The sequence below is a fragment of the Streptomyces lomondensis genome, assembly GCF_014651035.1.
GTDB lineage: Bacteria > Actinomycetota > Actinomycetes > Streptomycetales > Streptomycetaceae > Streptomyces > Streptomyces lomondensis.
In genome coordinates, this window is record NZ_BMWC01000003.1 from 517,294 (window position 1) to 573,440 (window position 56,147).

Annotated in this window: 46 protein-coding genes, 1 tRNA gene and 6 pseudogenes (1 of these 53 running past the window's edge); 28 read left to right on the top strand and 25 right to left on the bottom strand. The window is 72.2% G+C overall.

Annotation, left to right across the window (positions count from 1 at the left end; translation table 11 throughout):
* From IE255_RS13805 to IE255_RS13820, 4 genes are all read right to left on the bottom strand, one after another.
* Positions 1–751, bottom strand: the 5' portion of a protein-coding gene (locus IE255_RS13805; RefSeq protein WP_190050520.1) for a Gfo/Idh/MocA family protein. 266 nt of this gene lie to the left of the window's left edge; 751 of the gene's 1,017 nt are visible here — the first part of the coding sequence; it begins with the start codon at positions 749–751; its stop codon lies beyond the left edge, outside the window.
* Entirely contained in the window at positions 748–1,752 is a 1,005-nt protein-coding gene (locus tag IE255_RS13810; protein ID WP_190050521.1) for a Gfo/Idh/MocA family protein, read from the bottom strand. The genes IE255_RS13805 and IE255_RS13810 overlap by 4 nt, the downstream gene beginning before the upstream one ends.
* 119 nt (positions 1,753–1,871) lie before the next feature.
* Entirely contained in the window at positions 1,872–2,648 is a 777-nt protein-coding gene (locus tag IE255_RS13815) for an SDR family oxidoreductase (protein WP_190050522.1), read from the bottom strand.
* An 8-nt stretch (positions 2,649–2,656) separates the two neighbouring features.
* On the bottom strand, positions 2,657–3,814 hold the full coding sequence (locus IE255_RS13820; RefSeq protein ID WP_190050523.1) for a phytanoyl-CoA dioxygenase family protein: 1,158 nt from the start codon (positions 3,812–3,814) through the stop codon (positions 2,657–2,659).
* A 108-nt stretch (positions 3,815–3,922) separates the two neighbouring features.
* On the opposite strand from IE255_RS13820, the gene IE255_RS13825 reads away from it, so the two are divergent.
* Positions 3,923–4,957 (top strand): LacI family DNA-binding transcriptional regulator, encoded by a 1,035-nt coding sequence (locus IE255_RS13825; protein WP_190050524.1) that lies wholly within the window; start codon positions 3,923–3,925, stop codon positions 4,955–4,957.
* A 23-nt stretch (positions 4,958–4,980) separates the two neighbouring features.
* Here the strand turns inward: IE255_RS13825 and IE255_RS13830 are convergent, their stop codons facing one another.
* Positions 4,981–5,628 carry a hypothetical protein gene (locus tag IE255_RS13830; protein WP_190050525.1) on the bottom strand — a complete coding sequence of 216 codons (648 nt, stop codon included), beginning with the start codon at positions 5,626–5,628 and terminating at the stop codon, positions 4,981–4,983.
* 137 nt (positions 5,629–5,765) lie between these two features.
* The gene (locus IE255_RS13835; RefSeq protein ID WP_190050526.1) at positions 5,766–6,917 is read right to left on the bottom strand and encodes a Gfo/Idh/MocA family protein; all 1,152 of its coding nucleotides are present in this window, start codon (positions 6,915–6,917) and stop codon (positions 5,766–5,768) included.
* A 111-nt stretch (positions 6,918–7,028) separates the two neighbouring features.
* On the opposite strand from IE255_RS13835, the gene IE255_RS13840 reads away from it, so the two are divergent.
* The 3 genes from IE255_RS13840 (at position 7,029) to IE255_RS13850 (ending at position 8,606) form a co-directional block, all read left to right on the top strand.
* On the top strand, positions 7,029–8,042 hold the full coding sequence (locus tag IE255_RS13840) for a LacI family DNA-binding transcriptional regulator (RefSeq protein ID WP_190050527.1): 1,014 nt from the start codon (positions 7,029–7,031) through the stop codon (positions 8,040–8,042).
* Between the two features lie 146 nt (positions 8,043–8,188).
* Positions 8,189–8,488: a hypothetical protein gene (locus IE255_RS13845; RefSeq protein ID WP_190050528.1), complete on the top strand. Its 300-nt coding sequence runs from the start codon at positions 8,189–8,191 to the stop codon at positions 8,486–8,488.
* Positions 8,489–8,532: 44 nt separating this feature from the next.
* Positions 8,533–8,606: transfer RNA gene (locus tag IE255_RS13850), tRNA-Pro, on the top strand.
* 318 nt (positions 8,607–8,924) lie between these two features.
* Here IE255_RS13850 and IE255_RS13855 read toward each other — a convergent pair.
* Both IE255_RS13855 and IE255_RS13860 read right to left on the bottom strand, forming a co-directional pair.
* On the bottom strand, positions 8,925–10,295 hold the full coding sequence (locus IE255_RS13855) for an HEXXH motif domain-containing protein (protein ID WP_190050529.1): 1,371 nt from the start codon (positions 10,293–10,295) through the stop codon (positions 8,925–8,927).
* Positions 10,292–11,524 carry an FxsB family cyclophane-forming radical SAM/SPASM peptide maturase gene (locus IE255_RS13860; RefSeq protein ID WP_190050530.1) on the bottom strand — a complete coding sequence of 411 codons (1,233 nt, stop codon included), beginning with the start codon at positions 11,522–11,524 and terminating at the stop codon, positions 10,292–10,294. The genes IE255_RS13855 and IE255_RS13860 overlap by 4 nt, the downstream gene beginning before the upstream one ends.
* A gap of 226 nt (positions 11,525–11,750) precedes the next feature.
* Between IE255_RS13860 and fxsA the strand changes: the two genes are divergently transcribed.
* The 3 genes from fxsA (at position 11,751) to IE255_RS13875 (ending at position 17,111) form a co-directional block, all read left to right on the top strand.
* The gene (gene fxsA / locus IE255_RS13865; protein WP_031112905.1) at positions 11,751–11,945 is read left to right on the top strand and encodes an FxSxx-COOH cyclophane-containing RiPP peptide; all 195 of its coding nucleotides are present in this window, start codon (positions 11,751–11,753) and stop codon (positions 11,943–11,945) included.
* Positions 11,946–12,072: 127 nt separating this feature from the next.
* Positions 12,073–16,029: an FxSxx-COOH system tetratricopeptide repeat protein gene (gene fxsT, locus IE255_RS13870; protein WP_229906387.1), complete on the top strand. Its 3,957-nt coding sequence runs from the start codon at positions 12,073–12,075 to the stop codon at positions 16,027–16,029.
* Positions 16,030–16,115: 86 nt separating this feature from the next.
* Positions 16,116–17,111, top strand: a complete 996-nt coding sequence (locus IE255_RS13875; protein ID WP_190050531.1) for a hypothetical protein — start codon at positions 16,116–16,118, stop codon at positions 17,109–17,111.
* Here the strand turns inward: IE255_RS13875 and IE255_RS13880 are convergent.
* The 5 genes and pseudogenes from IE255_RS13880 to IE255_RS13900 form a co-directional block, all read right to left on the bottom strand.
* Entirely contained in the window at positions 17,089–19,362 is a 2,274-nt protein-coding gene (locus tag IE255_RS13880) for a hypothetical protein (RefSeq protein WP_190050532.1), read from the bottom strand. The two genes, IE255_RS13875 and IE255_RS13880, sit on opposite strands and share 23 nt — an antisense overlap.
* A 54-nt stretch (positions 19,363–19,416) precedes the next feature.
* Entirely contained in the window at positions 19,417–20,499 is a 1,083-nt protein-coding gene (locus IE255_RS13885) for an ATP-binding protein (RefSeq protein WP_190050533.1), read from the bottom strand.
* Positions 20,496–21,293 (bottom strand): hypothetical protein, encoded by a 798-nt coding sequence (locus IE255_RS13890; RefSeq protein WP_190050534.1) that lies wholly within the window; start codon positions 21,291–21,293, stop codon positions 20,496–20,498. The genes IE255_RS13885 and IE255_RS13890 overlap by 4 nt, the downstream gene beginning before the upstream one ends.
* 136 nt (positions 21,294–21,429) lie before the next feature.
* Positions 21,430–22,716: a cation:proton antiporter gene (locus tag IE255_RS13895; RefSeq protein WP_190050535.1), complete on the bottom strand. Its 1,287-nt coding sequence runs from the start codon at positions 22,714–22,716 to the stop codon at positions 21,430–21,432.
* Positions 22,717–23,279: 563 nt separating this feature from the next.
* Positions 23,280–23,747: pseudogene (locus IE255_RS13900) on the bottom strand (hypothetical protein); the annotation flags it as partial.
* Between IE255_RS13900 and IE255_RS13905 the strand changes: the two are divergent.
* The 3 genes and pseudogenes from IE255_RS13905 to IE255_RS13915 form a co-directional block, all read left to right on the top strand.
* Positions 23,742–24,294: pseudogene (locus IE255_RS13905) on the top strand (S8/S53 family peptidase); the annotation flags it as partial. The pseudogenes IE255_RS13900 and IE255_RS13905 sit on opposite strands and share 6 nt — an antisense overlap.
* A 62-nt stretch (positions 24,295–24,356) precedes the next feature.
* Positions 24,357–24,929, top strand: a complete 573-nt coding sequence (locus tag IE255_RS13910; protein WP_190050536.1) for an RNA polymerase sigma factor — start codon at positions 24,357–24,359, stop codon at positions 24,927–24,929.
* Positions 24,926–25,435: a hypothetical protein gene (locus IE255_RS13915; RefSeq protein ID WP_190050537.1), complete on the top strand. Its 510-nt coding sequence runs from the start codon at positions 24,926–24,928 to the stop codon at positions 25,433–25,435. Before IE255_RS13910 ends, IE255_RS13915 begins: the two co-directional genes overlap by 4 nt.
* Positions 25,436–25,447: 12 nt before the next feature.
* Here the strand turns inward: IE255_RS13915 and IE255_RS13920 are convergent.
* The 5 genes and pseudogenes from IE255_RS13920 to IE255_RS13940 all read right to left on the bottom strand — a co-directional run bounded on the left by IE255_RS13920 (position 25,448) and on the right by IE255_RS13940 (position 32,324).
* Positions 25,448–26,671: pseudogene (locus IE255_RS13920) on the bottom strand (cytochrome P450).
* Between the two features lie 61 nt (positions 26,672–26,732).
* Positions 26,733–27,521 (bottom strand): N-formylglutamate amidohydrolase, encoded by a 789-nt coding sequence (locus IE255_RS13925; protein ID WP_190050538.1) that lies wholly within the window; start codon positions 27,519–27,521, stop codon positions 26,733–26,735.
* Between the two features lie 148 nt (positions 27,522–27,669).
* Complete coding sequence (locus IE255_RS13930) at positions 27,670–29,889, bottom strand: NADP-dependent isocitrate dehydrogenase (RefSeq protein WP_190050539.1); 2,220 nt, start codon at positions 29,887–29,889, stop codon at positions 27,670–27,672.
* Positions 29,890–30,086: 197 nt separating this feature from the next.
* Complete coding sequence (locus IE255_RS13935; RefSeq protein ID WP_190050540.1) at positions 30,087–31,184, bottom strand: mechanosensitive ion channel family protein; 1,098 nt, start codon at positions 31,182–31,184, stop codon at positions 30,087–30,089.
* Between the two features lie 240 nt (positions 31,185–31,424).
* On the bottom strand, positions 31,425–32,324 hold the full coding sequence (locus IE255_RS13940; RefSeq protein WP_190050762.1) for a lysylphosphatidylglycerol synthase transmembrane domain-containing protein: 900 nt from the start codon (positions 32,322–32,324) through the stop codon (positions 31,425–31,427).
* Positions 32,325–32,648: 324 nt separating this feature from the next.
* Between IE255_RS13940 and IE255_RS13945 the strand changes: the two genes are divergently transcribed.
* Both IE255_RS13945 and IE255_RS13950 read left to right on the top strand, forming a co-directional pair.
* Positions 32,649–34,532 (top strand): ABC transporter ATP-binding protein, encoded by a 1,884-nt coding sequence (locus IE255_RS13945; protein WP_190050763.1) that lies wholly within the window; start codon positions 32,649–32,651, stop codon positions 34,530–34,532.
* A gap of 79 nt (positions 34,533–34,611) precedes the next feature.
* Positions 34,612–35,124 carry a hypothetical protein gene (locus IE255_RS13950; protein WP_190050541.1) on the top strand — a complete coding sequence of 171 codons (513 nt, stop codon included), beginning with the start codon at positions 34,612–34,614 and terminating at the stop codon, positions 35,122–35,124.
* A 2-nt stretch (positions 35,125–35,126) separates the two neighbouring features.
* On the opposite strand, the gene IE255_RS13955 is transcribed toward IE255_RS13950, so the two are convergent.
* Positions 35,127–36,158, bottom strand: coding sequence for a Bug family tripartite tricarboxylate transporter substrate binding protein (locus IE255_RS13955; RefSeq protein ID WP_190050542.1), 1,032 nt, complete (start codon positions 36,156–36,158; stop codon positions 35,127–35,129).
* A 97-nt stretch (positions 36,159–36,255) separates the two neighbouring features.
* On the opposite strand from IE255_RS13955, the gene IE255_RS13960 reads away from it, so the two are divergent.
* The 6 genes from IE255_RS13960 to IE255_RS13985 all read left to right on the top strand — a co-directional run bounded on the left by IE255_RS13960 (position 36,256) and on the right by IE255_RS13985 (position 43,361).
* Positions 36,256–37,881, top strand: a complete 1,626-nt coding sequence (locus IE255_RS13960; protein ID WP_190050543.1) for a sensor histidine kinase — start codon at positions 36,256–36,258, stop codon at positions 37,879–37,881.
* Complete coding sequence (locus IE255_RS13965) at positions 37,878–38,579, top strand: response regulator (RefSeq protein WP_190050544.1); 702 nt, start codon at positions 37,878–37,880, stop codon at positions 38,577–38,579. Before IE255_RS13960 ends, IE255_RS13965 begins: the two co-directional genes overlap by 4 nt.
* A 249-nt stretch (positions 38,580–38,828) precedes the next feature.
* A complete protein-coding gene (kdpF, locus tag IE255_RS13970; protein ID WP_009326374.1) occupies positions 38,829–38,918 on the top strand; it encodes a K(+)-transporting ATPase subunit F in 90 nt (29 codons plus the stop codon).
* An 8-nt stretch (positions 38,919–38,926) separates the two neighbouring features.
* Positions 38,927–40,591 carry a potassium-transporting ATPase subunit KdpA gene (gene kdpA, locus IE255_RS13975; RefSeq protein ID WP_190050545.1) on the top strand — a complete coding sequence of 555 codons (1,665 nt, stop codon included), beginning with the start codon at positions 38,927–38,929 and terminating at the stop codon, positions 40,589–40,591.
* Positions 40,588–42,723, top strand: a complete 2,136-nt coding sequence (gene kdpB, locus IE255_RS13980) for a potassium-transporting ATPase subunit KdpB (protein ID WP_190050546.1) — start codon at positions 40,588–40,590, stop codon at positions 42,721–42,723. The genes kdpA and kdpB overlap by 4 nt, the downstream gene beginning before the upstream one ends.
* Positions 42,724–42,728: 5 nt before the next feature.
* On the top strand, positions 42,729–43,361 hold the full coding sequence (locus tag IE255_RS13985; protein ID WP_190050547.1) for a potassium-transporting ATPase subunit C: 633 nt from the start codon (positions 42,729–42,731) through the stop codon (positions 43,359–43,361).
* Positions 43,362–43,406: 45 nt separating this feature from the next.
* Here IE255_RS13985 and IE255_RS13990 read toward each other — a convergent pair whose 3' ends face one another.
* The 3 genes from IE255_RS13990 to IE255_RS14000 all read right to left on the bottom strand — a co-directional run bounded on the left by IE255_RS13990 (position 43,407) and on the right by IE255_RS14000 (position 45,591).
* Positions 43,407–44,561, bottom strand: coding sequence for an RNA polymerase sigma factor (locus IE255_RS13990; RefSeq protein ID WP_190050764.1), 1,155 nt, complete (start codon positions 44,559–44,561; stop codon positions 43,407–43,409).
* An 8-nt stretch (positions 44,562–44,569) separates the two neighbouring features.
* Entirely contained in the window at positions 44,570–44,977 is a 408-nt protein-coding gene (locus IE255_RS13995; protein WP_190050548.1) for a YciI family protein, read from the bottom strand.
* Between the two features lie 212 nt (positions 44,978–45,189).
* Positions 45,190–45,591, bottom strand: a complete 402-nt coding sequence (locus IE255_RS14000; RefSeq protein ID WP_190050549.1) for a nuclear transport factor 2 family protein — start codon at positions 45,589–45,591, stop codon at positions 45,190–45,192.
* A 97-nt stretch (positions 45,592–45,688) separates the two neighbouring features.
* Here IE255_RS14000 and IE255_RS14005 point away from each other — a divergent pair, with 97 nt between their 5' ends.
* Positions 45,689–46,057 carry a winged helix-turn-helix transcriptional regulator gene (locus IE255_RS14005; RefSeq protein ID WP_190050550.1) on the top strand — a complete coding sequence of 123 codons (369 nt, stop codon included), beginning with the start codon at positions 45,689–45,691 and terminating at the stop codon, positions 46,055–46,057.
* On the opposite strand, the gene IE255_RS14010 is transcribed toward IE255_RS14005, so the two are convergent.
* Positions 46,039–46,284 (bottom strand): Rossmann-fold NAD(P)-binding domain-containing protein, encoded by a 246-nt coding sequence (locus IE255_RS14010; RefSeq protein WP_229906388.1) that lies wholly within the window; start codon positions 46,282–46,284, stop codon positions 46,039–46,041. The genes IE255_RS14005 and IE255_RS14010 overlap by 19 nt on opposite strands.
* 315 nt (positions 46,285–46,599) lie before the next feature.
* Here IE255_RS14010 and IE255_RS14015 point away from each other — a divergent pair, with 315 nt between their 5' ends.
* Positions 46,600–47,337, top strand: a complete 738-nt coding sequence (locus tag IE255_RS14015) for a dienelactone hydrolase family protein (protein WP_190050551.1) — start codon at positions 46,600–46,602, stop codon at positions 47,335–47,337.
* A 781-nt stretch (positions 47,338–48,118) separates the two neighbouring features.
* On the opposite strand, the gene IE255_RS14020 is transcribed toward IE255_RS14015, so the two are convergent.
* A complete protein-coding gene (locus IE255_RS14020; protein WP_190050552.1) occupies positions 48,119–48,745 on the bottom strand; it encodes a site-specific integrase in 627 nt (208 codons plus the stop codon).
* A 110-nt stretch (positions 48,746–48,855) separates the two neighbouring features.
* Here IE255_RS14020 and IE255_RS39150 point away from each other — a divergent pair.
* The 4 genes and pseudogenes from IE255_RS39150 to IE255_RS14035 form a co-directional block, all read left to right on the top strand.
* Positions 48,856–48,996 (top strand): annotated as a pseudogene (locus IE255_RS39150) (ATP-binding protein); the annotation flags it as partial.
* A gap of 97 nt (positions 48,997–49,093) precedes the next feature.
* A complete protein-coding gene (locus IE255_RS14025) occupies positions 49,094–50,035 on the top strand; it encodes an intradiol ring-cleavage dioxygenase (RefSeq protein WP_229906389.1) in 942 nt (313 codons plus the stop codon).
* A gap of 3 nt (positions 50,036–50,038) precedes the next feature.
* A complete protein-coding gene (locus IE255_RS14030) occupies positions 50,039–50,875 on the top strand; it encodes a triphosphoribosyl-dephospho-CoA synthase (protein ID WP_190050554.1) in 837 nt (278 codons plus the stop codon).
* Between the two features lie 16 nt (positions 50,876–50,891).
* Entirely contained in the window at positions 50,892–51,254 is a 363-nt protein-coding gene (locus IE255_RS14035; protein WP_229906390.1) for a recombinase family protein, read from the top strand.
* Between the two features lie 289 nt (positions 51,255–51,543).
* On the opposite strand, the pseudogene IE255_RS14040 reads toward IE255_RS14035, so the two are convergent.
* Positions 51,544–52,725 (bottom strand): annotated as a pseudogene (locus tag IE255_RS14040) (IS110 family RNA-guided transposase).
* Here IE255_RS14040 and IE255_RS40355 point away from each other — a divergent pair.
* The 4 genes and pseudogenes from IE255_RS40355 to IE255_RS14055 form a co-directional block, all read left to right on the top strand.
* A pseudogene (locus IE255_RS40355) lies at positions 52,724–53,236 on the top strand (AMP-binding protein); the annotation flags it as partial. The pseudogenes IE255_RS14040 and IE255_RS40355 sit on opposite strands and share 2 nt — an antisense overlap.
* 22 nt (positions 53,237–53,258) lie before the next feature.
* Positions 53,259–53,870: an AMP-binding protein gene (locus IE255_RS39155; protein WP_229906391.1), complete on the top strand. Its 612-nt coding sequence runs from the start codon at positions 53,259–53,261 to the stop codon at positions 53,868–53,870.
* Complete coding sequence (locus tag IE255_RS14050) at positions 53,770–54,273, top strand: class I adenylate-forming enzyme family protein (protein ID WP_229906417.1); 504 nt, start codon at positions 53,770–53,772, stop codon at positions 54,271–54,273. The genes IE255_RS39155 and IE255_RS14050 overlap by 101 nt, the downstream gene beginning before the upstream one ends.
* A 476-nt stretch (positions 54,274–54,749) precedes the next feature.
* The gene (locus tag IE255_RS14055) at positions 54,750–56,102 is read left to right on the top strand and encodes a glycoside hydrolase family 43 protein (RefSeq protein WP_190050557.1); all 1,353 of its coding nucleotides are present in this window, start codon (positions 54,750–54,752) and stop codon (positions 56,100–56,102) included.
* The last annotated feature ends 45 nt before the right edge of the window (positions 56,103–56,147 follow it).

A 56,147-nucleotide genomic window follows, 5' to 3' on the forward strand; every position in this document is an offset into this window, starting at 1 on the left:
CGATCCGGATGCTCATGTCCAGCCCGTCGTACGCCATGTGGCAGCGGGCCGAGCCCGTCGCGCCGCCGGGGAACTCCAGGGCGGCGTCCAGCCACTCGTCGACCCCGGGCGCGCCCGCGCGCTCCCCGCCCCGGGCTCCGGCCAGGCGTGGCGCCCCGCCCGCCCAGGGGGCGAGCACGCGCAGCGCGTGCAGGCTGTAGCAGCCCAGGTCCATCAGGGCGCCGCCGGCCAACGGCAGCGACCAGCGCGGGTCGGTGTCCGGCGGCGCGGCGATGGCGACCATCGCCTCGGCGTGCCGCAGTTCGCCCAGCTCTCCCGAGGCCAGCAGCTCGTGCAGGCGGCGGGTGACCGGGTGGAAAAGGTAGTGGAAGGCCTCCATGAAGACCGTCCCCGCCTTCTCGGCGGCCTGCCGTACCTCCGCCGCCTCCTGGGCGTTGCTCGCGGACGGCTTCTCCGACAGCACGTGCTTGCCGGCCGCGAGGGCGGCCAGGTTCCACGGGCCGTGCAGGCCGTTGGCGAGCGGGTTGTAGACGACGTCGATCTCCGGATCGGCCACCAGCTCGGCGTACGAGCCCGCCACCCGCTCGACACCGTGCTCGGCGGCGAACGCCTCCGCCCGGGCACGGTCGCGGGCGGCCACCGCGACGAGGCGGTGGCCGGTCGCCCGGGCCGGGTCGACCAGGGAGCGTTCGGTGATCCGCGCGGCTCCCAGCACACCTATGCGCAGGGGTTCCCGGCCCTTCTCGCTCATGCCTGCCGTACCTCCTCGATGGTCACGGGGCGGTGCTCGTGCAGCGACAGGGTGCACGCGTCGGCGATCCAGCCCGCCTCCAGGGCGTCCTCGATCGTGCAGGGGGAGGGGCGGGTGCCGGCGACGACCTCGGTGAACGCGGTGAGTTCGGCGCGGTAGGCCTCGGTGAAGCGGTCCATGAAGAAGTCGTGCGGGGTGCCCGCCGGGAAGGTCACGCCCGGCTCGACCGAGCGCAGCGGCAGCTTGTCCTCCAGGCCGACGGCGATGGAGTCCTGGAAGCCGTGGATCTCCATGCGCACGTCGTGACCCCGGGCGTTGTGGCGGGAGTTGGAGACCACCGCGATGGTGCCGTCGTCCAGGGTGAGGATCGCGCCGGTGGTGTCGGCGTCGCCGGCCTCCTTGATGTACTCGGCGCCGCGGTTGCCGCCCACGGCGTACACCTCGGTCACCTCGCGCCCGGTCACCCAGCGGATGATGTCGAAGTCGTGCACCGAGCAGTCGCGGAAGATGCCGCCCGAGGCGGCGATGTACGCGGCCGGCGGCGGCGCCGGGTCCAGCGTGGTCGACCGGACGGTGTGCAGCTTGCCGAGCTCGCCGCTCTGCACGGCGGCACGGGCGGCGACGAACCCGGCGTCGAAGCGGCGGTTGTACCCGATCTGGATCGGCACGTCCCTGCCGCGGACCGTCTTGAGCACCTCGACGCCCTCGGCCATGGTCCTGGCCACGGGCTTCTCGCAGAAGACCGGAACACCGGCCTCGACACCGGCCAGGATCAGCGCGGGGTGGGCGTCCGTCGCGGCCGCGACGACGATCCCGTCCACACCGGCGGCCAGCAGGGCCTCCGGCGAGTCCACGACCTCGGCCCCGAACCGCTCGGCGGCGGCCTTGGCGGCGTCCGCGAACGGGTCGGTGACGACGAGCGACTCGACGGCGTCGAGCCCGGACAGGGTCTCGGCATGAAAAGCACCGATACGGCCGAGCCCGAGAATTCCGATACGCATAGATATTGCTCCTAGATGTAAACGGGGGGTGGTGCATCGCCCTTCTTCAGGGGCGCGGGGAACTGCGCGACCAGCCACAACGCCGCCGCACACGACCAACGACAAAGCGCGGCAAATCCTTAGTCGAGACCGCCCAACACGTTCTGATCCCAATCAATAACCGACCCGGTGACCACCCCGGACCGATCCGACAGCAGAAAGACCACAAAGTCGGCGATCTCATCCGGCTGCCCCAACTTGCCCATGGGCAACTTCGCCGCAGCCTCCTCACGCCAGCCGTCCCCGGCCCCGTGGAACGCCTTCTGCGTCGCGTCCTCCCCCTCCGTCGCCGTCCACCCGATGTTCAGCCCGTTGATCCGCACCCGGTCCCACCGATGCGCATGCGCGGCGTTACGAGTCAGGCCGACCAGGCCCGCCTTCGCGGCGACGTACGGCGCCAGAAAGGGCTGCCCCCCGTGCGCCGACGACGTGATGATGTTGACGACCGTGCCGGGCGCCTCGCGCGCGACCATGTCCGCGACAGCGGCCTGCATCGCGAAGAACGGCGCCTTGAGGTTGATCGCGATGTGCTGGTCGAACAACTCGGGCGTGGTGTCCAGCAGCGTGCCCCGGGACGTCAGCCCCGCGGAGTTCACCAGGCAGTCGACCCGGCCGTAGGTCTCCACGACCCGGGCCACGGAGGCCTTCGCCTGCTCCGCGTCCGACAGGTCGGCCCGTACGAACAGGGCCTTGCCGCCCGCCGCCGTCAGCTCCGCCACCAGCGCCTCGCCGGGCTCGGCGCGCCGCCCGGTGACGGCCACGACCGCCCCCTCGCGGACCGCCGCCCGCGCGATCGCGGCACCGACCCCCTGGCTGCCGCCGTTGACCAGGACGACCTTGTCGTCGAGAAGTCCCATCGATGTCCTCAGCTCTCTCGCCGTTCGGTACCGGCCCGCAGCTCCGCCCGGAGCGCCTCCGGCGCCCACTCCTCGCGCAGCGCCCGCCGTACGAGATCCGCCTGCGAGGGCGGGGCCAGGCCGTCGACCGGTGGGTCGCTGTCGAGGTTGGTGGGGAAGGGGTAGCCCTCGGCGCTCGCCGCGATCACGCGGTCCAGCCACGCCTGGTCGGCGCCCTCGGCCTGGCGCTTGAGCAGCACCGGGTAGACGGCATTGGCGACGGCCTCCCGGTCCACCGTCTCCATCGCCCGCCCGAACGCGGACGACACTTGGAGCAGGTTGGCCATGCGCCGGATGTCCGCCGAGCGGTTGGTGCCGGCGGCGTGGAAGAGGGCCGGGTTGAAGAAGACCGCGTCGCCCTTGGCGAGCGGCAGCTGCACCTGGTGCGCCTCGAAGTACGCCCGGAACTCCGGGAGCCGCCAGGCGAGATAGCCCGGCTCGAACTTCTGCGAGTGCGGCAGGTACATCGTCGGCCCGGACTCCACGGGCATGTCGCAGTGCGCGACCGCGCCCTGGAGGGTCAGCACGGGGGAGAGGCGGTGCACGTGCGCCGGGTAGGCGGCGGCCGTCTCGTTCGACAGGAAGCCCAGGTGGTAGTCGCGGTGCGCGGTCTGGGCGGCACCGCCCGGGTTGACCACGTTGAGCTGGGAGGTGACCTGGTAGCCGGGGCCCAGCCAGGCCGTGGAGACCAGCGCGAGCACCTCGTTGGCGTAGTAGTCGGCGAACACCTCCGCGTCGTACAGGGCCGTCTTCTCCAGCGCGTTCCACACCCGGTCGTTGGCGCCCGGCGCGGCGAAGTGGTCACCGGCCGTCGCGCCCGAGGCGCGCTGCTCGGCGATCAGGGCCTCGAACACGGCGGTGGCCCGGTCCACGACGTCCGGGTCGGGAAAGGCGCCGCGGAAGACGACGATGCCGGGCCCGTCGGCGAGAGCCCGCACCAGCTCGGCCTGGACCAGGCGGTCGCCTTCGAGCAGGCCGGCGTCGTAGACCGGCACGTTCCGCTCGACGGCGGAGGCGTGCGGATAGTCGGCGGGGTCCGTCGCCTGCTCGACCAGCGCGCGGAACGCGTCGAGGTCGCAGTCGTGCTCGGACAGCCAGGCACGGTGGGATACGGAAGTGAAGGACATCGTCGTCCCTTCGGGGATCACGAGCGACGCAGCCCTGTCATTCTTGTCAGTACAAACCCCTCGAACAACCAGCAGCGAGCCATCAAAAACCCCTCAAGGAGCCGGCGCATGGGCCATCCCTTCCCGATCCGGGAGATCGCACGTCAGGCGGGCCTGAGCGAGGCGACCGTCGACCGCGTCCTGAACGGCAGGGGAGGCGTGCGCGAGAGCACCGCACGGGAGGTCCATCAGGCCATCGCCGACCTGGACCGGCAGCGCACCCAGGTCCGGCTCGTGGGCCGGACGTTCATGGTCGACATCGTGATGCAGGCGCCGGAGCGCTTCACGACCGCGATCCGGGCCGCCCTGGAGGCCGAGCTGCCGGCCCTGCACCCGGCGGTGCTGCGCTCCCGCTTCCACTTCCGCGAGACCGGCCCGGTCGGGGAGCTGGTGCGGACCCTGGACCGGATCGCCCGGCGCGGCTCGCAGGGCGTGATCCTCAAGGCCCCGGACGTCCCCGAGGTCACCGCCGCCGTCGGCCGTCTCGAAGCCGCCGGCATCCCGGTCGTGACCCTGGTGACCGACCTGCCCGCCAGCGCCCGCCTGGCCTACGTCGGCATCGACGACCGGGCGGCGGGGGCGACGGCCGCGTACCTGATGGGCCAGTGGCTCGGCGACCGCCCGGGCAACATCCTGACCAGCCTCAGCAGCGGCTTCTTCCGCAACGAGGAGGAGCGCGAGATGGGCTTCCGGGGCGTCATGCGCGCCCGGCACCCGGAGCGCACGCTGGTCGAGATCGCCGAGGGGCAGGGCCTGGACGCCACCCAGTACGACCTGGTCCGGGCCGCGCTGGAACGCGACCCGGACATCCGCGCGGTGTACTCGATCGGCGGCGGCAACATCGCCACGCTGCAGGCCTTCGACGACCTCGGCCGCGAGTGCGCGGTGTTCGTCGCGCACGACCTCGACCACGACAACACCCGGCTGCTGCGCGAGCACCGCCTGTCCGCCGTGCTCCACCACGACCTCCGCCAGGACGTGCGCGAGGCCTGCCACACCGTGATGCGCGCCCATGGCGCCCTGCCGCCGGCGGGGCCGATCCTGCCCTCGGCGATCCAGGTGGTGACGCCGTACAACATGCCGCCGCAGGCGACGGCCGGGTGACCGTCGCCCGCGCGGACAGGTGCTCAGCGGGACAGGGCCGGGCGCCCGGCGCTCCGGTACGCCGAGACGCCGAAGGCCAGCAGCCAGTAGCTGAGGAGGGCGCCCATCGAGGCCGTCGTGCCCCAGCCGTTCGCGGCGTAGAAGTCGGCGGGGTCGTTGCCGAAGAACAGCGACGGCACGAACGCCAGGTTGACCGCCGCCAGGACGTACGCCGACCGGCCGGTCCAGCGCGGCAGCAGCCGCGTGCGGGTGACGACGTAGCCGAGCGCGGTCAGGAAGAGCGCCAGCATCAGCCGGGAGATCGACCCGTAGAGGATGTACGTACCGCTGACCTCGATGGTCGGATCGATCACGCGGTCGCTGGCGATGACCTCGCCGGCCTCCAGGCCGCTGGAGACCAGGACGATCGTCGCGTACACCAGCCCGGTGGCGAAGGCCAGGAAGCCGGCCCAGTCGTACGCGGGGCTGACCCGCCTGACCAGTTCGCGGAACGCCGTCACGAACACCACCAGGGACGTGAGCGCGACGATCTGGAACAGCAGCCTGGCCAGGACGTTGGAGTCCGGCGGCGGGCCCGAGTAGACGAAGTAGAGCGGCACTCCGATGATCAGGGCGGCCGCGGCGGTGAGGCCCGCCAGGCCGGTCAGACGCCGGAAGAAGGCTTCGGACATGGGAGTCCCCCGAGAGGTCGGTGAGGCTGGGTCCGGCGGATTCGCCGGTACCGAGAAGCCTGCCGCCTGCGGGGCTCGCCGTCCCTGGGCCTGGGGGCCGGATCCGTGGTGGTCCTGAGGACACCTCCGGGCGGTGCCTACACGGTCACCCAGGCACCGCTGCGCACCGACCGGCTCATCGCGTCCAGGGCGGCGGCGCTGTGCACGGCGTCCGTGAGGGTCGCTCCGTGCGGGGTGCCCTCGGCGACGGAGCGCAGGAAGCGGTACGCCTCGATGACCTTCAGGTCGTCGTACCCCATGGCGTTCGCCGCGCCCGGCTGGAACGCGGCGAACTCGCCGTGGCCCGGGCCGACGTACACCGTGCTGACGGACTGGTCCTGGTAGGTCGTACCGCGGCTGATCCCCAGCTCGTTCATGCGGCGGAAGTCCCAGAACACGGCTCCCTTCGTGCCGTGCACCTCGAAGCCGTAGTTGTTCTGCTCGCCGACCGAGACCCGGCAGGCCTCCAGGACACCGCGCGCCCCGGAGGCGAAGCGCAGCAGGCAGCTGACGTAGTCCTCGTTCTCGACCGGGCCGAGTTCACCGCCCGAGGCGCGGCTGTGGCCCGCCGTCGCGCCGGTGGGACGGGCCCGCTCCGGGAGGAAGATCGCCGCGTCGGCCGTGAGGGACGCGATGTCACCGAGCAGGAACCGGGCCAGATCCGCGCCGTGCGACGCCAGATCGCCGAGTACTCCGCTGCCCCCGCGCTCCCGCTCGTACCGCCAGGTCAGCGCGCCCTCGGGATGGGCCGCGTAGTCGCTGAAGAGCCGGATCCGGACATGCGTGACCGTGCCGATCTCCCCGGAGGCGATCAGCTCGCGGGCCGCCTCGACGGCCGGCGCGTTGCGGTAGTTGAAGCCGACGGTGCCCTGCACGCCTGCCTCGGCCACCGCGTCCGCCACGGCGCGGGCGTCCTCGGCGGTCAGTCCCACCGGCTTCTCGATCCAGATGTGCTTGCCCGCCTCGGCCATGGCGACGCCGATCTCGCGGTGCAGGAAGTTCGGCGCGGTGATGCTGACCGCCTTCACCCGCGGGTCGGCGGCCACCTCGCGCCAGTCACGGGTGGTGGAGGCGAACCCGAACTGCGCGGCGGCTTCTTCCGCCCGGCCCGGCACCTCCTCGGCGACCGTCACCAGTTCCGGAACGAGGGGCAGCCGCGGATAGTGGTGCCGCACGCGCGCGTAGGCCTGGGTGTGCACCCGCCCCATCCAGCCGAATCCGACGACGGCGACGCCGAGCGTGTCCACCATGAGAGCCCCTCTTTGGACCGTTCCAGAACCTGTCCAGGCCACCCTGGGACGTGCTTTCCGCTGGTGTCAACCCTTTGACAAGCCGGAGCCCTCCGTGGAACGGTCCATCCCATGAGACCGCCGACCATCCGAGACGTCGCCGAACGGGCCGGCGTCTCCAAGTCGCTGGTCTCCCTGGTGCTGCGCGGCTCCGACCAGGTGCGCCCCGAGAAGCGGGACGCCGTGCTGCGGGCCGCCCGGGAACTCGGCTACCGGCCCAACGCCGCCGCGCGCAGCCTCAGCGAGCAGCGCACACGCACCGTCGGCGTCCTCCTGAACGACCTGCGCAACCCCTGGTTCGTCGACCTCCTCGACGGCCTGAACTCCCTCCTGCACGCGGGCGGCCTGCACATGCTGCTCGCCGACGCCCGCCTCAACCGCCGCACCGGCCAGGACCCGGCCGACCCGCTGCTGGACCTGCGCGTCGACGGCCTGGTCGTCGTCGGCACCCTGCCCGACCCGGCGGCCCTCGGCGCGGTCGCCGAGCGGATACCGGTCGTCCTGGCCGGTGCCCGCGAGCCGGTGCCGCCCGGCGTGGACCAGGTCGCGGGCGACGACGAGCAGGGCGCCCGGCTGGTCACCGAGCACCTCATCGGCCTCGGCCACCGCCGCATCGCGCACCTGGCCGGCTACGGAGCCGTCGGCGACCTGCGCCGCCGCAGCTTCGAGGCGACGATGCGGACGCACGGCCTCGCGGACCGGGCCGTCGTCGAGACCGGCGACATGACCGAGGAGGGCGGCTACCGCGCGACGGTCCGCCTCCTGAGCCGCCCCGACCGCCCCACCGCCGTCTTCGCCGTCAACGACATCACCTGCGTCGGCGCCCTGTCGGCGGCGGAGGAACTCGGTCTGCGCGTCCCGCACGACGTGTCCGTCGTCGGCTACGACAACACGAGCGTCTCCCGGCTGCGCCATCTGTGGCTCACCACCGTCGACAATGCCGGCCACGAGGTCGGCCGCCGCGCCGCCCGCTTCCTCCTCGACCGCTTCGAGCGGCCCGGGGGCGAGGGGCGGCTCCATCTGGCCGCGCCGACGCTGGAGATCCGGGGGACGACGGGGCCGCCACCCGACACCGCCGCCGGCTGAGTTGGGCCGCCCGATGTCCGTCTCGCTCCGTCTCAACCCCTATGCCCTGGTCGGGAGTTCCCGCCGACTCGCGTATTGTTTGCGGCATATGCCCAGGCGTTGAGATGTCCGGGTGTACGAGCGCGCAGGTGAAGGGGGAGCAGCAGGTGGACGAGACGCACCGACCCACCCGGCGAGCCGGACTGACCGGAGGTGCCGTCACGGCGCTCCTGGCCGTCGCGGCCTGCGCCGGACACGCGACCAAGGCGGAACTCCCCTGGTGGGCCGTCCTCGCCGTCGCCGTCTCGACGGTGAGCCTCGCCGGCTGGACCGGGGCGCAGATCGGCCGCCGGCGCGGACCCCGGGACGAATTCCCGGAGCCCGGCGAGCCGGTGCCCGGCCCGTACCCGCTGCGCACCCCCCGCCCCCAGGGCAGCGAAACCGAGTCCCCTCTCCCTATGCGGTAGGGTTGACCTGCGCGATCACGCGGTTTCACCCGCGCGAGGCGCATCGGGACGTGGCGCAGCTTGGTAGCGCACTTGACTGGGGGTCAAGGGGTCGCAGGTTCAAATCCTGTCGTCCCGACGGTGAGCCTGGGAAGTCTTCCCAGGTCAGGGCCTTGTCTCACTTCGGTGGGACGGGGCCCTCGGTCATTTCGGGGACGTACCTCTCACGGCTCAGCAAGTCGGACGGCGGGGCGCACTATGGCCAACGTCTCGTCAGCCAAGCAGCGGCAGTCACGGACCCGGCGATGGCGACGATGACGAGCGCCGGTGCGAATATGTCGATTATGAGTGACATGCAGGGCACGCTAGCCCCGCTTGGAGTCACTGGCCCAGACCCCGTGCACACCTTCCGGATGCGCGGCCGACCGAATGCGCCCCTGCTCTTCCTCGCGGTCCGTCAGATCAGCAGTGCCTCCGGCACGCCGTTCCTGCGCACCCACTCCGCCCGGTGCTCGGCCGCCAGGGCCAGGCCCCGGCGGCGGGCGTCGGCGGGTACCGGGAGGCGGCACAGGCCGTCGAGCGTGGTCAGCATCGTCTCCGCGAAGCGCTGCCCGAGGGGCGTGAGGCGGCCGGAGGACAGCAGGACCTCCGTGGCCTCCCGGGCGCCCGTGCGCCAGCGGACGAACTGGGCCTGGGCCCGGGCGAGTTCCTCCGGATCCTGTTCGACGGCTCGGCGGCGGTTCCAGAACTCCGCCACCCCCAGGTGCGCGTACGCCCCGTGGAACAGGCCGAGCAGGGGCCGGGGGTCGGGGCGCCACGGCGCGTAGTAGCGCTCCTCGCCGCCGGGCTCGAAGAGGTCGAACAGGTGCAGGACGGCGGCGAACTTGCTGTGCTGCAACTCGTGGGCGAGGGAGAGGGCGAGGCCCCGCCCGGTGCGCGGCGGGGACAGCGCCATGGAGCCGAACGCCTCCGCGCTGCTGCCGCTGAAGCTGCCCGTGCGGCCCAGCGGCACCAACGTGCGCGGCCCGGCTGCGAGTTCGGCGTAGGTCTCCGGGTGGTCGGCGCGGAGCAGCCCGCAGGCCTCCTCGACCATGATCTCCCACCAGCGCAGTTCGTCCGCTGTCAGCCCCAGCGGCCGTTCCGGCACGCCCGGGAAGCGCAGCGGGTCCACGTCGTCCAGGAGCAGGGGCGCACCCGTGTCCAGCAGCGTGAGGCAGTGCGCCGCCTGCCACCGTCCCGCCGAGCCGGTGCGGGAGTCCGGCACCGCGACCGGGCCGGGCACCGAACGCCGTCCCGTCACCCCGATCAGGGCCTCCCCGGCGGCGTCGACCGACACCTCGGCCACATCGCCCGGGCGCGCACCGGGGAAGCGGGCTCCGCCGAGCGAGGGCAGGAAGACCCGGTCCGTCGTCAGGGGCCACCGCACCCGTACGGACACGCCCGCGCGGACCGCGGCGGCCGCGGCCAGGGCGCTGAACCAGTGGACCGGTACCTCACCCGCCGGTCCGGTCCCGGGACCGCCCTCGGCGACGCGGTCCAGGCGGGCCAGCAGGCCGAACAGCGCGGTGCCCGTCGACGGATGCGTGAGAACCGCCGACACCGCCCGGGGATCGGCCCGGTGGGCGGCCGCGAGCAGCTCCCAGGCCTGCCCGGCCGCGTCGGCCACGCCACCGCCGATGTCACGCGCCGCCTCCGTGACCGCGTGGGCGCAGGCCAGGCGGCGGCTGTACTCGGCGCGGGCGAGCAGGTCCAGGGCCTCGGCCCCGCCCCCGCCCGTCGCGAGCGCGGTGAAGAGCCTGCCGGGCATACGGAGCGGCACGGGCCTCATGCCGCTTCCGCCGGGGCGCTGCGCAGCCGGTCCAGGTCGCCGGCCAGCCGCTCCCTGACCCGCGTGATCAGAGCGGCCAGATCGGCGCAGTACACACTGGGGTTGGCGAACCCGGTGGCCGGCCGGTAGCGGTTGGCGTAGTGGCCGCCCCCGCACACCCGCCGCAGCCGGCAGGCGCGGCACTGCGCGGACAGGCCGTCGACGCCCCACTGGCGGGCCGCGACGCCCGGGTGGCGCAGCAGCGCGTCGAACGAGTCGTCCCGTACGTGCAGCCCGGTCCTCGGGCCGCCGGGGTAGGCGGTGCGCAGCGTGTCGTCCTGCGCGAGCGAACCGTCCGTCTCCACCACGGCGTACCGCACCGGCGCCAGGCCCAGCGCCTCCGTCTCCGGGGAGCCGCCGAGCAGCAGCGTCATCAGGTCCTCGAGCAGCCGCACCCGGGTCTCCCGCCGCCGCGCGCCGTACCACCGCTCGAACACCCGCCACAGCCAGTCCGCGTACGGCGTGCCCGGCAGGCCGGGGCGCAGTCCCGGCGGGGGAGTGTGCCAGTTGCCCTGCGGCAGCAGGAAGTCCACCGCGGGCGGGCGGTACGTCAGCAGGTGCTCGTAGCAGCGCACCGGGTCGTTGCGCAGGTCGATCGTGCACAACAGGCCCGCGAACAGCTCACGGTGGGGTCCCTCGGCCAGCCGGTGCACGGCGGCGGCGACCCGGGCGTGGCTGCCGCGTCCGTCGGCGCCGCGGCGGTGCCGGTCGTGGGCCGCGCGGTCGCCGTCCAGGCTGACCGAGACGCGGATGCCGTGCGCGGCGCACAGGTCGAGCCAGCGCTCGGTCAGCCGTACGCCGTTGGTCTGGAGCGTCAGATGCAGCCGTACACCGGGGCCGGCCGCGGCGCGCAGGACCGAGGCGGCGCGGCCGAGCGCGGTCTCGCCGGCGAGCAGGGGCTCGCCTCCGTGCAGGACCACCCCGGCCTCGCGGATCCCGTGCGCCGCCAGGTGCTCGGCGATGCGCTCGGCCGTGCGGTCGAGCGTGTCCGGCGGCATGGTGCGGGGCTGCTCGCGCCAACTCCGGTCGTGCGAGCGGTACATGTAGCAGTACTGGCAGGCGAGGTCGCAGCGGCTGTGCACCTTCAGCACGAAGGAGTGGAACGGCGCGGGCACCCAGCCGGCCGCCTCCCTCGCCACGACGTCGGCTGCGACCGGCCACGGCGGCTCCGCATGGCGCAGTCGATTCATACGTACCCCCCGGTTCGCATGCCGACCGGCCCGGTGCCCGCCCGGCCGGCCCACGCCATTTGGCTCAGTATTCGGCGGCGGTGACAGACCGTCAACATCGAGAATCCGTCGTCCCGGGGGGCCGCCGCCCGAAAGTAGCCGGTTTCGTGGGCCGCCCCGTGGGGACGTCAACACTGGGCACGCGCGCCGACGCCGCCGTTCCATGCGAAACCGCGGAGGATGGGCCATGGCAGAGCTCGAGGAAGCGGGTACCGGGCAGGGCGAGGCCACCCTGGAGTCCGTCGTGCTGGACCTCACCGACGTACCGCTGGACGACCTCGCCGCGCTGCCGCCCTCCGTGCTCGGGGAGACCCTGCGCCGGCTGCGGACGGGGCGCACCGCGGGCGACCCCTTCGTCACCGGGTTCAGCGAGAGCCAGTGACCGGCCGCGCGCGCCGACGCCGCCGTTCCGTGCGAAACCGGCTGATCAGGGGCAACCCGCCCTATACTGACCGTCCCTGACTGTCGTGCCCCACCGTCCAGCACCTGCCGTCCGAAGCGGAGTGGCCATGCCCGACATCCACACAGCCGACCGCTCGGGACGGTTCGCCCTCTTCTGCTCCACGGCGGAGAACCTCGGCGTCAGCACGACCGTGCGCAACGTCGCGGACCTGCTCGCCGCGGGCAACCGCAGCGTCCTGATCGTCGACGGCCGCGCCAACGCCACACCGGCGGGCGAACCGGCGCCCGGCCCGCCGAGGGGTGAGGGGGCGGCCACGCGCGCGACCAGCACCTCGGCGGGTGATGCCGCCCATCGGCCCGGCACCGGCTCGTCGGCGGGTGAGGAAGCGCCCGGGCCGGTCACCGGTACGTCGGCGGGTGAGGAAGCGCCCAGGCCCCCCACCGGCACCTCGGCGGGTGAAGAAGCGCCCGGGAATGCCACCAGCACCTCGGCGGGTGATGCAGTGTCAGGGGCCGCCACAGAAGCGCCCAGGCCCGACACCGGCACATCGGCAGGTGATGCCGTGCCCGGGCCCGTCACCGGCGTACCGCTTCGCGCGCCAGTTCCCGAGGCCGTGCCGGGGCGGATCGCCTGGGTGGCGCGGCCGGACGCGGCCGGGCTGCTCGCTCTCGCCTCGGATGAAGACGTCCTGCGCTACGACCACGTCCTCGTCGAAGCCCCGCTGCCCGACGCGCCGGGCGCGCCGCCCGAGGGCAGGCTCGGGTCCCTGGCCGACGCGCTGGTGCTCTGCTTCGCGATGACCGCCTGGTCCATCGACGGCGCCGCGGCCCTGGCCGAGCAGATGAGCGGCGGCCGCTCCGACAGACCGGTGCGGCTGCTGGCCCTCGGCCTGAAGAGCAACGTCGAGTCGCACGACCGGCTGCGCGGCGCGCGCGAACGGGTCCGCCGCAAGTTCGGCCCCCTCTCGCGGACCTCCCGCACCTCGGAGCTCGCCTTCCTGGAGATCCCGTACCACCCGCTCTACCTCGACACCCGGCAACTCGCCGTAGAGAGCGAGCCGGAGGGCTCGGTGACCGGGCTGCGCCCCTACTACGAGCGGCTCGCCGACTGGCTCCGCAACCGGCGGCCGGTACCGCTCAGCCGGGTCACCCTCGTCCACTCCCAGCGCCACGCCCCCTGGGCCGCCTGGCTGGAGGACCAGTTCCGGCGCGGCGGCATCCGCACCGAACTGCGCGCCCAGGACGCCTACTCCGGCGACCGGCCCGCCCCCGGCACCGCCCTGCTGTTCCTCTCCCCGGCCGACATGGACCACGCCGCGCTGGCCCAGCTCGCCGCGCTGTCGCACCCCGACGTCCGGATTGTCCTGGCCGACGAGCCGTTCCCGGACCCCGGGGCCGCCCACCACGAGCTCATCGACCTGCGCGGGACCGACGAGGAGGAGGCCGTACGGCGGCTCTACTCCGGGCTCGGGCTCGGCGCGCCGCCCCCGGCGGACGGCACGCCCGGCGCGCGGTTCCCGCGGCTGCCCGCCGTCACCAACGTCGCCCCCCGCTACAGCGGCTTCGTCGGCAGGGACGACGTCCTCGGCAGCCTCCTGGAGGAACTGCACGCGGCCGGGCGGGCCCACACCCCGCTGGTCGTGCACGCCGCCAGCGGCTGGGGCAAGAGCGAGACCGTCCGGGAACTGTGCCACCGCTTCGGCTCCGCCTACGACGTGGTGTGGTGGGTGCGCTCCTGGGAGATCCCGCGCGCCCGCCGCGGCCTGAACCGGCTCGCCGGCCGGCTGGACCTGGTCACGACCGGCGACGGCGCCTCCCCGGAGCTGTTCGACCACCTCTCCCGCACCGACACGCACAGCTGGCTGCTCGTCTACGACGGCGCCGAGACGCCCGACGGGCTGCGGGAGCTGCTGCCCACACCGCACGCCCGGGGACACGTGCTGATCACCAGCCGCACCGCCCCGGCCACGGCGGACATGGCGGCCTTCTCCCTGCCGCCCCTGTCGCCCGCCGAATGCCGGGCCGTGCTGGACGAACGGCTCCCGGAGATCGACGAGGAGCAGGCCCAGCGGGTCGGGCAGGTCCTGGGCTTCGTCCCGCTCGCCCTGCGCATCGCCGCCCTCTGCCTCGCCGAGCGCGCCGCGGCGCACCGGCGCGACGACAGCATGGGCGACCAGGCCGCGGCCCGGGCGGCCGTGGCCCACCTCCTCGCCGAGTACCGGACCGCCCAGCAGGCCCTGCTCGAACAGGAGGGCGCCGCCGCGCCGGTGGCGGTCATGGTGCGGGTGGCCCGGCAGACCGTGCTGCACACCCCGGGCGCCGCCGCCTGGCGCGCCGAGAGCCGCACCAGCGACGCCCTCGACTGGCTGCTGAACGCGGCCTCCCTGCTCACCGGACGGGGCATGGGGCTCGAACTCCTGCGCTCACGGCGCATCCTGTCCGAGCTGGCCCGTGACGACACCGCGGCCCCCGACCCCGGCGGAGTGCCGCAGCGCCGGTCCTCGGCCGGCACCTGGCTGCCCGACGAGCACATGGTGAGCGTCGCCCTGTGGGCCCTGTCCCGGGTCGGGCTCCTGGAGGTCGACTTCGACCGGACCGACCAGCCCCTCGGGCAGCACCACGCCGTCCGGGACGCGGTCCGCGCCGGCATGGATCCGGCCGAGCGCGCCCACATCGAGCAGGTGCTGCGCGGCACCCTCGCCGAGTTCACCCCGGACGAGAACCGGGGCCTGTCCGCCGACTGGGCCCGCGAGGTGTACTCGCTGCGCCTGTGGGAGGACCCCCGCCCCCGCGTCCGGCGCTCCCTGCTGCGCCACCTCAACGCCCTGAGCCAGCGCGGCGAGACCGCCGACCTGGCCCGCCTGCTCGACATCTCCGACCGCGCGCAGGCCGCCTGGGGCCCGGACGGTGACGACCCGTCACCGGAGTACCTGCGCCTGCTCAACCTCACGGCACGCGCCCACCGCCTCAACGGCGCCTACGAGGAAGCCCGCCGGCTCTCCGAACAGGCCCTGCGCGGCCACCGCAGACTGCTCGGCCCGCTGCACCCGAGAACGCTGCTGTCCGCCGACTCCTACGGTGCCGTCCTGCGCTCCCTCGGCCGGTTCTCCGACGCGCTGTTCCAGGCCCGGCCGGTGCTGGAGGGCCTCACCCTGCTGCTCGGCCCGCAGCACCGCGCGACCCTCCAGGCCGAGCACAACCTCGCGTTCACGGAGGCCCTGAGCGGGCGGGCCCCCGAGGTGCTGGCCCGGCTCCTCGCCCGGTTCCGCTACCGCCAGGCCGCCGGCGGCGAGGACGACCCGGCCGTCTGGCGCTTCGCCGACCTGCTCGCCTGGGTCTACCGGGCGGTGGGCCGCGACGCGGAGTCCCAGGACCTGCTGCGGCAGTGGCTGCACCGGCACGGCGACGTCGCGACCGGCATCCGGCTCAACATCGAACTCGGCCTGGCCGTCAGCGAACGGCGCATCACCTACAACTCCGCCCGCTCCCACGAGACGGTCTACGGCTACGAGAAGGCCCTCGAACGCGACCGGTGGGTGCTCGCCGAGTCCACCGGCCGGTTCGGCGCCGACCACATGGACACCCTGCGCTGCCGCTTCAGCCTGGCGGCCGATCTGCACGCGCTCGGCAAGCACGACGAGGCCGAGCACGAGGCCCGCCGCTGCGGCCGCGCGCTGGAGAACACGCTCGGCGCCTGGCACCCCTACTCGGGACTGTCCGGGGTCCGGCACGGGGTGTACCTGCGGGCCACCGGCGCCCTCGACGAGGCCGAGGCCACCGGCAGGGCCGCGCTGAACCTCCTGGCGGACCGGCTCGGCGACAGCCACGCCTGGGTGTCCGCCGCGGAGAACTCCCTCGCGGCCACCCTCGCCGCGGCCGGCCGGACCGAGGAGGCGGCCGGCCTCGCCGAGCGCGCCCTGCGCCGTTTGCGGGACCTGGACATGGGGCATCGCCCGGACGGACGGCGGGTGAAGGCCCACCACGCCCGGCTCACCTCCCGGAACACCGGGGCCACCGCCCCGGCCAGGGACTTCGACATCGATCTGGAACTGCCCGGCATCTAGGGCCATCAAGGGCCCTGGGGCCCCAGGCCCGGCATCCAGGCCCGGCGCCGTCGCCCGACGGCTCCCCGACGGAAAGGTGAGCGTACGTGGCAGCAGCCCCGCATCCGGAGACCGAACTCTTCACCGAGCCGCACTGGTCCCCGGAGGGCCACGGCCGGATAACCGAGCTGTGCCAGGCGGCCTTCACCGGCGTCCCCGCCCTCCGGTCGGTCTCCCACTACAGCAACGGCATCATCGACTTCGTCGTCCGCAGAACCGGCTGCCCCCCGCTGAGCAGTCTCGTCACCGTGGGGGGCGAGGACCTCGCCAACGAGGCCCTGCCCGGCAGCCGGCTCCTGCTGTGCACGCAGGACCTGGGCGCGCGGATGCGGCCGCTGGGCACGGGCGAGCTGATGCGCGTCGTGCTCGCCAACGCGCGCGGCGGCCTGTGGGGCGGCCGGGTCAAGCCGGGGGAGTACCTGTCCGCGCTCACCGACACGCCGGGCGGGATGCCCGCCGCGGACGCGGCCATGAACGCCCTCGTCTCCGCCATCCGCACCCAGGTGCACCACCTGCCCGACGAACTGCCCGGCGGTGTGACGGACCCCCCGGAACCGCTGCCGGAGCACAAGGAGAAGCTGCGGATCGACTTCGGTACGGCGGTCGCCGCGCACGACAGCCTGTCCGAGATGCGGCTGCGGGCCCTGTGGGGCGGCCACGTCAACACCGTCGACCTGCACTACGCCGCCTTCTACCGAGACTGGAAACTCGTCTGCGCCGGCGACGTCTTCGAGAACCCCGAGCTCGGACCCCGGTTCCTGGAGACCAGCGTGCGCTCCCGCCGCACCGCCTACCGCGACCTCGCCCAGAGCCTGCGCGGCCATCTCGCCCGGCTGACCGACGCCCTGCGGCTGGTGGTGCCGCCGCCCGCCGACCGCCTGGTCCTGGACGTCCAGGAGGGCTCCGTCTACGTGACCTGGCTGTCGCCCAGGGACTACGTCCTCGGGGTGACGCTGGACCAGCGGCAGGTCGCCCACGCGGAGAGCCGGCTGCACGCGCTGGCGGGCGCGCTGCGGGAGATCACGGAGCCCGGACGGCACTGACCAGCCCGCCCCACACCTCGTCGGCGAGCGCCTCCACCGCACGCGCCGGGGTCGGCCGGTGCGCCGGGCCGGAACTGCCCAGGGACTGCACGGGCAGCACCTCGACCGCCGTCTCGTACTCCCGGCAGACCCGCCGCAGCCGCGCCCACTGCTCCTCGCTCGGCGCGCCGGGCGAGGCGGCGCGGTACCAGGCGTCGGCGCCCGTGCGGAACCGCTCCGTCAGCTGCCGGACCAGGGTGGCGCAGCCCAGCGCCGCCAGATCGGCCCGCCCCGGCCGCAGCGGCGGGCCGCCCCGCAGGTCCCCGCCGGGCGGGCGGCCGGCCAGCCGCTCCACGGCCGCGTCCAGGAGCGCGAACACCTCCTCGAACCGCACCTCGACGGGCTCCGGCAGCGTCGAACGGGCCGGGCCGGGCGCCGCCGCGACCAGGTCGCGCCGGGCCAGATCGCTCACCGTGCGGCGCAGCTGCCCCAGTTGGGAGCTGTGCTCGCCGAGCGCACTGCGCAGCTCGCTGGTCAGGTCCGCGAGATCGGCCTCCTGGCGGAGCTGCGTGAGCCGGGTGCGCAGCCGGTCCAGCGCCTCGTTCACGGCGCGCGGGAAGTCGCCCGGGCGGTACACCAGGGGCTGGGAGCCGAGCGAGCGCGCCAGCCGGTCCCGCATCGTCCGCGACACATGGCCGTTGACCACGAGCAGCACCTCGGCCCGGGCCGGATGCAGCGCGCTGCGCAGGGCCCGGACGCGCGCGGTGATGCGCTCCTCGTCGTCCGCGACGAGCACCGACGGGGTGACCACGATCGCGATGTAGGCGTTCGGCACGGGCTCCAGCCAGTACGCCACCAGCGGCTCGCCGGCGGCGGCAGCCCGCGCCGGCACCGGGTCGCTCGACGCGATGCGCCACTGCCCGAGGGCCAGCGCGTCGTGGATGGTGGCGAGCACCTGGTCCGCGGAGACGTTGTCGTGCAGGCCGCGCACGGCTCGCAGCACGGTCGCGGCGGTCACCTCCCGGACCGCCCCGTGGCCGTCCTCGCTCAACTGCCAGGCGTGATGGCAGGTCTTGAGGATCTCCCGGGGCACCCCGCCGGTGAGCTCCTGAAGGATCACGACCGACTCGGAACCGAAGGGCGAGGGCCAGCGCTCCCTCGCCTCCGCGCCCGCGCCGGGGGCGGGACGGGCACCGGAACCGGAGTACTCGGCGACGAGTTCCGCGGTGAGTTCCGCGGTGAACCGGGTCGGCCACAGCTGCACCACCCGCTCGTGCAGGCTCGGGCGGAACGCGTTGAGCCCGCGCGGCGAGGTGCAGAACACCAGCAGGCCGCCCCGGCTCACATAGACGTTGACCAGCCGCTCGAAGGCGTCCACGAACGTACGCCGGGGCTCCTCCGGCCAGTCGAGCACCTTCTCCAGCGAGTCGATCAGCAGGACGTACGGCTTGCCGACCCGGCCGTGCAGGAAGCCCTGGACGGCCAGGGCGTCGAAGACCGGGTCGATGCCGCTCACGGCGTCCCTGATGCCGCGTTCCCGCAACTGCTGGGCGGGCTCGTCACCGGTCAGCCACGCCCACACCATCGACGTGAACCGGGGGTCCTGGAGCAGCGCGAGCGCGGTGGCGAACCTGCGGTGCTCCGTCACCTCGCCGAGAGTGACCCGCAGATCGGCGTGCAGCACCTCGGGGTCGTAGCGCAGCGCGGAGACCACCTTGTCCGGGTCGAGGACGCGGTCGCGCAGCCCGGTGGCGATGTCGTCCAGGGCGATGTCGTCGAGGGGGACGCCGTCCGGCCGTCCCGGCCGTGGGCCGGAGCTCTGCTCGCCGACCCGGACCGCTGTCACATAGGCGTAGTAGTCCCGGACGAGTTCCTCGAACGCGGCACGGCCCTCCGGGGTGTCGGCCGGGCCGCGCAGCCGGTCGCGGTACATCCGGCCGAAGTCCTGCACCGGCTCGTCGACGATCCACAGGGCGGGGCCGTCCGGACGGGCCAGCTCGTTGCAGACCTCGCGCGCCGCGTGGCTCTTGCCCAGGCCGAACTCCCCGACCACCGCGATCGCCCGGCCCCGCCGGCCGCCCCGGGGCCGGTCGCGGAGGTAGTCGCGCACCAGGTCCTGGAGTTCGGTGAGGATCTGGGTGGGGACATGGGCGTTGCCCGAGTCCGCGGCCTCGACCGGTGCCTCGCCGAGATCCGCCGAGGGGCCGAGCCGCACGACCGGCACCAGGGGGAAGGGGTTGCTGTACCAGGTGTCTGCGCTGTTTGCGGCCACGATGGCACTCCTTGCGGAATCCGGACAGGCGCGGTCGGGGTGGCGTGGCGGGCGTCAGCCGCCGGAGCGGGGCAGGATCGGATGGCGGAGCAGGGCGTCGCGGCCGGCCCGCCGCCGCTCCCAGTGGGGTCTGAGCGCGTCGGCGTCGATCGGCCACGGGTGCGGCGCGCGGCGCAGGGCGTCCGCCGCCGAGTGGAAGACCTTCCGCAGTTCGCGCACGTCGGAGGGCTTCCATTCGTCGTGTGCTGCCATCAGGGAGCTCCTGTCCGGCTCGACCAGGCCGTTCGGTGCGCCGTTCGCCGCCCGGGCGCTGCGGCTGAACCTCCAGATGTCCTCGGAGTTCAGCTCGCGCAGCGCGAGATGGGTGACCGCCGCCGAACCGCTGAGGGCGGCGGCCACTTCCCGCGCCGTCTCCGCCGCGCCGTGGCTCACTTCGACGAACAGTACGATCCTGGTGTGCGCATGGCTCAGACACGTGCGCAGGAACGCCGCCCTGAGGTGGGCGTCGTTCCACCGTATGTGCGGGATCACGGCGAAGAGCAGCGCGTTGCGCTGGACCAGCAGATCGCTCATCTCGCCGTAGGCCTGGTAGGGATCCTCCTCCGCGGTGATCGCCCGCACCCGGGACTCGGAGAACTCGTGGAGCAGGAGCTTCTTCGTGATCTCGCTGCGTATGCGGGCGTTGATGAGTCTGGTCGGCGCGAACGACCCGTCCGGGTCGACACTGATGCGGCGGCCGTCGTTCTCCAGCCCCGCGGTCGGCACGAACACGGCGAGCGGGTCTCCCGCGGAGGGGCCCGTGGCCGCCACACGCTGCTGCACCTCGTACAGGCACCGGTGGATGAGCGTGGTCTTGCCCATGCCGGGCGGCCCGCTCACGATCACCACACGGCCGTGCCCCACGTTCGCGTCGAGGAGTTCGCCGAGGTCGGGCCAGTTCCTGACGAAGCGGTCCAGTTCCTCCCGGGAGTGGTCCACGTCCACCCACTGGTGCACGTGGTCCGGCTGCTTCCACGGCACCAGGGGGTGGTCGGCGCTCAGCGTCGCGCCCTTCTCACCGCCGTCGCCGTGGTTCGCGCCGTTCGATCCGTACGGTTTGCGCACTCCGTAGGGGTTGGCCCAGTCGGAGCTGGTCATCCGTGCTGTCCTCCGGCGCTCGGGGGACGGCCGCCGTGCCGTGATCCGCGCAGCCACCAGACGGGCGCGGGGCGTCGCAGATCCGCCACGTCCCGCGTCTGCCGGTCCACGGTGGTGCGTACGGCGTCCGCCTCGTTCTTTCTCTCGTGCGGTTGCAGGAGTCGCCCGTCCCGGCTGCGCGGCAGGGGGTCCGCCAGGGGCAGGGAGTCGGCCAGATGCCGGGCCGCCGCGCGGCGGGGAGCCGGGCCGGGCACGAGGGCGAGGAGGCCGGAGAGCGCCTCCCGGGCCCTCAGGGCCTCGCTGTGGTCCGTCTCGGGATCCTGCTCGTACGCCGTGAGATACAGCCATGCGATCCTCCGGAATTCCCGCACCGCCGCCGTCAGTTGCCGGCCGTACGTGCGCCGCTCCGCCGACCTGCGTTCGGTCATCTGTCCGACCAGGGTGAGGACGGCACCGGTCGCCAGCAGGAGAACCCCGTCGAGGTACCCGCCCAGACCGCCGCCACCCTTGTCCGCCGTCGCCCCCGGCGGGTCGCCCGCGGCGGCCATGACCGCGTCACAGACCCGCTCGAAGTCGCCCCGGTGCTTCTCGGCCCACTCGTCCAGCGACCGCACACCGCCCTTCGGGCCCGGCACCTCGACGGCGTCCGCACCGCCGGCCGGCCCCTGCGGGCGCCGCACCACACCGATCCGCAGTGCCGCGTCCCTCAGTTCGCCCCGGTGCTCGTCGGCCAGGCAGTACACCAGCCGGACGTCGCTCCTGCCACTGTCCGCGGCGGCCTGCCCGGCGGTCAAGGGGAGGAGCAGCAACACCCCGGCCGCGACAGGCTTCCAGCCGTGGAGACGACGACCCCCGCTCCCACCCCGCTCACCCATCCGGCCTCCCCGTTCCCCTGGCCGCCGCCCGCCCGGGCCGCCGCACTCCATCCGGCTACGCGGAGGACCGCAGTCCGTCGGTCGTCGGGGCCGGTGCCCCGCCTGCTCTGCCGCCGCCGGCCGCCGGAGGCCGGGGGAGACGCTCCTGCCCGGCGGCGGGTTGCCGGTGCTTTCCGGCCTGGTGGCGGGACCAGCAGCCGAACGCGATCCGCGTCCCGTAGTGCAGCAGGTTGACCGTCACCACGGCCGGGGCGACGATGCCGACCGTCCCCGGGAAGTCGCGTTCGAGGGTGAGGGCGAGCAGCACGGCCGTGAGGCCGTTCTGCTGGCCGATCCCCAGCAAGATCCGGTCCCTTCCGGACAGGCCCCGGACGAAGAGGGGCATGAGCAGCATGGCCACCACCGCCTGCGCCGCGAACGCCGCGGCACCGAGCAGCAGCCCGGGGGCGAACGACACCCCTTGGGCGACGAACAGGCCCAACAGGGCGGTGGCGAGCAGGAACGCGCCGGCGACCGCCCGCGCGAGGGGGCGGGCGAACGCCTTCGCGCGCAGGAACAGTCCGGCCACCGCCACGGCCAGCATGAGCATGTTCGCGGCGGCGAGCAGCAGCATGACGACGACCAGCAGGGCGGCCAGGGGCGTCGCCGGCCGCCGGGGGCTCCCGGGCTCCTCGGGCGGCTCCCCGGACGCCTCGCGCTCCTTGCGCGCCCGCGCGGACCACAGCCTGCCGCCTGCCCACCACACCAGCAGGGCACCGGCCAGGAGCAGCGCGTTGAGCACCAGTCCGAGGGCGTAGCCGCGGGCACCGCCGCCCACCACCGACGGCGTGCCCGCGTGGCCCGCGGCCGTGTAGGCGTAGCCGGCGACGTACAGCGTCAGCAGGACCGTCATCGGATCGTCGAAGGAGGCCCACGCCGTCAGCAGCGACCGGGCGCGCTGCGACATGTGCCCGTCCCTGCTGAGGGCGGCCACCGACAGCGGGTCGATCTGCGCGACGACGATGCCCAGGATCAGGTATTCGGGCCGGTCGAAGGCGAGGACCATGACGCCCGAGACCATCCCCGCCTTGAGGACGACGCCCAGCGTGACGGCGGCCACCACGCCCCGCAGGTCACGGCGCAGGTCCGCGAGGTCGATGCCGTACGTGCTGCCGTACAGCCCCACGGCGAGCAGCAGGCCGGTGGCGAAGACGTACCCGGTGGTGCCGACCAGGGGCGAGGGATCCGCCGCCAGGCCGATCACCGTCCCGAGGACCAGGGCGCCCAGCGCGCCGAGCAGCACGGCGGGAACCGACTTCGGCAGTCTCGGCCGCCACGCGCGGCTGCGTCGGGACGTCTCCACTGGCTCCCCCCATCCCCCGGTGCTCCGCCGTGAGCGTAGCCGGGCCACTGGCACCGCGTGCGCTTTCTGGTACGGATGTGCAACCGTGGGACATGCGGCTCACGGGCGCGAGAGAGAGCAAGCGTAGGGGTCAACCCCCTTGCGGGGTAACGCCATTGCCGGCCGATTCACATCGCGCCACCCCACCCGTCCCACCCGTGCCGTGCCCGGTGTCCCTCCGTGCCGAGGACCTCCCTTGCACGATGCCCGGTCGCGACCGCCGCTGAACGCTCTTCACCCCAGGGGTGGATCCACGCCGCCGCGGCCGGTGCGCCCCGCGTCCGCCCCGCCGCCCTCGGCGCGGCCCCCGCCGCCGTCCCGTCCGTCGGCCGTGCGCCCCCCGCCCCGGCCGGACTTCGGCGTGAACGAGCGGATGGCGGCGCACGCGCCGGCGGTGCACGAGAGGTGATGACTCCCCGCACATGGCGTGGCCGAGGACATCACCCACCCCCATGGGCGACGTCCTCGACCGATCCCCCGGCGCCGGACTGTGGCTCAGGTGCCCGCACGGCGCGTGTGTGCCGTCACCAGCACATCACCGCCGTCTCGCCGGAACCCCAGGCGGAGTAGAGGCGTACGCGGACGACGTAGCGGCGGCCCTTGACGAGCCGGGCGCTGATCGTGGCGTTGTGCGGAGTTCCCCCGTCGTCCCGGCCGGCGAGGTAGCGGGGCTCCCCGTCCCGCTCCTCGAAGACCACGACGACGGCGTCGCTGTCGCCGAAGGTGCCCAGCGTGTACGCGCGGGTCTCCGGCGGGTCGATGACGAAGTCCGCCTGCTCGCCGGGGCCGAGACCGAGCGGCGCCGAGCGGAAGGGCACCAGCGCGGGCGGCGCCGTGTCCGCCGGCGGATACCAGCGCAGCGCGAACTCCTTGTCGGCCGCGGACAGGGTGCCGGGCGGGTTCAGGCCCGCGCGGTACTGCTCCGGCTCCAGGACCAGCCCCGACGCGAACGGATACTCCATGATCGACTGCGGGTCCCAGACGGAGCCGTCGCCGGCAACAACGCCGGCGCCACCCCCTTCTGGCCCGCCGCCTACGCCGACCTGCCCGGCTGGGAGGACTCCGTGCTGTCGGTCGGCGCGCTGCGCAGCGACGGCGAGTTCGGCGCCTGCTTCACCAACCACGGCCCCTGGGTGAAGGTCTACGCCCCCGGCGAGCGCCTCACCGCCCCCCTCACGGGCTTCGACTCACCCGTCCCGTACGTGTACCAGCACTCCACGTACGACGCCTGCCGCTACGGCTTCAGCTACGGCTGCACCTGCCGGCACCCCCGCCACACCGGCGTGCTGAGCGACGAGAAGGCCTCCGCCAAGCCCGACCAGGTGATGTTCGAGGGGTACGCGCAGTGGAGCGGCACCTCCTTCGCCACCCCCGTGACCGCCGGCATGGTCGCCGCCCACATGACGGCGCACAAGGAGACCGACCCGCGCGCGGCCCGGCGGCAGCTGCTCGCGGCGAACACGGGCTTCGCCGAAGTGCGCGGGGCGCACGTCCACCTGGCGCCCGGTCCCGGTCGTGCGCCTCGCCCCGGGCCTGTGACGGCCGAGGCCGCCCCCGCCACGGCGTACCATGACGGGCCGTACACGAGGGGTGGGACTGCCGTGGACCGTGCTGATGCCGGCGCGCTCGTCCAGGCCGCGGCCGACGGCGACGCGGCGGCCTGGAAGGCGCTCGTGGAAGGGCTGAGCCCGCTGGTGTGGTCCGTGGTGCGGGCCCACCGGCTCTCCGACGCCGACGCGCACGAGGTGTACCAGACCGCCTGGTTCCGCTTCGCCCAGTACCTCGGACGGATCCGGGAACCCGGCAAGGCGGGCGCGTGGCTGGCGAGCACCGCGCGTCACGAGTGCCTGAAGGTGATCCGCAGCTCCAGGCGGCTGACCCTGACGGACGATCCGCAGCTCCTGGACCGGGTCAGCGAGGACGGCACGCCCGAGCAGTTGCTCGACTCCGAGGAGGCGGCCGCCCAGAGCGAACGCGTCCGGCGGCTGTGGCAGGAGTTCGAGGAACTGGGCGAGCGGTGCAGGCAGTTGCTGCGCGTGCTGATGGCCACGCCGCCGCCCAGCTATCAGGACGTGTCCGCCGCGCTCGGGATCGCGGTGGGCAGCATCGGGCCGCTGCGCCAGCGCTGTCTGCGGCGCCTTCGGGCCCGGCTCGAGGCGCGGGGGGCGATATGAGCGACAGGAACGACGACGAGGTCTTCGGCGAAGAGGACTGGAGCGACGGCGAAGAGGACTGGAGCGGCGAGGAGTTCGACGCCGGGCTGCTGGAGGAGGAGCTCCGGCAGGCCGCCGCCGTCCTGGACCCCGTGCCGGCGGAACTCCAGCAGCTCGCCGTCGACGCGTACACGCTGCACGACCTCGACGCCCGCGTCGCCGAGCTGACCTTCGACTCGCTGGTCGACGCCCTCCCCGTCCGGGGAGCCACCGACGCGCCCCGGATGCTGACGTTCCGGGCGGGCGAGGTGACCGTCCACGTCGAGGTGACCGCGCACGGGCTGCTGGGGCAGGTGCTGCCGCCGCAGCCGGCCCGGATCGAGGTGCTCGGCGGACCCCGGCCCGGCTCCCCGCTCACCGCCGACGACCTGGGCCGCTTCACGGCCGACGTGCCGCTCTCCGGCCCGTTCGCCCTGCGGTTGCGGACCGGCGGGGACGTGGTGGTAACGGAGTGGCTGCGAGCCTAGGGGGTCTCCAGGTCACCAGGTGCAGGGCAGGGTCCGCGGCCCCCGGATCATCGTCCTGCGGCGCCAGGCGACCTGGTCAGCGGGGACGGCGAGCCGCAGGCCGGGCAGCCGCTCGAACAGGGTGGTGAGCAGCAGCTCGGTCTGGAGGCGGGCGAGGACGGCGCCGGTGCAGTAGTGCGGCCCGTTGCCGAAGGCCAGGTGCGGGTTGGGGGCGCGGCCGGGGTCGATCCGGTCCGGCTCGGGGAAGACGTCCGGGTCGCGGTTGGCGGCGAGGTAGGAGACGTAGACCGGGTCGCCCGCGCGGATGCGGTGCCCCCGCAGGTCGACGTCCTCCAGGGCGATCCGCGCCAGGCCGACGGAGCTGCGGTGCGGGATGTAGCGCAACAGCTCGTCCAGCAGCCCGTCCCGGGCCTCGGGCCGCTCCTGCCACCACTGCCGCAACTCCGGCCGGGTGAGCAGCAGATAGAGCATCTGCCCGCAGTTGTGGGTGACGGCCTCGCCGCCGATCTGGAGCGGACCGGCGAGGCCGACCGCCTCCGTCTCGCTGAGATCGCCCCCGGCCACGGCGGCGCCGAGCAGGGAGTACACGTCCTCGCCGGTGCTGTCGGCGCGGGAGCGGATCGTCTGCGTGATCCATCCGTACAGGCTGTTCTTGGCCCGGTCGGCGGCCTCGGCGCCGCCCGAGGTGGAGATGATCTGCCGGGTCCAGCCGTGCACCCGGTCCCGGTCGGTGCCGGGCACGCCCATGACCTCGCTGACCAGGGCGATCGGGAACGGTTCGAGACCCCGCTCGACCAGGTCGGCCGGCGGCTCGTCCCGTACGACCGCGTCCACCAGCTCGTCGAGCATCTCCTGCGCGCGGGGCCGCAGCCGCTTCATCGCGCTGACGGTGAAGGCCCCGGCGACGGCCTTGCGCAGCCGGTTGTGGTCGGGCTGGTCGGCGAAGGCGAGCTAACCGGGGCGCGGCTTGAAGTGCGGTGCCATCCGCGTCACTTGACGTTTCGTCACCTCTGCGCGGCCGAACCGCGGGTCGTTGGTGATCAGCCTGACGTCGTCGTGGCGGGTGGCCAGCCAGGCCCACCCCTCGCCGAACGGCAGGCGGATCCGGGTCAGCGGCCCCTCGCGCATCAGCTCCGCGAGGACCGGGTCGAACGCGGTCCCGTCCAGGTCGAGGGCGGGCCAGTCCCGTACCGGGGGCGGCTCCTGGCCGGTCAGCGTGGTGGTCTCCTCCGTCATGCACCCACCCTCACCGCGGCCCCGGCGCTTGTCGCGCGGGAGTGCTCCAGCCGGTGGCGGTTCAGCGGGACACGGCGTCGACGAGCCGGGCCAGCGCGGCGGCGAGCCGTTCCAGCCCGGGCCCGGCGGGACCGCCCGGCTCCGTCATGTAGGTGTCGCGGCGGATCTCCACCATCAGTGCCTCGACCCGGGAGTCTTTCCGGTAGAACTCCAGCGGCACGTACGTCCCGCTGAACGGGCTGTCCAGCTCCGTCTCCCCGAAGGCCTCCCGCGCGGCGGACAGCAGCCCGGGGGAGGTGTGGAAGGAGTCGGTGCCGAGGCAGACCGCGGGCCGGGGCCCCTCCCCGTGCAGCTCGTAGGGCAGCCGCCGGCTCGGATAGGAGTGCACGTCGATGATCACGGCCCGGCCGGCCGCCGCCAGCCGGTCCGCGACGGCCCGCGTCATCGCCCGCGCGTACGGCCGGAAGTACCGCTCGACGAGCGGCTCGGGATCGACGCCCTCGGGCCGCAGCACAGCGCCGTGCGTGGTCCGCGTGTACACCGCGCCCATCCCGACGGCCCGCATCTCCTCCCGCTCGTCCGGGAACCGCTCCGGGTCGACGACCAGCCGCGACAGCCGGTTGACGAACCGCCACGGCCGGACACCGGCCCGTCCGGCCGCCGCCTCGGCGATCTCCGCGGTGTGCGCGTCGGTGATGTGGTCCAGCTCCCGGGCGAGTTCCCCGTCGTCGAGCACGATCCCCGTGCGCACGTCCTCCGGTATGTCCCGCGCGGAGTGCGGCACATGGAGGAGCACGGGGGAGCGGCCGGCGCCGGGCAGGAGCTCGAAGGGCGGCGGGGCATCGGTCACAGCGGCTCCCAGAGCGTTGTCGGTGGTGTGCGGCACGATCAAGGTGTCACATCGACGGCCCTGGGCCACGACCCTCCGGACACGGCTCCGCCCCGGCCGGGCGGTGCGCCGGCGGGGCGGAGTCAGCGGATCGGAGGGGTCCGGGGCGTCAGCTCAGGGACGCCAGGGCCTCGTTCCACGTGGCGGACGGGCGCATGACCTCCGCGGCCTTCGCCGGGTCGGGCTGGTAGTAGCCGCCGATGTCGACCGGCTTGCCCTGTACGGCGCCCAGCTCTTCGACGATCTTCTGCTCGTTCGCGGCCAGCGTCTCGGCGAGCGGGGCGAAGGCCTTCGCCAGGTCCGCGTCGTCGGTCTGCTTGGCCAGCTCCTGGGCCCAGTACAGGGACAGGTAGAAGTGGCTGCCGCGGTTGTCGATGCCGCCGACGCGGCGGGTCGGGGACTTGTCCTCGTTGAGGAAGGTCGCCGTGGCGCGGTCGAGGGTGTCGGCCAGGACCTGGGCTCGGGCGTTGCCCGTGACCTTGGCGTACTGCTCGAAGGACGGCACCAGGGCGAAGAACTCACCCAGGGAGTCCCAGCGCAGGTAGTTCTCCTTGACCAGCTGCTGGACGTGCTTCGGCGCGGAGCCGCCGGCGCCCGTCTCGAACAGGCCGCCGCCCGCCATCAGCGGGACGACCGACAGCATCTTGGCGCTGGTGCCCAGCTCCAGGATCGGGAACAGGTCGGTCAGGTAGTCGCGCAGCACGTTGCCGGTCACCGAGATGGTGTTCTCGCCGCGGCGGATGCGCTCCACCGACAGCTTGGTCGCCTCGACCGGGTTGAGGATCCGGATGTCCAGACCTTCGGTGTCGTGCTCCGCCAGGTACGTCCTGACCTTGGCGATCAGGTTGGCGTCGTGGGCGCGGGTCTCGTCCAGCCAGAACACCGCCGGGTCGCCGGTGGCGCGGGCGCGGGTGACGGCCAGCTTCACCCAGTCCTTGATCGGGGCGTCCTTGGTCTGGCAGGCGCGGAAGATGTCACCGGCCGAGACCGTCTGCTCGATGAGGACGGTGCCGTTCTGGTCGACCAGGCGGACTGTGCCCGTCGTGGCGATCTCGAACGTCTTGTCGTGGCTGCCGTACTCCTCGGCCTTCTGCGCCATGAGGCCGACGTTCGGCACCGTGCCCATGGTCGAGGGGTCGAAGGCGCCGTTGGCCTTGCAGTCCTCGATCACGGCCTGGTAGACGCCCGCGTACGAGGAGTCCGGGATGACCGCGAGGGCGTCGTGCTCCTGGCCGTCCGGGCCCCACATGTGGCCGGAGGTGCGGATCATCGCCGGCATGGAGGCGTCGATGATCACGTCCGACGGGACGTGCAGGTTGGTGATGCCCTTGTCGGAGTCGACCATCGCCAGCTCCGGGCCCTCGGCGAGCTCGGCGTCGAAGGAGGCCTTGATCTCGGCGCCCTCCGGCAGGGAGTCGAGGCCCTTCCAGATGCCGCCCAGGCCGTCGTTCGGGGTGAGGCCGGCCGCGGCGAGCTTGTCGCCGTACTGCGCGAACGTCTTCGGGAAGAAGGCGCGTACCACGTGGCCGAAGACGATCGGGTCGGAGACCTTCATCATCGTGGCCTTCAGGTGCACCGAGAACAGCACGCCCTCGGCCTTGGCCTTGGCGACCTGCGCGGTCAGGAACTCGCGCAGCGCGGCGACGCGCATCACGGAGGCGTCGACGACCTCGTCGGCGAGGACCGGGACGGAGTCGCGCAGCACGGTCGTGGTGCCGTCGTCACCGACGAGCTCGATGCGCAGGGCACCGTCCTCGGCGATCACCACGGACTTCTCGGTGGAGCGGAAGTCGTTCTGGCCCATGGTCGCCACGTCCGTCTTGGACTCGGCGGTCCAGGCGCCCATGCGGTGCGGGTGGGACTTGGCGTAGTTCTTCACCGAGGCCGGGGCGCGGCGGTCCGAGTTGCCCTCACGCAGGACCGGGTTCACCGCGGAGCCCTTGACCTTGTCGTAGCGGGCGCGGATCTCGCGCTCCTTGTCGGTCTTCGGGTCGTCCGGGTAGTCCGGCAGCGCGTAGCCCTGGCCCTGCAGCTCGGCGATCGCGGCCTTGAGCTGCGGGATGGACGCCGAGATGTTCGGCAGCTTGATGATGTTGGCGGCGGGCGTCTTGGCCAGCTCGCCGAGCTCCGCGAGGGCGTCCGGGATGCGCTGGTCCTCGGTCAGGTACTCCGGGAACACGGCGATGATGCGCCCGGCCAGCGAGATGTCGCGGGTCTCCACCGCGACACCCGCCTGCGAGGCGTACGCCTGGACCACCGGCAGGAACGAATACGTCGCCAGGGCGGGGGCCTCGTCAGTGTGCGTATAGATGATGGTCGAGTCAGTCACCGGGTGCTCCGCTCCACGTCTGCAACATTGCTCGACATCAAGATATCTCGTGATCGACCTCGTCTCGACAGGGGTCCGGGCCCAGTTTCGGGCAACTGGCCGACCTGCCGTGACCGGCCGGACACGGGGCGTCGCCGACGGCCGCCACCGAGGTGGTGGGGAGCACGGTCGGCGACGCGCGCTGACGCCGTGACGCCTCAGTCGAACCGGGCGGAGGTCACCTCGCCCGGCTCGCTCTCGCCGGTCCGCTGCTGGGGGATGACGACCGCGCCCTGCTGGAGCGCCACCGTCCGGGCCGGGGCGGGGATGCGGATGCCCTCCGCGCGGTAGCGCTTGTGCAGGCGCTTGATGAACTCGTGCTTGATCCGGTACTGGTCGCTGAACTCGCCGACGCCCAGGATGACGGTGAAGCCGATGCGGGAGTCGCCGAAGGTGTGGAACCGGATGATCGGCTCGTGGTCCGGCACCGCGCCCTCGACCTCGGTCATCGTCTCGGCGATGACCTCGTTGGTCACCCGCTCCACGTGCTCCAGATCGCTGTCGTAGGCCACCCCGACCTGGACCAGGATGGTCAGCTGCTCCTCGGGGCGCATGAAGTTGGTCATGTTCGCCTGCGCGAGCTGGCCGTTGGGGAGCACGACGAGGTTGTTGGACAGGTTGCGGATGGTCGTCTGCCGCCAGTTGATGTCCTCGACGTAGCCTTCCTCGCCGCTGCTGAGCTTGATGTAGTCACCGGGCTGGACGGTCTTGGAGGCGAGGATGTGGATGCCCGCGAAGAGGTTGGCGAGGGTGTCCTGGAGCGCCAGCGCGACCGCCAGGCCGCCGACACCGAGAGCGGTGAGCAGCGGGGCTATGGAGATGCCCAGCGTCTGGAGCACCACCAGGAAGCCGATCGCCAGGACCAGGATCCGGGTGATGTTGACGAAGATCGTGGCCGATCCGGCGACACCGGACCGGGACTGGGTGACCGTGCGCACCAGTCCGGCCACCACCCGGGCCGCCGACACCGTCGCGACGAAGATGAGCAGCACGGTGAGCACCTGGTTGGTGTGGTGCTGCACCGTGCGCGTCAGCGGCAGCACCGCCGCCGCGCCCGCCGCGCCGCCCACGATCGCGGCCCACGGCACCACGGCCCGCAGCGCGTGCACGAGGACGTCGTCCCCGCTCCAGCGGGTGCGGTCGGCCTGCCCGCCCAGCCAGCGCAGCAGAATCCGCAGCGCGAACGCCGCCAGCAGGCCCGAGCCGAGGGCGATGCCGGCGAACAGCAGATCGTCCACGGTGAGTGCCCGGTTCACCGGTCACCTCCGGGGAGAAGCAGCGCGGCGAACGCCGTCGCCGGCGGCCGGATGTGAAGTCTCGTCACGTCGTCACCTGCTCGTTTCCGGGATGTTCGAGGGTGCCGGACCACCCTGACCCGCGGCCGGCACGATCGTTCATCCTGCCGCATGCCGTACGGGGGTTCGTACCGCGGACGGGGGTGACCGGGGGGTGAGTTACTGCACATGACGCGCCGTCACGTGCGCCCGCTCATCTGCTCAGATCACCTTCAGCCGCACCAGCGCCCCCAGCGTCAGCGCGCCCGGCACGAGCGGCAGCCAGACGGTGATGACCCGGAAGGCCAGGACCACCGCCGTGGCCACCGCGGCCGGGCCGCCCGCCGCCACCAGCGCCACGACCAGCGCCGCCTCCACCGAGCCGATCCCGCCCGGCGTGGGCACCAGCGCGACGGCGACCGTCGCCGCCAGGTAGGCCACCGCCATGTGCGCGAGCGGCACGTCCAGCCCCAGCGACTTGCCCACCAGCACCAGGACGGTCGCCTGCAGCGCGGGGAAGGCGAAGGAGCCGCCCCACAGCGCCAGGGCGCGCGCCGGGCGGGTGTGCACCGAGCGCGCCTCGCCGAGCGCCGTCCGCAGGAAGGTCAGCACGGCCGAGCGCACCCGCCGGACCAGGACGAGCACGGCCGCCGCGACCACGACCAGGACGGCGGCGCCGGCCAGCAGCGGGCCGAACGCCGTCTCCGGGACCAGGGTGCCCAGCCGCAGCGCGCCGGGGAACGCGAGGAGCAGGGCACCCAGCAGGGCCACCCGGCCGACGCTCTCCGCCAGCAGGTACAGCGCGAGCGCCGCCGAGGAGCGGGCGAGCGGCAGCCCGCACACCGTCATGAACCGCAGGTTGACCGCGCTCGCGCCCAGCCCGGTCGGCAGCAGGTGGTTGGCCGCGCCCGCCGCAAACTGCGTCGCCAGCAGCCGCCGTCGGGGCAGCCTCTCGACGACCGCGCCCTGCCGGGTGCACGCTGCCGCGACCCAGGTCAGACAGGTCGCGCCGGCCGCGGCCAGCAGCCACGGCCACGCGGCGGTGCCCAGATGCGCGAAGCCCTCGGCCAGCACCGACCGGTGCCGCACCGCGACCACGGTGACGAGCAGGAGCGGCAGCAGGCACAGGATCTGCCGCAGGCGGCGGACCGGGACGCGTCGGGGGAGTCGTCCCGGGCGGAGTTCGGGGAGTGGTACCGCTGTCACATCCGCAGAGGCTTCCCATCCTGCGCCAACGGCGGGTTGCGGAAGCGGGGACTGCGGATGGCGTACGGGAAGCGGCTGGGGCTCGGGCGCGGGAAGCGGCTGCGTGGGGAGCGTCATCGGGGCCTTTGCGCGGGGGGACGGGGAAGGTGGGGTTGGGGCCGATTGCGCGGGATGCCGGGGAGGTTGCGCGAGCGCCTTGACCTCAAGATTGCTTGAGGTTCTACGTTCTCTTCCATGAGCATGGAGACCACAGCGTGGACACAGCTGCACAGCGTCATGACCGCCCAGGAGGAGCGCCGCCCCCTCGCCCTCGCGACCCTGCGCCGCATCGGCGCGTTCGCCCGCCCGCACCGGCGCCGCATCGCCCTCTTCGTACTCCTCGGGGTGGGGACCGCCCTGCTCGCCGTGGCGACCCCCGTCCTGGCCGGGCGGGTCGTCGACGTGATCGTCTCGGCCGGCGACGAGGGCACCGTCGTACGCCTGGCCCTGCTCATCGCGCTGATCGCGGTGGCGGAGGCCGCGCTCGGCATCCTCGGCCGGCGGCTGTCGGCGACGCTCGGCGAGCACCTCATCCTCGACCTGCGCACGGCCGTCTTCGACCATGTGCAGCGCATGCCGGTGGCGTTCTTCACACGCACACGTACGGGCGCCCTCGTCTCCCGGCTCAACAACGACGTCATCGGCGCCCAGCGCGCGTTCAGCAACACCCTGTCCGGAGTGGTCAGCAACCTCGTCACGCTGCTGCTCACGCTCGCCGTGATGCTCACCCTGTCCTGGCAGATCACCCTGCTCGCGCTGGCGCTGCTGCCGGTGTTCGTGATCCCGGCCCGGCGCATGGGCAGCCGGATGGCCCGGATGCAGCGGGAGGCGGCCACGCTGAACGCGGCGATGGGCACCCGCATGACCGAGCGGTTCTCGGCACCCGGCGCCACGCTCGTCAAGCTCTTCGGGCGGCCGGAGGAGGAGTCGCGGGAGTTCGCCGAGCGGGCCCGCCGGGTCGCGGACATCGGGATCCGGACGGCCACCGCCCAGGCGGCCTTCATCACCGCCCTCACCCTGGTCTCCGCCCTCGCCCTGGCCCTGGTCTACGGCCTCGGCGGCTACCTCGCCCTGCGCGGCACCCTGGAGCCGGGCGCGGTGGTCTCGCTGGCGCTGCTCCTGACCCGGCTGTACGCGCCGCTGACCGCGCTGGCCGGGGCACGGGTCGAGGTGATGAGCGCGCTGGTCAGCTTCGAGCGGGTCTTCGAGGTGCTCGACCTCAGGCCGCTCATCGAGGACAAGCCGGACGCGCGCCCGGTGCCCGACGGGCCCGTGGCGGTCGAGTTCGAGAAGGTCCGCTTCGGCTATCCGGCCGCCGACAAGGTCTCCCTGGCTTCCCTTGAGGAGGTCGCGTCCCTGGACAAGCGCGGCGGCGACGAGGTCCTGCGCGGCATCTCCTTCCGCGCCGAGCCGGGCCAGACCGTGGCGCTCGTCGGCTCCTCCGGCGCGGGCAAGTCGACCATCGCCCAACTGCTGCCGCGCCTGTACGACACCGACGAGGGCGCCGTGCGCATCGGCGGCGTCGACGTCCGCGACCTCACCGCCGAGTCGCTCCGGCAGACCCTCGGCATGGTCACCCAGGACGGGCACCTCTTCCACGACACCGTCCGCGCCAACCTGCTGCTGGCTCGCCCCGGGGCCACGGAGGAGGAGCTGTGGGACGCCCTGCGCCGGGCCCGCCTCGACGACCTCGTACGGTCCCTGCCCGACGGCCTCGACACGGTCGTGGGCGAACGCGGCTACCGGCTCTCCGGCGGCGAACGCCAGCGCATGACCATCGCCCGGCTGCTGCTGGCCCGCCAGCGCGTCGTCATCCTCGACGAGGCCACCGCCCACCTCGACAACACCTCCGAGGCCGCCGTCCAGGAAGCCCTCGCCGAAGCCCTCGACGGCCGGACGGCGGTCGTGATCGCCCACCGGCTCTCCACGGTGCGGACGGCGGACCAGATCCTGGTGGTCGAGGCCGGGCGGATCGTGGAGCGCGGCACGCACGAGGAACTGCTGGCGGCGGGGAAGCGGTACGCGGAGCTGTACCGCACCCAGTTCGACGGGGCGCGAGCTACCGCGGTGGAGCAGGCCGCCTAGGAGGGGTGAACACCTCCCCGGGCCTGTCCGTAACTCCCGTCGAGTAAATCTGCCGACAGCCCGCACCCGGAGAGGCGACGTGTCCCAGCAGCAACCGCCCGTACGATCCGACCGCCGGACCCCGTCCCGCGCCCGACGGCTGCGCGCCGTCGCCGCGGCCGGGGTCCTGGTCGTGCTTCCCCTCGTCACGGCCTGTGGCGGCGGTGGCGGCGACAAGGCGGCGCCGCCGAGCGGGTCAGGGGCGGGGACGCCGAGCGTGTCCGCGGCTCCCGCCGCCGGGGTGGTCGCGCCGGCGAAGGTGGAGGTGATCGCCGGCCTGGCCGGCTGCACGGCGAAGATCCGCACCGAGGCGGACGAGCTGCGCGAGGGCGTGTGCCACACCGCGAAGGGCGACTTCCTCATCACCACCTTCCCCGAGGAGCGGCTCAAGGAGACCTGGCTGGAGTCGGCCCGCGTGTACGGGGGCACCTACCTGGTCGGCATGCGCTGGGTGGTCAGCGCCGAGCCGGAGCTGCTGGAGCCGCTCCGCGCGAAACTCGGCGGCACCGTCCGGGAGCTGTCGGGCATCGGCCCCGGCGCGGACGACTCCTGACGTCACTTCGGGCCGAGCCGGCGAACGAGGCCGGCGATCCGCGCGTCCTGCCGGGCGAGGAAGGACGCGAAGGCCCGGCCGGTGGCGAACACGTCGGTCCAGCCGTGCCGTTCGAGCTCGGCCCGCCACTGCGGGGAGTCGTGCAGCTCGGTCAGCGCGTCGACCCAGCGCCGCCGGTCCGCGTCGCTGATGCCGGGCGGGGCCACGATGCCCCGCCAGTTGTCGAAGACCAGGTCGATGCCGGACGCCCGCAGCGTGGGGACCCCCGGCAGGACGCCGACCGGCTGCTCGCCCGTGACGGCGAGGACCCGCAGCTGTCCGCCGCGGATCTGGTCGAGGAACTCGCCGAACCCGCTGGTGGCGAAGTCCACCTGGCCGTCCAGCAGCGCGGGCAGCAGGTCGCCGCCCCCGCCGTCGTAGGCGACGTACTCGACCTTCCCGGGGTCGATGCCGACCGCCTGCGCCAGCTCCATCGGCAGGAGGTGGTCGGGCCCGCCGGGCGAGGAGCCGCCGCCGACCTTCAGCCGCCCGGGCGCCTTACGCCACGCGGCCACGAGGGCGCCGATCGTCCGGTACGGCGAGTCCCTCCGGACGACCACGGCGCCGGCCTCCTCGATCAGGCGGGCGATCGGGGTGGTCTCGGTGACGGTCACCCGCGAGCCGGCCGTGTGCGAGGCGCCCACGACGCCGAGGCCCATCTGGAGGGCGAGATCGCCGTTGCCCCTCTCGTCGACGAGGCGCTGGAGCCCCACCGTGCCGCCGGCGCCCGGCAGGTTGAACACCTGCACGGCCGAGGCGATCCCGGTCTCCTCCAGCACCCGGGCCGCCGTGCGGGCCGTGGTGTCGTAGCCGCCGCCGGGGGTGTTCGGCACCATGAGCCGCAGGTCCCGCGGGGTCGCGGGCCCACCGTCCGGCCACGCGCCGCACGCGCAGACCACCAGCAGCGCCAGGACGGCGAAGGCGCCGAGCAGGGCGCGCGCCGGGCGCCGAAAGGTGCGTGCCAGGTCCTGAAAGGCGCGTGCCGGGCCTCTCATGACGCTTCCCTTTCGATTTCCGCTGGTGGACGTCATGATTGTGCGACTCGGCACATGAGCCGCTCCCCTTGTGTCGGCAGAGAAGATTGAGTTCGTTGTGGTCGCCACCTTTCGTCGCCATTCGCTCGCGGGCGAGATGCTGGTGCTCCAGCTCGCCATCGTCGTGGTGGTGCTGCTGGCGGTCGCCGCGGTCTCCCTCGCCCAGTCGCAGGCCACCTTCAACCGCGTCGAGGGACGCCGGGTGAGCGCGCTCGCCGAACAGCTGGCCGCCAACCCGCTGGTGCGCAGCCAGCTGGTGCGCCCCGCCCCCGGGGAGACCCTCGCCCCGCTGGTGCACTCCACCCAGGCGCAGTCCGGAGTGACCTCGGTGACGGTGGCCGACGCCGCCGGCCGGATCGTCAGCTCCACGAACCCCACGGTGATCGGCGAGCGGCTGCCGCTCGAACCCGGCGCCGCCCGGGAGCGGGGCTGGTCGGGGCAGCTGACCCTGGACGGCAACCGCGAGCTGGCCGCCCAGGTCCCCGTCCTCGGGGCGACCGAGGAGAACCTCGGCCGCATCCTCGGCACGGTGATGATCGGCGAGGCCGATCCGACCGTGTGGCAGCGGCTCAACGGCGCCTCCTCCTACCTCCTCGCCTACCTGGGCATCGCCAGCGGACTCGGCGTGGCCGGCTCCTGGCTGCTCGCACGGCGGGTGAAGCGGCAGACCCTCGGGCTGGAGCCGGGCGAGATCGCCGGGCTCGCCGAGCACCGGGAGGCGATGCTCTACGGGATCGCCGAGGGCGTCGTCGCCCTGGACCCGCAGCACCGGCTCACCCTCGTCAACGACATGGGCCGCCGCCTGCTCGACCTGCCCGAGGACTGCGTCGGCCAGAGCCTGGACGGCCTCGGCATCTACGGGCGGCTGCGCGACGTGCTGGCCGGAACCGCCGCCGAGCGCGACGAGGTCGTCGTCCGCCGTGGGCGGGTCCTGGTGATGAACCGGATGACCGTCACCAAGGACGGCCGGCTCCTCGGCTCGGTCACCACCCTGCGCGACCGCACCGAACTGGCCCGGCTGGAACGGGAGATCGGCTCCTTCCGCAGCTCCTCGGAGCTGCTGCGCGCGCAGGCGCACGAGTTCGCCAACCAGCTGCACACCATCTCCGGCCTGATCCAGATCGGCGAGCAGGACGAGGTCGTGCGCTACATCCGCGCGTTGAACCAGCGGCGCCAGTCCCTCGACGTCACCCTCAGCCGCCGCGTCCGTGACACGGCGGTGGCCGCGCTGCTGATGGCGAAGGCGTCCCTGGCCGCCGAACGGAAGGTCAGCCTGCGGATCTCCGACGACACCGCCCTGGAGCGGCTGGCCCCGGAGGACGCCGCCGACGTGGCGACCGTCGTGGGCAACCTGGTGGACAACGCCGTCGACGCCGCCGCACAGGACGACGACGCCTGGGTGGAGGTGGCGCTGCGCCAGGACGCGTCCAGCGTGGAGATCGCCGTCCGCGACTCCGGGCCGGGCGTGGCTCCCGAACTCGCCCGCGAGGTGTTCTCCCACGGCTTCACCACCAAGGCCGCGCGGGAGGGCGAGCGCGGCATCGGACTGGCCCTGACCAAGCTGGTCTGCGAACGGCACGGGGGAGAGATCTCGGTGTCCAACACCCCCGACGGGGCCGTGTTCACCGCACGCATGACCGTCAGCCACCTCACCGGCACGGTGGCGGAAGGAGCGGCCCCATGACCGCAGCAAGCGACAAGGCGGGCGCGATCGACGTCCTCGTGGTCGACGACGACTTCATGGTGGCCAGAGTCCACCGCACGTTCGTCGAACGCGTCGAGCCGTTCCGCGTCGTCGGCGTCGCCCACACCGGCGGCCAGGCGATCGAGGCCGTGGACGAACTGCGCCCCGACCTCATCCTGCTCGACCTGTACCTGCCCGACCTCTTCGGCCTCGACGTCATCCCGCGGCTGCGCACCGCAGGCCACGACTGCGACGTCATGGTCATCAGCGCCGCCCAGGAGGCCGACACCGTCCGCGGCGCCGTCCGCCGCGGCGTGGTCGACTACCTCCTCAAACCCTTCGACTTCGAGGACCTGCGCTCCCGCCTGGAGCGCTACGCCGCCCAGCGGGGCCGGCTGCTCACGGCGGTCGTGCGCGGCCAGGCGGACGTGGACCGCGTCCTGGCCGGCGCGTTCGTCCCCGCACCGGCCCACACCCTGCCCAAGGGCATGAGCGTGGAGACCGCCGCACTGGTCGAGCGGGCCCTGCGCGAGGCGGACGGCACCCTGTCCGCCACCGAGTGCGCCGCCCTGACCGGCGTGTCCCGGGTCAGCGCCCGCCGCTACCTGGAGTACTTCCACAGCACCGGCAGCGCGGAGGTGTCCCTGCGCTACGGCGCCGCGGGCCGGCCGGAACGCCGGTACGCGTGGCGGGGGTGAGCTGATAGCCGGCTCTGCCACCGGACGAGGACCGGCGACAGCCGTCAGAGTCCCGTCAAAGGCGCGGCTCCCGCCGTCAGGGAGTCGTCAACGGCAGTCCGGATCCGGCCACGGGGCGGTTTCCTGGTCACCGTCCCTGACCGAAGAAACCTCACTCCAGGAGTTCACGATGGCCGATGTGGCCTTCGTCGTCGCCACGGCCGCGGTCTTCGCGCTGGTGGCCCTCGTCGCCAAAGGGGTGACGAGACTGTGACCGCCGAGAACGTCGTCGGCCTGGTCGTGGCCGTCGCCCTGCTGGGCTATCTCGTCCTCGCCCTGATCTTCCCGGAGAGGTTCTGAGGACTGAGATGGGTCCCGTACTCGCCGGCGTGCTCCAGCTGGTCGCGCTCATCGCGGCCTTGGCACTCGCCCACGTTCCCCTCGGCACTTACATGGCCAAGGTCTACTCCTCCGACCGGCACTGGCGGGTCGAACGGTGGATCTACAGAGGCATCGGCGCCGACCCCGACACCGAGATGCGCTGGCCCGCGTACCTGCGCGGCCTGCTCGCCTTCTCGTTCGTCGGCGTCCTCTTCCTCTACCTGCTCCAGCGGCTCCAGGGCGTACTGCCCGGTTCCCTCGGCTTCTCCTCGATCGAACCGGCGCAGGCGTTCAACACCGCCGTGTCGTTCGTGACGAACACCAACTGGCAGTCGTACTACGGCGAACAGGCCATGGGCCACGTCGTCCAGACCGGCGGCCTCGCCGTGCAGAACTTCGTGTCGGCGGCCGTCGGCATGGCGGTCGCGGTGGCGCTGGTGCGCGGGTTCGCCCGGTCGCGGTCGGGCGAGCTCGGCAACTTCTGGTCGGACCTGGTGCGGGGCGTCACGCGGATTCTGTTGCCGGGCGCGGCGATCGCGGCCGTGGTGCTGGTGGCGTGCGGTGTCATCCAGAACTTCTCGGGGATCCACGAAGTCGGGCAGTTCATGGGCGGTTCCCAGCAGTGGAACGGCGGGGCGGTCGCCTCGCAGGAGGCCATCAAGGAGCTAGGCACCAACGGCGGCGGCTACTTCAACGCCAACTCTGCGCATCCGTTCGAGAACCCGACGCCGTTCACCAACCTCTTCGAGATCTTCCTGCTGCTGGTGATCCCGTTCTCGCTGACGCGGACGTTCGGTGTCATGGTCGGCTCGGTCAGGCAGGGCTACGCGATCCTGGCCACGATGGCCACCCTCTGGGTCGGCTTCGTCGCCCTGATGATGTGGACCGAGTTCGCGCACCACGAGGGCGCGTTGCAGATCGCGGGCGGCGCGATGGAGGGCAAGGAGGTCCGCTTCGGCGTCGGATCCTCGTCGATCTTCGCCGTGTCGACGACACTGACCTCGACGGGTGCGGTGGACTCCTTCCACTCCTCCTTCACCGGCCTGGGCGGCGGCATCACCCTGCTCGGCATGATGCTGGGCGAGATCGCGCCCGGCGGCACCGGCTCCGGCCTCTACGGCATGCTGGTCATGGCCGTGATCGCGGTGTTCATCGCCGGTCTGATGGTGGGCCGCACACCCGAGTACCTCGGCAAGAAGATCGGCACCCGCGAGATCAAGCTGGCGGCCTGCTACCTCCTGATCACCCCGGCCCTGGTCCTGGTCTTCACCGCGGCCTCCATGGCCCTGCCGACACCGCCGCACTCCATGCTCAACCCGGGCGCGCACGGGTTCTCCGAGGTGCTGTACGCCTTCACCTCCGCCTCCAACAACAACGGCTCGGCCTTCGCCGGCCTGAACGCGAACACCGACTGGTACAACACCACGACGGGACTCGCGATGCTGCTGGGCCGTTTCCTGCCGATGGTGTTCGTGCTGGCGCTGGCGGGCTCGCTCGCGGAGCAGACGCCGGTCCCGGCCACCGCGGGCACCCTGCGCACCGAGAAGCCGCTGTTCACGGGCCTGTTGGTGGGCGCGATTCTCATCATCACCGGTCTGACGTACTTCCCCGCCCTGGCACTGGGCCCGCTCGCCGAGGGGCTGGCGGCATGACCACCGACACGCAGAAGCACGAGGGCTCCATGTCCACTGCCGCTCCGGCCCGGGCGCCGCACGGCGACGTACCCACCGCCCACAAGACGCCCGAGGGCCGTGTCGGCGCGGGCCTGTTCGACCCGAAGCAGCTGGTGACGTCGTTGCCGGACGCCTTCCGCAAGCTGGACCCGCGGGTGCAGGTCAAGTCACCCGTGATGTTCGTGGTGTGGATCGGCTCGGTGCTCACCACCGTGTTCTCCGTCAAGGACCCGGGCGACTGGTTCGGCTGGGCGATCAGCGCCTGGCTGTGGCTGACGATCGTCTTCGCCAACCTGGCGGAGGCGGTCGCCGAGGGCCGGGGCAAGGCGCAGGCGGACACGCTGCGCAGGGCGAAGACGGACACGGTCGCCCGGCGGCTGATCGAGGACGGCTCCGAGGAGCGGGTTCCGGGCACCGAGCTGCGGATCGGCGACCTGGTGGTGTGCGAGGCGGGCGACGTCATCCCCGGTGACGGCGACGTCGTCGAGGGTGTCGCTTCGGTCGACGAGTCGGCCATCACCGGCGAGTCGGCGCCCGTCATCCGCGAGTCCGGCGGCGACCGCAGCGCTGTCACGGGCGGTACGAAGGTGCTGTCCGACCGCATCGTCATCAAGATCACGACAAAGCCGGGGGAGACGTTCATCGACCGGATGATCAACCTGGTCGAGGGCGCCGCGCGGCAGAAGACGCCCAACGAGATCGCGCTGAACATCCTGCTCGCCTCGCTGACGATCGTCTTCCTGCTGGCCGTCGCCACGCTGCCGCCGTTCGCCGACTACGCGGGCACCCACCTGACGATGGTCGTGCTGGTGGCGCTGCTGGTGTGCCTCATCCCGACCACGATCGGTGCGCTGCTGTCGGCGATCGGCATCGCGGGCATGGACCGGCTGGTGCAGCGCAACGTGCTCGCCATGTCCGGGCGTGCGGTGGAGGCGGCGGGTGACGTGTCGACGCTGCTGCTGGACAAGACCGGCACCATCACCCTCGGCAATCGGCAGGCCTGCGAGTTCGTGCCCGTGCGCGGAGTGACGGAGGCCGAGGTCGCCGACGCCGCACAGCTGTCGTCGCTGGCCGACGAGACGCCGGAGGGCCGCTCCATCGTCGTACTCGCCAAGGAGAAGTACGGGTTGCGCGAGCGCCACCAGGGCGAGCTCACGGACGCGGAGTGGATCGCCTTCACCGCGCAGACCCGGATGTCGGGTGTGGACGTCGACGGCCGGAAGGTCCGCAAGGGCGCCGCCGGTTCGGTCATCGCCTGGGTGAAGGAGCGCGGCGGTGAAGTCGCCGAGGACGCCCAGGAGTTGACCGGCGAGATCTCCGAGGCGGGCGGCACCCCGCTCCTCGTCGCCGTGGAGGACACGGACGGGGCACGGGTGCTCGGCGTCATCCACCTCAAGGACGTCGTCAAGGACGGCATGCGCGAGCGGTTCGAGGAGCTGCGCCGCATGGGCATCAAGACGGTCATGATCACGGGCGACAACCCGCTGACGGCGAAGGCGATCGCAAAGGAGGCCGGCGTCGACGACTTCCTCGCCGAGGCCACCCCCGAGGACAAGATGGCCCTCATCAAGCGCGAGCAGGCGGGCGGCAAGCTCGTCGCCATGACCGGCGACGGCACCAACGACGCCCCCGCCCTCGCCCAGGCGGACGTCGGCGTGGCGATGAACACCGGCACGTCGGCCGCCAAGGAGGCCGGCAACATGGTCGACCTCGACTCCGATCCGACGAAGCTCATCGAGATCGTCGAGATCGGCAAGCAACTCCTCATCACCCGGGGCGCGTTGACGACGTTCTCCATCGCCAACGACGTCGCGAAGTACTTCGCGATCATCCCGGCGCTGTTCGCGGCCGTCTACCCGGGCCTGGACAAGCTCAACATCATGCGCCTGTCCTCACCGGACTCCGCGATCCTGTCCGCGGTCGTCTTCAACGCGCTGATCATCATCGCGCTGGTGCCGCTCGCCCTGCGGGGTGTGCGGTACCGCCCGGTCAGCGCCGACAGGCTGCTCCGCCGCAACCTCGGCATCTACGGCCTGGGCGGGCTCATCGCGCCCTTCATCGGCATCAAGCTCATCGACCTGCTCATCTCGCTCATCCCCGGGATCGGGTGAAGGACATGAACAACTCCGTCACGCACACCGCCCGGCTGCTGGGCGCGGCCCTGCGGGCCCTGCTCCTCCTGACCCTGGTGACCGGCGTCATCTACCCACTGGCCCTCACCGGCATCGCCCAGGGCCTGTTCCACGACCAGGCCAACGGCTCGCAGATCACGGCGGACGGCAAGGTCGTCGGCTCCTCGCTGATCGGGCAGCAGGGCTACAGCCTGGACTACTTCCAGCCGCGCCCGGCCAACGGCCTCGGCACGAACTCCGTCAACACCCAGTACAAACTGCTCCTGTCCGGCGCCACCAACCTGTCCGCCGACAACGAGAAGCTCATCAAGTCGGTGGAGGCGGCCAAGGCCAGGGTCGTCAGGGAGAACTCGACCGCCGACTACAAGGTGCGGCCCTCCCAGGTCCCCGCCGACGCCGTCACGTCCTCCGCCTCCGGCCTGGACCCGGACATCTCCCCGCAGTACGCGGAGCTCCAGGTCCACCGAGTCGCCGAGCGGAACGGCCTGCCCGTCGCCACGGTGGAGAAACTGGTCGAGGACCACACACAGGGCCGCACCCTCGGCTTCATGGGCGAGCCCCGCGTCAACGTCCTCGAACTCAACATCGCCCTCAGGGAACTGGCGGCCAGGAGCTGACGGGGTTGTGCGGGACGGGCGGGGGCCGGCCCCGAGCGCTATCCGTCAGCGACACCGGCGGGCGTTGAGCCGGGCCGCCTGGCGCGTCAGGTACGCGCGCTCGGCGAGGTTGGGTGCCTTCTGTGCCGCCTCGGCGTACAGCCGTGCCGCCGTCACCAGGTCGCCGTCGCGCTCGTGGAGGTACGCCGCCACCGCGGCGTGGCGGGGCAGGGAGGCGTCCAGCGCCGCGAGCGCCGCCAACCCGGCGCGCGGTCCGTCGGCCTCGCCGATGGCGACCGCGCGGTTGAGCCGGACGACCGGGCTGTCGGTCAGGCGAAGGAGCTCGTCGTACCACTCGACGATCTGCACCCAGTCGGTCTCCTCGGCGGTGGGCGCGTCGGCGTGGAGGGCGGCGATGGCGGCCTGGGCCTGGAACTCGCCCAGCCGGTCGCGCGCGAGTGCCGCCTGGAGGATCTCGACGCCCTCGGCGATCAGCTCGGTGTCCCAGCGGCCGCGGTCCTGCTCGGCGAGCGGCACCAGGCTGCCGTCGGGCGCGGTCCGGCCGGCGCGCCGGGCGTGGTGGAGCAGCATGAGGGCGAGCAGGCCCGCCACCTCGGGGTGGTCGACCTGGGCCGCGAGCTGCCGGGTGAGCCGGATGGCCTCCGCGGCGAGGTCGACGTCGCCGGAGTAGCCCTCGTTGAAGACCAGGTAGAGGACGCGCAGCACGGTGGCGACGTCACCGGGCTGGTCGAACCGCACGCCGGAGACCGTGCGCTTGGCCCGGCTGATCCGCTGCGCCATGGTCGCCTCGGGCACCAGGTAGGCCTGGGCGATCTGGCGGGTGGTGAGCCCGCCGACGGCGCGCAGCGTGAGCGCGACCGCGGACGACGGCGTCAGCGACGGGTGGGCGCACAGGAAGTACAGCTGGAGCGTGTCGTCCACGGCGGGCGTGGGCCCGGGCGGCGGCTCCTCGACGACGAGGTCCTCACGCCGGCGGCGGGCCGCGTCCGACCGGGCCTGGTCGAGGAACTTGCGCCAGGCCACGGTGACCAGCCAGCCCTTCGCATCCCAGATGGGGTCTCCCCGGCCGGCGGGCCAGACGCGGACCGCCTCGACCAGCGCGTCCTGCACGGCGTCCTCGGCCGCCGCGAAGTCGGCTCCGCGGCGGACGAGGATGGCGAGGACGCTCGGCGTGAGGCTCCTGAGCAGGGCCTCGTTCATCGGTGAGGTCACTCCGTGATGGTGGGCGTCGTGCCGTAGAACGGGCGCACCTCGAGCCACTCGTGGATCGGCTTCCCGCCCGCCCCCGGGGCGGCCGACAGCTCCCCGGCCAGCTCGATGGCGCGCTCGTAGCTGTCGACGTCGATCACCATCCAGCCGGCGATGAGGTCCTTGGTCTCGGCGAACGGGCCGTCGGTGACCGGCGGGCGCCCCTCACCGTCGTACCGGACCCACGTCCCCTCGGGCGCGAGCGCCTGACCGTCGACGAACTCGCCGGTCTTCTCCAGCCGGGCCGCGAAGTCGTTCATGTACTGCATGTGCGCCGAGATCTCCTCCGGCGCCCACTGGTCCATGGGCACGTCGTTGACCGCCGCCGGAGCGCCGCGGTAGTGCTTGAGCAGCAGGTACTTGGCCATGGTGTTCTCCTCGCGCTGGGACGACCCATTGTGGTCGCGTTCACCCCGGGGACGAAGCCGGCCACGGGTTCTCGACATCGCCGTCCGAGATTTTTTCTCCCGGGCCGCGAGAGCTTCCGGACCACCCAGCGCTACGCCCGCCGCAGCCGCCGTTTCTTCATCTCCTGCCTCATCAGGTTTGCTGGAGGCCGCCACGGACGGTTGCGTTCCGCTCAGTCGACCCCCCAGAAGGCGTCCTCGGCCTCCTGGTCGGCGGAGAACAGCCATACCTCCGCGATCTTGTTGCCCTCGATCCTGAGCAGGTCGACGCCGTCCATGGCCAACACGGCGCCCTCTCGCTGGGCCGAGAAGTGGACGGGGATCGCGACCAGCGCGCCGTTGACCATGGGTTCGCCGGTGAGCGCGAGTTCGAAGGTCCCCTGCGTGGCGGACATCTGGGCGCCGAACATCTCGCCTACCGCGGCAGCACCGCGGTAGGTGCCGGCGAGCCGGTGGGCCCCGGGCTGGTGCCACACGATGTCGTCGGCGAACATGCTCGCGACCGCGGCGAAGTCCTTGGCGGACACCGCGTCGGCGTACCGGCGGGCGACGGCGTACGTGGTGGTGGGCTCCATGGCTGATCGTCTCCTTCAGTGAGTCGGTGCTGGTGAAGCCCTATACTCACCATCGGTAACCAGTCACCTCAAGGTAACCAATGGAGAGGTGTGACGTATGCCACAGGGTCCGGATTTCAATGTGCTGACCGCGACCTGCCCCTCCCGCACGTCGCTGGCCCGCATCGCCAACAAATGGACCGCCATGGTGGTGATCGCGCTCAGCGGCGGGAGGATGCGCTTCCGCGACCTGCGCACCACGGTCGACGGGATCAGCGCGAAGGTCCTCACCGAGACCCTGCGGGACCTGGAACGCGACGGCCTCGTCGCACGGCATGTGTATGCCGAAATGCCGCCCAGGGTCGAATACGAACTGACCCCTCTGGGACGCACCCTGCACACCCCCCTTCAGGCACTGGGCCGTTGGGCGGAGGAGCACATCACCGAGGTGCTCGCGGCTCGTGAAACCTACGACGGCCGTCGCTGAACCCACGAGCGGCCCGGCAGGGCTCGGGAGGCTTCGGCCTGCGCGAGGAGTTCCCTGGCCTTGGCCGAGATGCCCTCAATGGCGTCGGCGCCGGCGATGAAGCGTGGTGGCGGCTGGTCCCGGGCGGCGATGGTCAGCAGGGCGCGGGCGAGTTTGGCGGGGTCGCCGGTCTGCTGTCCGTTGATGCTGCCGTCCTGCCCGTCATGCGCCGGCAGCGCGACGGCCACCTAAAAGGGCACCCCTCGACCGGGGGTCCGCCAGTACCCCCTTCGTCCCCCCGCCGCACCCCGTCAGCCGCCGTAGCGCGGGGCCGCGAACCCACGGGCGGATCTCCTGATTCTGGTGGTCGGGCCCGTGGGTTCGTGGTCAACCCGCTGGGCCGGACTCGGCGTGTGACCGAGATGCGCGCCAAAGGGGCAACGGGATGATCTTGAAGCCCTGAGCGCTGGGCCCGTCCCGTATTTCAGAGGGACACCCGTGCTGTTCTGCCAGCGGCAGAACACCGGCCGGACCGGGCTCGACGATCACTACAGTCCAGTCTCATGACGACGATTACGACGCGTACGGTCGAGTACCCGGCCGACGGTCTGACGATGATCGGGCACCTCGCGCTCCCGGCCGGTGTCGACCGCCGGCCCGCGGTGCTGCTCGGACCAGAGGGCATGGGGCTCAGCGACGTCGAGCGCCGCCGGGCCGATGCTCTCGCCGAGCTGGGATATGTAGCGCTGGCCTTCGACCTTCATGGCGGGCGCTATTTGGGTGACCCCGAGGAGATGCTGGCCCGTTGCATGCCACTGCTCGCTGATCCCGACCGGATGCGGGGGATCGGCCATGCGGCGCTCGACGTGTTGCGCACCGAGCCCCGGACCGACCCCGACCGGATCGCCGCCATCGGCTACGGAACCGGGGGCGCCATCGCGCTGGAACTCGGGCGCGGCGGCGTCAACCTGCGCGCGATCGGGACAGTCAACGCAACTACCACGGGCCGACCGGGCGAGGCGGCGCGCATTCGCTGCCCGGTGTGGGCCGGGGTCGGGTCGGAAGACCCGATCATGCCGCCCGCGCAACGAAACGCGTTCACCGCTGAGATGCAGGCCGCGGGCGTCGACTGGCGCCTCGCGGTCTACGGCGGAGCCTTGCACGCCTTCCACCACCCGCCGGTCGACCACCCCGTGGTCCCCGGCGTCGGCTACCACCGACAGCACGCGCAGCGAGCCTGGCGCGACGTCGTCGACCTGCTCGCCGAGTGCCTGCCCGTGACGGAGGACCTGGGGGCATGACCCAGGCAAACACGCTGGTGCCAGGCCTGGTCGGCGTCGCGCACTGACAGTCTCCTCCCCTCAGTCCAAGCTTCGAGGCTTCTCCGTAAACTCAGCTGGTGGACATGCTGAGCAGCCTTGCTCGACAGATCGGGCGGCGCCTGTCCTGTGCCACCGCCGAGCCGAACTGATGTCGGCTTGGGGCCGGTGGTGCAGACGGTCAGCATCGTGTAACCGGTGATAGGCGGCTACGTTGCGCGCCGCCGGATTCGGCGACGGTTCTTGATCGGCCCGGGGCCAGGTAGTCAAGCCCTGCTGTGGCGATCGTCACGAGAGACGAGTCCTGGAAATCCCGGGGACAGCTGCCCGGGCTCGCGACTCGCTGTAAAGTGTGCAAACAGCCCTTGACCTGCAAAAACACAGGCAGGGAGCCTACCAGAGGCATGATAGGCCGGTCCGGGTCAGCAAATGGTCAGCATCGGGCGCGCAGGCGTCCCGGCTTGCTGACCTGGTGACTGCCGTGGCGGGGCCCGGGCACGGATGCCCGGCTCCCGTTCGGAAGGTTTCGCTTCGTGGCTCGACAGCTCGCCCGCGGCATGGGGTCGTTCTTCAAGGACTGCGACTGTGCCAGGCCGACCCGCTGCCCGCATCCCTACACAATCCGTTTCCGCAATGCGTTGGGGAGGCAGCTTGAGGAGGGGGGCTTCGGCACGCAAGACGACGCGATCGAGCGCCTCACTCAGATCTACGTGGAGAAGAAGCGCACGGCGCCGTCCGTCGCCGAGTCTCGCCGCGAGCTGGATCAGAAAACGGTGGCGGAATACGCGAAGCAATGGCGGCCCAGGCAGCGGAAGTGCACGTACCGCTCGCGAGGCATGCGTGAGCCCATCTTCCAGCGGCCGGCCGCCTCCAGCTCCTCGTCCGTCGCGCCACTCATACCGAGGTCGGTGGCGCCGCCGGCACGAAGGCCGTGCGAGGAGACGGGACGCCCGTCGCTCTTGAGCCCGGCTGCGCCGAACCAGTGTTTCACCCGGTCGTTCACGGTCTGCGGGCGCAGGTAGAGGCCGCGCTTGGTGGCCCCGCCCCCCTTCGTGGCCCGGGTCTGCGGTGTTGCGACCCTTCCGCTGCGCAGGATCTCCCGCCACACCGGCCCGGTGGTGATGCCCTGCTCGGCCAGCCAGTCGACGTACCGGCGCAGGCGGAAGACGAGGCGCAGGTCTTCCCGGTCGTGGAGGATGGTGGTCTGCTCCTCGCCCTGGTGGGTTTTGTCCTCGGCGAGCCAGACGAACACGCCGTCGTCGATGATCGTCAGGTCCTCGAGGTCCAGGTCGACGTCTTCGATACTGCGTCCGAGGAACCGGTACCCGAAGGCGAACATAGCCGAGTCGCGCCAGCCGATCGGCCGGTCATCCGCCTCCGCCTTCTCCATCATCGGGACCAGGTACGGCAGCGTGATCGGGAACGCTTCCCTCCTGCGCAGCGCCCGCTTGTTCGTCTTCCGGTACTGCCCCAGGAGCAGCAGGTACAGGCTGTAAGGACGAAAACGGCCGCGGACTCTGTCTCATCGAGGAACTCGCCGATCACGTCCACATCGGCAACAAGCCCGGCAGGCGGGGCGCAGTGGTGAGTCGCGACAAGATCCTTAAGTGGAAGAAGGAAGCGCTGCTGATGGCGGTGTAGCGCCGACCCCGTACCCGAAGACGCGCGATACGCATTCTCAGCTTGCGCACAGAGTCGGCTCAGGTTCCTGACAGCCGTCACTCCTACGTTCATGGACATGACGGGAAACCACAAGGACACCTCTATCACCCGGCGCCGTGCCCTCGCGGTGACCGGAGGCACGGTCGCGGCCGGCGGCCTCGCCGTGGCCGGGTACCAGTCGGCCTTCGCCGACGACGCGACGACCACCGCCACCGCCGAGGCCGCCGCCACCGCCTCGGCGACCTCCACCGGCGGCGCGTGCATGACCCTGATGTCCAGCGTCACCGAGGGGCCGTACTACCTCGACGGCGCCCTGGTGCGCAAGGACATCACCGAGGGCAAGAGCGGCGTCCCGCTGACCCTGCGCCTCACCGTCGTGGACGCCACCGACGGCTGCACCCCGGTGCCGGGCGCGGCCGTGGAGATCTGGCACTGCGACGCCTGGGGCTACTACTCCGGGTACACCAGCGCCAACCCCGGCGGCTCCGCGCCCGCGGAGAGCGAGGACGGCTCGACCGCCGACGACAACACCTATCTGCGCGGCTACCAGATCGCCAACGCCAACGGGGTCGTCAAGTTCGAGACGATCTTCCCGGGCTGGTACGCCCCGCGTACCTGCCACATCCACCTCAAGGTGCACACGGGCGGCGAGAAGGAGGACGGCACCTACGAGGGCGGCAAGGTCAACTACACCGGCCAGCTGTTCTTCGCCGACGAGATCGCCGAGCAAGTCTTCACCCTGGAGCCGTACGCGAAGCACTCCGGCACCTACACCGAGCTCGCCGACGACATGGTCTACGACGGTGGCGGCGCCTCCAGTGGCCTGCTGACCCTCAAGGCCGTGCACAAGAGCGACCCGTCCAAGGGCTACAAGGGCTCTCTGACCCTCGGCGTCGACCCCGACGCCGAGAACACCGGAGCGGGCGGAGGCGGTGGCGGTACGCCCCCGAGCGGCGCCGTCCCGACGGGCACCCCGCCGAGCGACGGCGCCTCGCCGTCGGCCACGGCGTCCTCGTAGCGCGTGAACAGCCGCGAGGACGACGAGCTGGCCCAGGCCGCCGTGGGCGCGCTGACGGGGCAGCTGGCGCTGGCACCCAAGCCCGGCCTGCCCGATCCGCGTGACCTGAGCGCCCGTACGACCCGGGTGGACCACCGCGCCCTGCGCTGGTCCGCCAAGGCGCTCGCGCCCGGCCTCGCGGCGATGGCCGCCGCAGCCCGCCGCACGGGCGAACCCACGGCCCGACTCCGTACCGAACTGGGCGCGATCGGCCGCTGCACCGAGCACTCGGTGGGCCTCGCGGGCGGCGGCCACCGCGGCGCCCTGTGGGTGCTCGGCCTGCTGGTCGCCGCGGCCGCCCTCGAACCCCGTGCCGGGGCGAAGGACGTGGCCGCAGTCGCCAAGCGGATCGCCGCGCACCCTGACCGGCGGGCCCCGCGAAGACCCTCGCGCGGCTCGTCGATCTCGGCGAAGTACGGCGCCGCCGGGGCGCGCGGCGAGGCACGGGCCGGATTCCCGCACGTACGGCGGGCGTTGGACGCCCTCGCCGCCGCCCGCTCGGCAGGTGCCGACGAGGATGAGGCCCGCCTCGACGCCCTGCTCACCGTGATGTCCACCCTCCAGGACACCGAACTCCTGCACACCGTGGGCCCGACCGGCCTGCGGCACGTCCAGGCGGGCGCCCGCGGGGTCCTGGAAGCGGGCGGTACGGCGACGGACGCGGGCCGCGAAGCCCTGTACGCCCTCGACGCCGACCTGCACGCGCGCGCGTGGAGCCCGAGAGGCAGTGCGGGACTGCTGGCGGGAGCGCTGTTCCTGGACTCGCTTGTGGTGACGGTCAGTTCAGCGCGGGCAGCCTGACGGCCGCTTCGCCGCGATGGCGGAGACCGAGCGGGAGAATATCCGCGAGTCCACGCTCGAAGGGCTCGACACCGCGGCCCGAAAGGGCAAACACGGCGGCCGGCCCCCGGCCATCACCGACGACATGCTCCACACCGTGCTCCGGCGCGGCGCGGGCGGCGAGTCCGTCGAGCAGATCCAGCCCGACCTGATCATCCCCACCGGCAAGCGCAAGGGACAGAACCCCTCCGTCGCCAGCATCTACCGGGCGCTCGCCGAACACGCCAAGCGCGAGACATACCCCGAAGTCGTCGAACAGGCCCACGCCGACTTCGCCGCCCTCCAGGTCGGCGAGGTCCCCGGACCCCGCCCCGCTATCCCTGACCGCCTGTCATGCTGATTACAGAGAGCTACTTGTCACTTCGCCGTAGCTTCGGGAGACCAAGGCCTATCCCTCGGCCAACCGCAAGGCCTTTGACGCGGCCCTGGGCTGACAAGACGGCGCTCGTCCGCCCCTCCGACCTGCGCGATCACTCTTCGATGCCGCGCTTGTCAAAGTCCGATGGCACGCGGTCGAAGTCCAGTGACACAGGACAGGAAGAACGGGCGCGAGCTCCACCCTCACAGCCTCACAGATCACGCGTCTACCTGCGCGAACGGGGTGTGAGACACCTCAGGCACTCAACATGTCAAGCGGCTTCAGCGAGAGCGGTTGGGAAGGCCGTGTCTTCATCGAACAGCTTGCGGTTCTGGAGGCAGTGGTAGAGCGGCGTCGCCGGTAGTGGGCCTTGGCGCCGGGGGAGGCGGTGATGGAGGCAAAGGCCCAGAGGTAGCCGGCCGCGTTGAGCCGGTCGTTCTTCACCCACCTGCGGGTGATGCTCGACTTCTTGCCGGAGGCCCTGGTGATGGGTGAGGCGCCGGGGTATGCCTTCAGGCCGCGGGCGTCCGCGATGCAGGACCGGTCGTCTCCGATTTCGGCGAGCACCCGGGCGCCGAGCTGGACGCCGAGGCCGGGGAAGCTGAGGATGATCTCAGCGTCCGGGTGCTGAGGGAAAGCCTCTTCGACCGCCTCGGCGAGGTCGTCGGCAGCGGTGCAGGCGGCCTCCAACTGGACCAGGAGCGCGAGCATCTGCTTGCCCAGCGCGTCCTCCACCAACGGCGGCTGGTGGGCCCACTCGGAGTGGAAGACGTCGCGGAGCCGTTCGGCCTCGGCCGTGATGCCGCGCTTGCGGCCGGCCCGCTTGAGCGCGGCCTCCAGCTGCGTGCGGGTCAGCCGCGCGGCCCGGGCCGGCGTCGGGGCCGCCTTCAAGAGCTCCCGGGCCTCCGGCCGGCACAGGCCGGTGCGCCAGGGCTCGAAGGCCGTCAGGGCGGCCGGGTAGTACTCCCGCAGCAGCGATCGGAGCTGGTTGGACAGACTGCTGCCGGTTCCACAACGAGTCCTGCTGAGCACGGGCGAGGACGGCGACGGCCCGGCCGAGGTCGCTGTCGTTGGGCAGCGGCCGGTGGGCGTGCATGTCGGTGCGCAGGATATTCGCCAGGACCAGGGCGTCGCCAGGGTCGGACTTCTTGCGCGAGACCAAGTGCCGGTCGCGGTAGCGGGCGGCGGCCATCGGGTTGATCGCGAACACCTGCCGCTTGCCGGTCCGCAGGACGGCCACGAGCATGCCCCGCGAGGTCTCGATCGCGACCGGGATCGGGTTCTCCTCGCTGTCGCCGTACTCGACCAGCAGGTCCAGCAGGATCTTGTAGCCCGCAGCGTCGTCGGTGATGTGCCGCTTGGCCGGTAACTGGCCGCTGTTGTCGACCAGGGCGACGTCGTGTGTGCGCTCGGCCCAGTCGATGCCGCAGTAGATCAAGATGTTCCCCCCCATGGTGCAGTTTGCGCAGGTCACGAGCTCATGCGGAACCACGCGACCTAATCCCAGGACTCAGCGCAAGGGCCGGTCCGCCACCTCAGTAGCCGTTCGTGGCACCAGCTCACCCCACGGGCCTCGGCTTTTCCGGGAGCTCAGACGGCTCGGGCTTCGCAAGAGGTCACCATGCAGCGGGCTCGCACCACCAACACCAACGAGTGATCAAGGTGTGAGTGTTGACGCTCGACGGTCCTGGACGGCGCCGATCTCCATCGAGGCATTCACCGACCGCACCTGGACCTACGCCCAGCTCCTGGACGACGCCGAGCACGCCGCGTCCTGGCTGGCCGAACGCTTCGCCCCGGGAGAGCACCTCGCCGTCTGGGCACCCAACCTCCCCGAATGGGTCATCCTCCAGTACGGCGCCGCCCTGGCCGGGCTCGTCCTCGTCACCGCCAACCCCGCACTGCGCGACGCCGAACTCCAGCACGGACTGTCCCAGTCGGGATCTGTGGGCCTGCTGCTGACTGACTCCTTTCCGCGACACCGACATGGCTGCGGCGGTGGAACGGATCCGGCCGCGACTGCCCCGGCTGCGCGAGCAGGCATCCTTCACCGGATGGCTCGCCGAGATCCGCCGTACGCCCATCAGACCGCTGCCGCAGGTCGACCCCGGCTTGGCCGCACGGATCCAGTACACCTCCGGGACGACCGGCAAGCCCAAAGGCGCGGTCCTGCACCACCATGGACTGGTCACCAACGCCGCTTTCACGGCCGCCCGCGCCGGGTTCCCCCAGCACGGCACCTGGGTCAGCGCCCTGCCCCTGTTCCATACGGCAGGGTGCGACCTGACGGTGCTGGGCATCGCGGCCAACCGCGGCACGCTCGTGCTCGTCCAGGTCTTCCAGCCCCAACTCGTCCTCGACGCCCTGCAGAAGCACCGGGCCGATTTCCTCGGCGCAGTACCGGTGATGCTGTCGGCGCTGCTGAACCACCCCTGCTTCGACAACTACGACCTCGCAGGCCGAGGTCAAGATCGCCGATCCGGCCGGGGGCGATCCGCTGCCCGTCGGCGAGCCAGGCGAGATCTGCCGCCGCGGTTACCAGGCCATGCTCGGCTACCACGATCTGCCCGAGGCCACCGCCCAGACGCTGGACTGTGACGGCTGGCTGCACACCGGCGACCTGGGCGTCATGGACGAGCGCGGCTACGTCACCGTGACCGGCCGCATCAAGGACCTGATCATCCGAGGCGGGGAGAACATCTACCCTGCCGAGATCGAGGCGGTGCTCCTGGCCCATCCCGGCGTCCGCCAGGCCGCCGTGCTCGGTGTTCCGGACCCGCACCGGGGCGAACAGGTCGCCGCCGTCGTCATCCCGGCCGATCCCGGCGCCCCGCCCACCGCCGCCGAACTCCACGACCACCTGCGCGTGACCCTGGCCCCGCACAAGACACCGCGCAACTGGTACCTCGCCGATGACATCCCGGCCAACGCCATGGGCAAGACGCAGAAGTTCCTCCTGCGACGGCGGATCGGCGAGGGCGACCTGAAGCCGCTTCCCTGACGGCGGTCCTGGAACGGATGCGCATGGGCTGTGGCTTCCGGGCCGGAGCGAGTTCCCTGCCGCGACGGGGCGCTGACGGCACCCACCTCGGGGGAGGTGGCGACGTGCGCAGCCAGGCACCCGGATGATCTTCTGTCGCTGTTGGTCAGCGTCGCCAGGAGCCGACCGAGGTACCCCCGGACGACCAGGCGTCCGCCTGGTCGTCCGGTCGCCATCGCCCGTGCCGTGTCGCCGCCAGCCGCTGCTTCAAACCCACAAAATTCAACGAGAAGCGACAGAACCATTGACCTTCGATCACCTCACCTCTACTTTCTGACCGACCCAGCGACATCCGCTCGATATGCCGGACGAAGGCAAGGGCTGTGGCTTCGCAGGGGTGGCCCCCTGGGGTTCCTCTTGTACCCATCCCTCTTTGGAGAGCCATGAGCACAGATTCCCGGCAGGACTCCCAGCCCTCGCGCCGACGGTTCCTCGGCATGGCAGCCGCAGTTCCCCTCGCCGCCGCCACCGCCAACCTCACCCTCGGGGCCGGCGCCGCCCACGCCGCGGACTCGGCGTACGTGATGGGGTACTTCACCGAGTCGCCGAGCGGGCTGGGCACCGACTTCGGTCTGCACCTGGCCGTCAGCACGGACGGCCTGCAGTGGATGCCGCTGAACCAGAACAACCCGGTGGTCACCCCCACCGAGGGCGCCGGCGGACTGCGCGACCCGTTCATCATGCGCAAGCAGGACGGCACCTTCGTCGTGCTCGCCACCGACCTCAAGGGCACCGACTGGAACTACAACAGCCAGTACATCCACCTCTGGGACTCCACCGACCTGCGCACCTTCACCGGCTACCGGCGGCTGAAGCTCCATGACATGGTCACCCACAGCTGGGCGCCCGAGGCGTACTGGGACGCCGACCGCGGCCGGTACGCGATCCTCTACTCGTCGGTGAACTCCAGCGGCCGCAACGTGATCATGGTGAACTACACCACCGACTTCCGCACAGTGTCCGCGCCCCAGGTCTTCTTCGACGCCGGCTACGACGTCATCGACGCGAACATGACCGTCGGCGTGAACGGCGTCAACTACATGGTCGTCAAGAACAACGAGCAGGAAAAACTCGTCAACACGCGGTCCACGTCGTTGGACCCCGGCAGCTTCGTCCCGTTCGGCACCCCCACCGCGCACGGTGGCACCGAGGCCCCGACCGTCGTGAAGTCGCTGACGTCCAACACCTGGTACATGTGGGGCGACACCTACAGGCCCAACGGCATCTTCTACGCCTGGCAGACCACCGACCTCGCGGCCGGCACCTGGACCGAGCTCAGCCAGCGCGACTACACCCAGCCGCTCAGCTCCAAGCACAGCACCATCGAGACGATCACCTCCACCGAGTACGACAATCTCGTCGCACGATGGGGCAAGCCCGTCTGGAACCGGCTGAAGTCCTACAACTTCCCCAACCGCTACGTGCGGCACTCCAACTTCGCCGCCCGGATCGATCCGTACCCGTTCGATCCGTACACCGACTCGCAGTGGAAGATCATGCCCGGTCTCGCGGACAGCTCCGGGGTGTCCTTCCAGTCGGTCAACAACCCGACCCGCTACCTGAGGCACTACAACTTCGCGCTCCAACTGGACGTCAACGACGGCACCAGCACGTTCGCCCAGGACGCCACGTTCCACAAGGTCCCGGGCCTGGCCGACGCCGCCTGGACGTCCTTCCGGTCGCACAACTTCCCGACCCGCTACATCAGGCACTACAGCTACGCCCTGCGCATCGACCCCGTCTCCACCGCCACCGACCGCGCGGACGCCACGTTCTCGATCGTCTACTGACGCCGCGCACTCGCGAGGTCAGCGTTCCTCCCCTCCCCCCCCCCC

Bases quoted from the DNA above. Each gene is read 5' to 3' on its own strand.
- IE255_RS13810 (WP_190050521.1), bottom strand. From the start codon at position 1,752: ATGCGTATCGGAATTCTCGGGCTCGGCCGTATCGGTGCTTTTCATGCC.
- IE255_RS13815 (WP_190050522.1), bottom strand. From the start codon at position 2,648: ATGGGACTTCTCGACGACAAGGTCGTCCTGGTCAACGGCGGCAGCCAG.
- IE255_RS13820 (WP_190050523.1), bottom strand. From the start codon at position 3,814: ATGTCCTTCACTTCCGTATCCCACCGTGCCTGGCTGTCCGAGCACGAC.
- IE255_RS13825 (WP_190050524.1), top strand. From the start codon at position 3,923: ATGGGCCATCCCTTCCCGATCCGGGAGATCGCACGTCAGGCGGGCCTG.
- IE255_RS13830 (WP_190050525.1), bottom strand. From the start codon at position 5,628: ATGTCCGAAGCCTTCTTCCGGCGTCTGACCGGCCTGGCGGGCCTCACC.
- IE255_RS13835 (WP_190050526.1), bottom strand. From the start codon at position 6,917: ATGGTGGACACGCTCGGCGTCGCCGTCGTCGGATTCGGCTGGATGGGG.
- IE255_RS13840 (WP_190050527.1), top strand. From the start codon at position 7,029: ATGAGACCGCCGACCATCCGAGACGTCGCCGAACGGGCCGGCGTCTCC.
- IE255_RS13855 (WP_190050529.1), bottom strand. From the start codon at position 10,295: ATGAGGCCCGTGCCGCTCCGTATGCCCGGCAGGCTCTTCACCGCGCTC.
- IE255_RS13860 (WP_190050530.1), bottom strand. From the start codon at position 11,524: ATGAATCGACTGCGCCATGCGGAGCCGCCGTGGCCGGTCGCAGCCGAC.
- fxsA (WP_031112905.1), top strand. From the start codon at position 11,751: ATGGCAGAGCTCGAGGAAGCGGGTACCGGGCAGGGCGAGGCCACCCTG.
- fxsT (WP_229906387.1), top strand. From the start codon at position 12,073: ATGCCCGACATCCACACAGCCGACCGCTCGGGACGGTTCGCCCTCTTC.
- IE255_RS13885 (WP_190050533.1), bottom strand. From the start codon at position 20,499: ATGACCAGCTCCGACTGGGCCAACCCCTACGGAGTGCGCAAACCGTAC.
- IE255_RS13915 (WP_190050537.1), top strand. From the start codon at position 24,926: ATGAGCGACAGGAACGACGACGAGGTCTTCGGCGAAGAGGACTGGAGC.
- IE255_RS13945 (WP_190050763.1), top strand. From the start codon at position 32,649: ATGGAGACCACAGCGTGGACACAGCTGCACAGCGTCATGACCGCCCAG.
- IE255_RS13955 (WP_190050542.1), bottom strand. From the start codon at position 36,158: ATGAGAGGCCCGGCACGCGCCTTTCAGGACCTGGCACGCACCTTTCGG.
- IE255_RS13965 (WP_190050544.1), top strand. From the start codon at position 37,878: ATGACCGCAGCAAGCGACAAGGCGGGCGCGATCGACGTCCTCGTGGTC.
- kdpA (WP_190050545.1), top strand. From the start codon at position 38,927: ATGGGTCCCGTACTCGCCGGCGTGCTCCAGCTGGTCGCGCTCATCGCG.
- kdpB (WP_190050546.1), top strand. From the start codon at position 40,588: ATGACCACCGACACGCAGAAGCACGAGGGCTCCATGTCCACTGCCGCT.
- IE255_RS13985 (WP_190050547.1), top strand. From the start codon at position 42,729: ATGAACAACTCCGTCACGCACACCGCCCGGCTGCTGGGCGCGGCCCTG.
- IE255_RS13990 (WP_190050764.1), bottom strand. From the start codon at position 44,561: ATGAACGAGGCCCTGCTCAGGAGCCTCACGCCGAGCGTCCTCGCCATC.
- IE255_RS13995 (WP_190050548.1), bottom strand. From the start codon at position 44,977: ATGGCCAAGTACCTGCTGCTCAAGCACTACCGCGGCGCTCCGGCGGCG.
- IE255_RS14000 (WP_190050549.1), bottom strand. From the start codon at position 45,591: ATGGAGCCCACCACCACGTACGCCGTCGCCCGCCGGTACGCCGACGCG.
- IE255_RS14005 (WP_190050550.1), top strand. From the start codon at position 45,689: ATGCCACAGGGTCCGGATTTCAATGTGCTGACCGCGACCTGCCCCTCC.
- IE255_RS14015 (WP_190050551.1), top strand. From the start codon at position 46,600: ATGACGACGATTACGACGCGTACGGTCGAGTACCCGGCCGACGGTCTG.
- IE255_RS14020 (WP_190050552.1), bottom strand. From the start codon at position 48,745: ATGGAGAAGGCGGAGGCGGATGACCGGCCGATCGGCTGGCGCGACTCG.
- IE255_RS14025 (WP_229906389.1), top strand. From the start codon at position 49,094: ATGACGGGAAACCACAAGGACACCTCTATCACCCGGCGCCGTGCCCTC.
- IE255_RS14035 (WP_229906390.1), top strand. From the start codon at position 50,892: ATGGCGGAGACCGAGCGGGAGAATATCCGCGAGTCCACGCTCGAAGGG.
- IE255_RS39155 (WP_229906391.1), top strand. From the start codon at position 53,259: ATGGCTGCGGCGGTGGAACGGATCCGGCCGCGACTGCCCCGGCTGCGC.
- IE255_RS14055 (WP_190050557.1), top strand. From the start codon at position 54,750: ATGGCAGCCGCAGTTCCCCTCGCCGCCGCCACCGCCAACCTCACCCTC.